Below are 57,671 nucleotides of genomic sequence, written 5' to 3'. Positions count from 1 at the left end.
TCCATGATCACCTGAATTGGCAATTCCCATTCGCATTCGGATATTGAACACGCTGTCGCCAACAGCAATCGGCTCATCAAACAGAGCCTCCAACGTATCGACGAGATCCGGTAACGCCTTCGGATTTACCAGATCCATCAGCAGCAGAAATTCATCCACCTCTTTCCGTGCGATAACAAAGGCCGTAGGGAACCCGCTTTTGAGGCGCATGCCCACCTTTTTCAGAAAGTCACCTCCCTGCTCTGCTCCAATACCGTTTTCAATCATGCGGTACCGTTGAATGTCCAGCAGAACAACAGTCATCTGTCGGCCTGTCGAGGCCAGACGGCGAAATCTCTCAATAAAGCCGGTGTAACTGTTCAGACCTGTAACCCGGTCTTCAAAAGCGAGACGTTGAATGTGTTCCGAGAGTGCCGTTTTTTCGTATCCGAGGCTCGCATTAACCACGAAAAGTCCCAACACCTCTTCGCCCAGGAGGCGCTCAAGAGCAGCATAAGGAAGCCCAACGAATATAGCCGCTTTGAGCCCTGTTTGGGCTTTCAGGGCGAGACATGTGCCGAAAGGCTGCAACTGGTTCTCACCAGAGCTGATACACTTGAAAATCGGATCGCGGATTTCATCGGCATTGATAGCATCAAGCGTTCGGCCAACATAGCTCATGTAGACGCCGCCAGCGGCAAGAACCCGGATTGTATCCGGCCTTAGATCGGAAAGGTCTGCGTCTTTGTCAGCGGCGCAAACCAAGCCTTCTGGAGCAACTCCGATCAAACTTGCGATCTGACCCAAGAGCGCTGTTCCGAACTGAGATAGATCGTCTTTTTCGACAAGCTCATAAAAATGGGAATTGAGTTTCTTCAGGTTTTTTCGGTTTGTCTCAAGTGACGTGAGAAGCTTGTAGCCACGCAACGCTGTAATGATGGCGGCAATGAGCTTTGTGCGCGTGAGTTCTGCCTTTTCCTTGTAGCCATCGATTTGATAGCGCTCAATTACATCCATGCGCGGCGCATAACCGGGTTGGCCTGTTCTCAGAACGAGCCGAATGAGCGGATTGTTCAGCTGCTCTCGGATCCACTCCACCAAATCCAGTCCCGCCGTGTGGGTTTCCATCACCACATCAATCAGGGCAACGGCAATATCACCATTTCGCGACAGAATGTCCTTCGCCTCCTCTGCCGAATAGGCGTGGTAAAGACGCAGCATCCGGTTTTCCGGACGGCAACCGGCCAGGGCGATACGCGTTGTTTCGTGCACGTCCTCATCGTCATCCACGACCAGCACTTTCCACGGCTGGAGCGTTGTTGTTTTAGATCGCTGATCTGATTTAACGAGAAAATCCATAGGAACGCTTTCTCTCCTCACGCTGCGGACTGAATGGACCGCAGAGAGGCCGGAATAACTATAGTGATTGTGGTGCCCTCACCCACTGTCGATTTGACATGGATTTGCCCGCCAATGACTTCGGTCACGAGGCGGTAGACAATTGCCATTCCCAGGCCAGACCCGCCTTTGCCAAACTTGGTCGTGAAAAAGGGCTCAAAAAGGCGTTTAAGATTGCCATCGGAAATTCCGCAGCCATCATCGTTGCATTCGATAATGATGGCCCCATCATGATTTTTTCGAGATGACACGGTCACCTCACCTGCATCTTGCCCCTCGTAGCCGTGCTTTACGGCATTCTCCACGAGGTTGGTCACAATCTGACTTATTGCGCCGGGATAGCTGACAACATTCACATCTGCTGACAAATCGAGCTTGACCGAGAAAGGCGTCGCTCGCATGGAGGGTTGAATGGTTGCAATGGTTTCGCGAATGATGTGGTCGATGTTGAATTCGCGGCGTTTTTCGCTTTGCCTGTCCACTGCGACCTGCCGAAAGTTCTGCACCAGCTCCCGCGCACGGGCGAGTGTTTTCTCGATTACTGTTGAGCACTCTGTAACCCGGTCAAGCTGCTCTTCCAGAAGTTCTCTTGTGAGCGCTTCATGGGAAAGGTCGCGCTTCAAGATCACGCAAGCTTCCGAGATTGTCGTAGCGGCCATCAGGCCATTGCCCAATGGAGTATTCAGTTCATGTGAGACACCGGCAACGAGCGAGCCAAGTGCGGCAAGATTGTCGGCCTGAATCAATTCATCCTGAACCTGCTTCAGCTGTTCGGTGCGTTGATCGACCAGGTCTTCCAAATTCTGTTGGTAGGCTTGAATTTGCTTCAAGTCGGCATGTCGCTTCATCACCATTGTTTGGAGCGAATTTGCCAAGACGCCTAATTCGTCCTGTCGGCCTGGCAACAGCTCAATGTTTGGCGGCGTTTCGATGAGGCCGGGAATATTTAGATACTCAACGATTTTGGAGAGCGGGAAACCTATCAACCGATCGAAAATAAGCTGCAGAATGATGGCCAAGAATAACAGATAGAACACAATGCTTATAACTGTTGAGACAACAACAGAGGTCACTTGCTCCGTAATCTCAGCGCGATCGATGATAAAATGAACCGTACCGATCTGCCCGCCTGCAGAATACTGGATTGGGCTTAGAAGATCGTACGAGATAATATCGTTGACCGCCTCATCAGCAGGAAAGCCGTAGGTACCGGTGTCCGGTGTCTCGACCCAAACCTGATCAACAACCTCCAAACTCAAGAGACCGGCGACGATCTGATCAGCTGATGCCTTGTTGATTGACCAAACCGCACGTTCCAAAGGCTCTTTTGACGCCTGAAAAAGTGTTTCTGTGGTGGTAATGGCGCGGCCCATTTCACGCTGCCAGAGATACTGCGTCAGCCCGCCAATAAAAATTAGGCTCAGAACTGCAAACGATCCGAGGGTATAGAGGATGAAAGTGCGCGACAGACCGGTCTTTGGCTTTGTCGATATGTCATCCTCGCGTCGAGAACGATTTGCACCCATACGAAACAATACTCCTGCGCTGCAATTGCGGTCAGTGCCACTTTGACAGCAAACTGCATCTGCGGAACATTGTGAACAATACTGTTATTAGTAACAAGCGTTATGCTGTTTTTTGGGCTGCGTGCGCTTTATGATTTCTCCAACAATCGGAAAGGTAGAAATCTCGTCCTTAATTTTCTAAATATTTCAGACTGTTAATCGCATAAAAATTATTGCAAACCGGAAACTGCCAGACTTAGAAGCGCGTTTTCCAATGCAGCACCACCCACGCAACGCTTTTTATTCGCTAGAAAACCCGGCAATTAACTGTGTATTTCTCCAAATATAATGCAATCTATAATTGTATTCTATTACTGCAAATCTTACAGTTACTCAATCGAATTGGAATATACCGTTTGTCGATTTGGAATCTGCATTACCCTCAAGCCACGGAAAGCAGAGACCCAAAAAAACCGGCTTGCCAATTATGCCGCACCGGTTTTCACAGTCGAAAATTATGGCTCCAGCCTAATATTGGCGGAATAAAGCGACAAGCTTTCCCTGAACCCGGACCCGGCCAGGCCCGAAAATCCTCGTTTCATAAGCAGGGTTAGCAGCTTCGAGTGCAATTGACGCGCCCTTCTTTCGAAGCCGTTTCAAAGTAGCCTCTTCATCATCCACCAAGGCAACAACAATATCGCCGCTATCGGCGCTGTCAGACCGGCGGATCAGGACGGTATCACCATCAAGAATACCAGCCTCGATCATGGAATCGCCTCGGACTTCGAGAGCATAATGCTCACCCTTCCCGATCAGCTCTGGCGGTACACTTATGGAGTGGCTGTGGGTTTGAATGGCTTCAATCGGCACACCGGCGGCAATTCGTCCCATAACCGGTATTTCGGTTGTCTGAGCTTCTACGACTGGCGCTGAGGGCTGCCGTGCTTCGGCTTGCGGCTTACCCAAAGACCCTTCGATAACTTCTGGAGAGAAACTGCCTCTCGGACGCGGGCTACCCAATCCCGGCGCTATTGACTCCGGCAAACGGACAACTTCCATCGCACGGGCCCTGTTCGGCAATCGTCTGATAAAGCCCCGTTCTTCCAATGCAGTGATCAGTCGGTGAATTCCCGACTTTGATCTCAAATCCAAAGCATCCTTCATTTCGTCAAAGGATGGGGGAACACCGGTTTCCTTGAGACGTTCATTAATGAACATCAAAAGCTCATATTGCTTACGCGTCAGCATTAGCGAATCTCCAGCGCCACCAAATGGTACAAATCATGAACACACTCTAACTGTTCTCACTGTGTTCTACAACAGTTAAGGATTGCTTTCCGGTTTTTTCCGGAAAAATGAACAGTTAGAAAACAACAAGATATCACTCGGCCCACTGATGCCAGGGACGCGCAGGAATGGATTTTGCGTTCTCAATTCGTTCAATACCTGTTCGGGCTTGCATTTCTTCGTCAGTCCTCATGCTGGAAAGCCAGATCGAAACAGCTCCGGTTTGCGCCCGCTTTGATCTATCAAACAGCTGCGCCGTACAATTTGCACCAGACATATCAAAGTCCGTGATGACCAGATCCGCTCTCGAGCAATCCTGTATGGCAGCTGACACTGTACGAGGCAGAGCAACAATGAGTGGGTTTGCTAATCCGTTTACGGGAAAGGCATGCACGACACACCCCTCATCATCACACCGCTTTTGATCGTCTGCCATCGGCAATTCCGAAAGTGTCGAGACATCCATCCCTTCGCGCTGCAACCACATCTCGTTTCTAAAGCCCTGACGAGTTGAGGTTAAGCGAAACACACCATCAGCGTCTCGGGCTGCCAGGTGCAGACCCGTTGCTGAAATTTGTATGTCCGGTCCATTCGACAACAGCCAAAGCGCGCTGCCGAGAAAGGCTGGCAAAAAGGCAGCGATCCGTAACCTCCCTCTCAGCACAAGACCGCCAAACAAGCCGCAGAACAATAAAAAGGCAGAGGCTGCCGGGGGCGGCACAACATGCCCTCGTCCTGCATCCAGATTTGCGGTGAACCTCGCCATTTCCAGGATGAGCGACAAACTGGCTTCCATCACGGTCACGGGAAAGGACGCGAGACCAAAAGGCAATAGCAGCAGAGCAAGTAAGCCCATTGGCATCGTCACGAGCGAGAAGATCGGCATTCCGAGGATATTGCCCACAAGACCATAGGGCGCGATGCGGCCAAAATGGTATGCGCCGACAACCCCGGTCGCCAGACCGGCAATGAGTGATGTCAGAATGAGCCCCCCAGCCCATTTGCTAATCAAAGTGAGAACACCTCGATTTGGCCCAGGTGCAGTCAGCCGCCCGCCAGACTTTTCCTTGCCACTTTTCCTTTCGCGCAATGCTTCATAGGCTGCAACCAGACACAAGACCGCGGCAAAAGACATCTGAAATCCGGGATGAAACAAGTTCTCAGGGGCCATGATCAAAAGCGCAAGACCCGCAATTGCCACACTTCGTAGGGTCAGCCCCCGCCTTCCGATCAAAATGCCAAGAAACACCAGAGCAATCATGATGAAAGACCGCTGCGTTGCAACGGAGGCACCAGAGATGAGCAAATAAAGCGTTGCTGCCACCAAAGCACCAAGTGCTGCAAACTGGTGGATGGGCTGGATCAAGGCAAAGCGCGGACTTAGCGCCAGCAGCATGACGAGCAAGGAAAACGCCCCACCTGCAAACAAGGCCATGTGCAAACCGGAAATTGCCAAAATATGCGCAAGTCCGGCCTGACGAAGGACATCTTCCGTTTCATCTGAAATGTGATCTCGGTTACCCACCAAAAGTGCAGCAACAAGCGCCCCCGCATCCGGGGTTTGAGTGAATTTGAGCAGTCTTTCTGACAGGCTTGCTCGCACTCCTGCAAGAACTCTCATAAATTCGCTCACACGTCCGCGCGAAGCTGCTCCTGAAACTTCATCCGGCTTACCAAAGGCAAATCCTGATGCCCCGATCTTTTGAAAATAGGCAATGAAGGAAAAGTCATATCCACCTGGCACGGCAGGGCCTGCAGGCGGAAACAATCTGGCCCGCACGGAGATAGTGGACCCAACCCTGACAGTGCTTTCTTTAGGGACCGAAATTCGGACCCGTTCCGGATTGCCCTGCTTCAACGCATAGGCCGGACCATTAATCGCTGTCACGTGCAAAAGTACCCGCTTTCCGCGGGCACTTCGCGAGACATCAGCCACCCATCCCGTCACCTCAAAACTTGCACGCGCTGTTACCCGAGGCGCGTCAACTATGGTTGTTCGCAAACTCGCAAGTCCGGAACCGCAGACCACCCAAACAACAAGCATGCCGGTTAGACCCAACCGGCCTTTGAGATGTTTCCAAATGCCAATCGATGCAACCAACAAAGCCAAAGCGGGAAAAACATATGGTGAAGGCTCTTGCGGGAGCGCAAAATAAATCCAGATCCCGGCAGCTAACCCGAATATTGCCCACAAAACTCTATTTAAACCCGGATTTCCCAAGTAGTCAGCTGATTTAGCTTCTTCTATCCTATTTTTCTCTTTATATTACAGCGTGTTACTTGATGACGGAGGGCTGAAAAATGGCACACCCAACGGGTGCGGGTTCTGAGAGCGATTTTCGGCTGGATTTTGACCCTCGGGTGCGGTTGGAATTCCACGGTTCAAAGATCAGTTCTGATGGCGGTCTTCTGCTTTACCGGGAGCTTGATGACGCCCTTGGCCTTTTCGGCAAAGCGGTTCGGTTCCTTCGGGATACCCGCAAAGGTAAGAATGGCGTTCACACCTTGATGGGCCTGCTGCGCCAATCGATATTTGGTCGCCTTGCGGGCTATGAAGATGTGAATGATGCCGTGCGTCTGTCGCGTGACCCGGTAATGCGCCAGATTATCGGGGGCCGTGCCGTTGACACTCAGGCGGCATCCTCCTCCCAGATGGGCCGCTTTGAGACTGAGGTGCTCGCGACTGCCGCCAACAGGGAAGCCTTGGCCGATATGCCCGGTCAATGGATTGATGCGGTGCATGGTCGCCAAGGACTGAACTACATCACCTTGGACATGGATAGCTCTGTCAGCCCCACCCATGGCGCTCAGGAGGGAACCGCATGGAACGGGCATTTCGGCTGCAACTGCTATCACCCATTGTTCATCTTCAATCAGTTTGGCCACTTGGAACGCTGTGCCCTGCGCAATGGCAGCGTCCACAGCGCGGATGACTGGAAGGCTCTTCTGATACCCGTCATTGCGCGCTATGCAGAGCGCGACATCATGCGCTTCTTTCGCGCTGATGCCGCCTTTGCCATTCCGGAACTTTACGAGACTTTAGAGGCTGAAGGGTACCGCTACGCCATCCGCCTCAAAAAGAACGCTGTGCTGGAAGAGAAGATCAGCCATCAGCTGACCCGCCCCGTGGGACGTCCCTCAAAGACAAAGATCAAGCGCTTCTATGAGGTTTTTGAGTATCAGGCTGCTTCATGGAGCAAGCCCCGTCAGGTGGTTGCCAAGATCGAATGGTATCCCGGTGATCTATTCCCTCGCGTGGGTTTTGTCGTCACCAACTTGCCGATGGAGCCGGAATGGATCATCCGCTTCTACAATCAGCGCGGCACAGCCGAACAGCACATCAAAGAAGGCAAGAACGCCATCACTTGGACCCGCCTGTCCTGCAAGCGGTTCTGTGACAATGAGGTCCGGCTTCAGCTTCACGCATTGGCGTATAACCTTGGTGTCTTCCTGCAAGGGCTAGACCTCCCGGAAGAGGTCGCCGACTGGTCGCTGACAAGTATCCAGAGCCGCCTCATCAAAATCGGGGCAAAGGTCGTACGCCATGCGCGCAAAATCACGTTCCAACTGGCAGAGGTGGCTGTATCAGGCTACGTCTTCGGACGAATCCTCGCCGCAATCCGCGCCCTCAAGCCCCCGCCGAGGCCTGCATGACGCTCCAAACAACGAAACCAACACAAATGCGGCTCCACAGCTGTGTCTTGTCGCAGCCCAAACGGGATAAAGTCCACGAAAAGCTCAAAAACCGCGCTTACGTAACCGTCAAAATCGATAATCGCCCCGACAACGCTGCCGTCAGAGTTGCAAACGTCCGTGAAAACGGTCAACCTCGTCGCAACACACAGTTACTTGGGAAATATCCGTTAAATGCAATTGCCGGGAGAAGTCCGTTGCCCGATCTGAGCCGCGTGTTGAAGAACTATGCTTTTTGGTATGCTTCTGACTCCACCAGCGCTCCGCGATCCCGCCATGTACGGGTGCAGAGCTATCAAGAGTATTAGCGGGCTGAGCTATTTCGGACTTTGGGGCTGTACTACCCCGGTTAATATGTGTGCGAAAAAGATCCCGTTCCTCGGTCAATACGCCCCATACCCCGCACAGATGAAAACCGCCTATTTAGCAGCGGCACTGGCTGTGCTAAGACCTCGCCAGCTCTCGGCGGCAACGCCTTCCTCCCATCCATATTGGCAGAGACTTTCAAAAAGAACCATGGCCCAAGACTTCGTCACGCGATTTGCTCCGTCCCCAACCGGCTTTCTCCATATTGGCGGCGCCAGAACTGCACTCTTCAATTGGCTGCTGGCCAAGCATAATGGCGGCAAGATGCTGCTGCGCATTGAGGACACCGACCGGGCGCGCTCCACGCAGGAGGCCGTTGATGCCCTGATTGACGGCTTGACCTGGCTTGAACTGGATTGGGACGGCGAACCCGTTTCCCAGTTTGGACGCCTTGATCGCCACAAGGAAGTTGTCGATCAGCTTCTGGAAAGCGGCGCCGCCTATCGTTGCTATGCAACGTCAGAAGAGCTGACGCAAATGCGCGAAGAGCAGAAAGCTGCCGGCCTACCTCCCCGCTATGACGGGCGTTGGCGGGACCGGGACCCGTCAGAAGCGCCAGAAGGTGTCGCGCCGGCCATTCGCCTGAAATCTCCGCTTGATGGAGAAACAGTCATTGATGACGAAGTACAGGGACGTGTCGCCTTTCCGAACAAGGATCTCGATGACCTTGTCATCATGCGCTCAGACGGCACTCCCACCTATATGCTGGCTGTGGTCATTGATGATCACGATATGGGTGTCACCCATGTTGTGCGCGGTGACGACCACCTGACAAATTCTGCAAAGCAGGCACTTATCTACAAGGCGCTGGGCTGGGATATTCCGTCCATGGCGCACATCCCGCTCATCCATGGACCGGACGGTGCCAAACTGTCAAAGCGCCACGGTGCGCTGGGCGCAGAAGCCTATCGTGAGATGGGGTATCTTCCCGCCGCCATGCGCAATTATCTCGCACGTCTTGGCTGGAGCCACGGCGATGAAGAGATCATGTCCACCCAGGACATGGTAAAATGGTTCTCTCTGGACGCTGTTGGCAAATCCGCATCCCGATTTGATTTCAAGAAGCTTGAAAACCTCAACGGGCATTACATGCGCTCAACGGGAGATGCAGACCTCTTGAAGCATTTGAAGGTGTATTTGTCCCATGTTGAGGGAGGTGAGACGGTTCTGTCCTGGCTTGCAGATAACGAGGCAACAGCACTTGCCGCCCTGCCCGGCCTGAAGGAACGCGCCAAAACACTCGTGGAACTGACCGAAAGCGCGTCTTATCTCTGGCGGCAGCGCCCACTTGATCTGGATGCGAAGGCTGAAAAGATCCTCGATGCAGATGCAAAACAGGCTCTATCTGACCTACACGATGTTCTTTCAGCTGTCCCTAACTGGGATGCGGAAGCGCTTGAAGCGGCGGTGAAAGCCTACGCTGAAGAGAAAGAGCTGAAACTCGGCAAGGTGGCCCAACCGCTGCGCGCTGCGTTGACCGGACGTGGGACATCGCCGGGAATTTACGATGTTCTGGTCGCACTTGGACGTGATGAATCTCTTGGCCGGATTTCCGACCAAGGGTAAACTTGAACGATTGAAATAGGGGGTGGTTTGAAATCTGTACCACCCCTTTCCATTCTGAACTCGTGACATAGGTTCGGACTGGGGTACAGGCCTTTGACGAAAGCGTTAGACCCATCAACTTGCGGCAGTGCGGCAAATGGGCTAGGCAAGACACGACCATTCCTCCTGCGTCTTTCGGCGCTGAACTCATACATAAATATTTTTATGAGATTTCAGCCACTTAGACTTTGCAGTGAGTGCTAGATAAGGGGGTTACCTGAATGGCCGACAATAAAGCTGAATTCCAGGCGGGCGGTGTAAGCCACAATTTTAATATCAAGGACGGCGCAATTGGCCCGTCCGTTGTCGATATTTCTTCGCTGTACAAAAACAGCGGCATGTTCACGTACGATCCGGGGTTCACTTCGACCGCTTCATGCGAATCCAAGATCACCTATATTGATGGCGATCAAGGAACACTTCTCTACCGCGGTTTCCCGATTGAACAACTCGCCGACCATGGCGATTTTCTCGAGACCTGTTACCTGCTCCTTTATGGTGAGCTGCCAAACAAGGTCGAGAAGGACGACTTCGTCAATCGTGTCACCTATCACACGATGATCCACGAACAGATGAGCCGCTTTTTCTCCGGTTTCCGTCGTGATGCGCACCCGATGGCGATCATGGTTGGAACCGTTGGCGCGCTGTCCGCTTTCTACCACGACTCCACTGATATTGCGGATCCTCATCAGCGCATGATCGCGTCTCTGCGCATGATCGCGAAGATGCCGACAATCGCGGCAATGGCTTACAAGTACCACATTGGTCAGCCGTTCGTTTATCCGCGCAATGATCTCGATTACGCGTCGAACTTCCTGCACATGTGCTTCGCGGTGCCATGTGAAGAGTACAAAGTGAACCCGGTTTTGGCGCGTGCCATGGACCGGATCTTTATCCTTCACGCCGATCATGAGCAAAACGCCTCGACATCTACGGTGCGTCTGGCTGGTTCTTCCGGTGCCAATCCGTTTGCATGTATTGCTGCTGGCATTGCCTGCTTGTGGGGTCCTGCTCACGGCGGCGCAAACGAAGCTGCACTGAACATGCTGTCTGAGATCGGTTCTGTTGACCGCATTCCAGAGTATATCGCGCGTGCGAAAGACAAGAATGATCCATTCCGCCTGATGGGCTTCGGTCACCGGGTTTACAAGAACTACGACCCACGCGCACGGATCATGCAAAAAACCACGCATGAAGTGCTCGGCGAACTCGGCATCAAGGACGACCCGCTTCTAGACGTTGCGATGGAACTTGAGAAAATCGCGCGTAGCGATGAGTATTTTGTCGAGAAGAAGCTTTACCCGAATATCGACTTCTATTCCGGCATCACGCTTCGCGCGCTCGGTTTCCCGACCAACATGTTCACCGTTCTGTTCGCACTGGCCCGGACTGTTGGCTGGATCGCTCAGTGGAAAGAGATGGTGGAAGATCCGTCCCAGCGCATTGGTCGCCCACGGCAGCTCTACACGGGCTACCCGGAGCGCGATTATACGCCAATCGATCAGCGCCGCTGAGAAAATCGTCAATAATACCAATAACAAAGGTGCCCCTACGGGCACCTTTTTTGTTTTCGCATTGTATTACAAGCACTTCGCAATTTTTACTAGCAATTAAGGTGCTACGCCTACCCTCGCATGCAAATTTGGAAACCCAATTCTGTGTTGTGAGACCCTTCGATGAAAATCAAAAAATTCGCCAGTAACCTCAAATTTGGTCACAAGGTCGGTGGCGGTTTTGCAACCGTGCTTGCTCTTACGGCGATTGTTGGCGGTGTCGGAGCCTATGCGGTTCATAGTCTTTCAGATCGAATGGAAGTTGCAGAACACTCCACAACAGCAATTGCACACCTTCAAAAGCTGACCGAGGACCGCGAGAGGTTCCTCAATCGTCAGGATATGAAAGCGGCGGATGCAACACTTGCGGGCCTGAAGGAACTCAGCACAGAGCTTTCAACGCTTGAAAACCGCTTGAAGGATGATCCGGCTGCACGATCGTCCGTCGTTTCAGCTTCAACAGCGATTACCGGCTTCCAGACCAGTTTTGAACAGATCATCGGACTAAAAGCCGAACAGGCCGTGAAGCGGGACGAACTTGAAACAACACTGAACGAGTTCGAGAGGATTTCCAACTTCATAGCGTCCGAAGCCGAAGCTATTCGGGTCAAGGTTGGTGAGAAGTACAAGGCCTCACAGGACGTTCTTTTTGACGCCAACAAGGTTGGCCGTGCGGCTTCCGATTTTCAGGAAACTGTCTTGACCCTCAATAACCAGTTCAGTTTGGCTGGTACAAACGCAAAATTGGTTTCGGATGTAAAAGACGGCGTCCTAAAACTCGTTCCAGTGGCCGAAGAGCTTTCCATGGCCCGACTGGAAGGCGTCGATACTGCATTGCTCTCCAACGTCAGCATGAAAACCACTCATTTGGCACGGACGCTAATTAAGCTGACCAAAACAAAGGACTATTTTGAAATCGTCAACCTCACCGAGGATGCGAAAGACGCTTTTGGTGCCCTCGATGCTTTGACGAAAGATATCAGACAGCAGGCACTTCAAACTGTCGACGATGCATATGCTCAGGCCGCGAAGGCCAATGCTCAGTATGACGATGTAGCCGCCCTATCCGTTGCGGCCAATCTTTTGAGCCCAAATGCGCTCTCTCTGAAGGTCGCAACGCTCGATTTTATCATGCGCCCGGATGACAATACGCGGCAAGCCGTTCTTGACCGCATGAACGGGCTTTGGTCCGTGGAGCAAATGCTCAAGACACGCGCAGCCACTATTCGCTCAGTGCGCAAAGAATCCAAAAAAGTCGCGAAATCAATCAAATCATTTTCCATTGCATTTGGTGAGTTGGTCAACAACCGTGTCGTCTTGGAGGAAGAAGGAAATCAACTTCAAACCCTCGCAGCTGAAGTTCAGGCGATGATCTCAAAGATCTCGAATGAACAGACCAAAGCAGCTCAGGCTTCCAGTGGGCAGGCGCTCAGCACAATTGGCTTGACAGTGCTCTTGTCGATACTGGCCGGTATCGGTCTGGCGATTGCCCTAACCCTGCTGGTAACACGCCCTATCCGCAAGACAACTCAAACGATGGAGCAACTTGCAAAAGGCAATACCGAGATCACAATCGACGAGATCGACCGCAAGGATGAAATCGGCGACATGAGCCGAACCGTTCAGGTTTTCCGGGACAACGCCGTTGAAAGATCACGTCTGCAGGAGGTTGCAGCCAGCGAAGAGGCCCTTAGACAAGAACGACAACAAAAAATTGACGGTTTGATCCAGTCCTTCCGGACTACCTCACATGACCTGCTATCGGCTGTCGAAACAACTGCAACTGATCTGGACAACACAGCGCATGACTTGCGCGCCTCTGCCGATGCAAGCTCCAAGCGTGCAGAAGCAACGCTGTCAGCAACCGATGACGCATCTACAAACGTGCAAACCGTTGCCAGCGCGGCAGAAGAGCTCAGTGCTTCAATTGCCGAGATTTCACGTCAGGTGTCCCAAACAACAGAAGTTGTGGGACGGGCAACCGACGGAACCCGTCGCACCAATGAGAAAGTTGGCAGCCTGGCAACCGCAGCCACAAAAATCGGTGAAGTTGTCAGCCTGATCCAGGCGATTGCTGAGCAAACCAACCTTCTGGCGCTTAATGCGACCATTGAGGCAGCTCGTGCGGGTGAAGCTGGCAAAGGTTTTGCGGTCGTTGCAGCTGAGGTGAAGGAACTCGCTGCACAAACCTCTCGGGCGACCGAAGAAATCAGTTCACAGATTGCCGAAATCCAAAGTGCGACCACCGAATCCGTAACAGCCATCGGTGAAATCACGGAAATCATGGATGAAGTGAACCAATACACCGGCATGATCGCGGCAGCTGTTCAGGAACAGGGTGCGGCCACCTCGGAGATTTCAGACAACGTTCAAAAAGCGGCGACTAGAACCGGTGCTGTTACCGAAAATATGGCCGAGCTTTCCAACGACGTCGAATCCACATCGGGATCTGCTGAACGTGTTCTGGAGGCCTCTACAAAGCTGTCTTCCAAAACAGATCATCTCAAAAAAGAAGTCGAGACTTTCCTCAAAGAAGTCGCAGCGGCTTAAAAAACAAAACGCACCGCATAGTTTGAACTTATGTAACCCCGTGTAGGATATTTATCTGCACGGGGTATATTTGTAGGCAAAACGATGAAAGTTCATATTCTTGAATTGGATAACAATCAAACCAGTATCAACCGTCTTACGGCCGCTATTGGTTTTGAAGAACTTTCTTATTCGATCCAATGGTTTACTCCGTGTGATTTTGAGCGCATCCAGCTGCAATTGGGTGACATTGTCGTCGGAGGAATAAAATTCGCTCAAAAGGCAATGGATAGGCTTGGAATAGATGTGCCGACCCTAGATTCCGTGCCAACTTCTCTATTGCCTTTTGCACGCCGAAAAATCCAAGCATCTAATATGGGTGAAGTGCGTGCATTAGTTTCTAACGGAATCTCAATTTTTGCCAAACCTTCAGCAGACCAAACAAAACGGTTCGACGGCACATTATTTCAAAGCGTAAGAGACCTAATCCGTGACCGTCCGGCGAAGGCGCTCTGGCGCGACACCGATGCGGCCTGTTACGCTGCCTGAGCAGCGTAACGCCAGGGCAGAAGTTCGTCGAGGCGTGTGATTTTGTGGTCGGCGACTTGACCGAGGACCCAGGTCAGCCAGGCCTGAGGGTCAACACCGTTGAGCTTGGCCGTTTCGATCAGGGTATAAGCGATAGCCATGGCTTTGCCGCCGCCTTGGGAGCCTGAGAACATCCAATTTTTGCGTCCGATGGCGACGGGTTTAACGGCGCGCTCGGCGGTGTTGTTATCCAATTCCAGATGGCCGAGCTCAAGGTATGGGCGTGCTTTCGGCATTCGGCCCAAGGCATAGCGGATGGCCTGCGCGAGTGGTGACTTTCCCGAGATTTTGGGCAATTGCGTCTGCAACCATTCTTCCAAGGCGTCAAAGATCGGTTTTGCCCTAGCCTGCCGGATGGTAGCGCGGTCTTCGGGGGGCATGCCCCTGATCTCTTTCTCGATAGCGTAAAGCTCAGCAATCCGGCGGATGACTTCTTCGGCAATGGCGCTGCCCTGCGAGGAGAAGACATCCACGAACTTGCGTCGTACATGCGCCATGCAGGCCATCTCATCGGCTTTGTCGTCACCGAACACACCGTTGAACCCGGAATATCCATCCGCATGGACCCAGCCCTTGTATCCCGACAAATGAGCAACGGGATGCTCTCCTTTGCGATCCACCGTGAACTGATACCATGCACAGGGTGGCGATTGGCCAGACCAGGCACGCTCATCCCGCACATAGGTCCAGACCCGCGCCGTTTTGGTCTTCTTGTTGCCGGGGGCCAGCATTTTGATGGGCGTATCGTCGGCAAAAAGCGCAGGTCCTTGCCGCACCATCCGTCCGATGGCATCGGCAAGAGGTTCCAGCAGGGCCGTCGAGCGACCAACCCAGTCGGCCATGGTCGAGCGGTCCAGATCGACGCCTTCACGGGCAAAGATCTGGCTCAGGCGATAGAGGGGTAAATGATCGGCATATTTGCTTACCAGAACATGGGCCAACAATCCCGGTCCGGGCCGCCCACGCTCAATGGGGCGCGATGGCAGCGGCGCTTGCACAATCGCCTCGCACCATGAACAGGCTTTGCGGGGCCGGATGATCCGCTTCACCTTGAAGCGTCCCGGCACGTATTCCAACTCTTCGGTGACATCCTCACCCAGGGTGCGCAAGTTGCCACCACAACGACCGCATTCATCACCGGGAGAGAGCTCCTCGTCTTCCCGATCCAGATGATCCGGCAAGGGCTTGCGGCTGTGTTTGCGCTTCGGCTTTGGATCAACTCCCTCCTGCGACGGGGCGGGCTGTTTTGCCTGGTCTTCAGCGGCCTCAACAATCTCGGCGTCCTCGAGCAGATCGAGATTGAGCTGATCCAGACCCTCAGACTTGGAGCCGAACCGATGCCGATTGGCCCCGTGCAACTGGTGTTGAAGCTGCTCGACCTTGAGGCTCAGAGCCTTGACCTCGTCGGCCAGAAGGCGGTTCACCGCCCTCAATTCGGCGGGGTCCTCCGGGGTGATATCAAGGTCCTTCAGCATCTTCGATCTTATATCAGATCAAGGGCGTAAGTTGAATCCCGAGAGGCGCGCAAACGCCAATATATTGGCCTATCCGACGCTCAGGGGCCGCCATGTTTTTTGCGGCATCCGCCAGTCTATGCCTTCAAGCAACATCGACAATTGCGCGGGCGTCACGCTGACCTTACCGTCCTTCGCAGCAGGCCAAACAAACCGGCCCTTCTCAAGGCGCTTGCTGAACAGGCATGCGCCCTGTCGATCCCACCAGATGATCTTCAGCAGATCACCGCGCCGTCCCCGGAACACAAACAGATGTCCAGAATAGGGATCAAGCTCCAGAACCTTCTCCGCCTGAGCCGCCAAAGTGTTGAACCCGCGCCGCATGTCCGTCACCCCGGCAGCCAGCCAAACCCGCGCGTTGGACGGCACGGGGATCACGGCATTAGACCTTCAACCAAAGCCAGCACCGTCGGCAGCGCCGTCGTCCCTTCCACCAATACCCGCCGCCCGTCCGACAGCGTGATATCAACCCGCTGAGCCGACAACGGCATATCCGAGGCAAGCGCCGCGATCTGGTGGCCTGGTGCGGCCTGCGGGCCCTCTATCTCCACTGGTAGAAACGCCGCTCCATCAAGGACGCAATCGCTGTCTTCTGGCGCAAACCGCTCATCACGCAGCCAGTTGTGGATCAGGTTCGCATTCATCGCAGAGCGGCGCGCAACCTGCGCAACCGAAACCCCCGGCACTCTGGCCTGCAAACAGATCGACCGCTTCTCGTCATCCGACCAAAACCGCTTCTTGCTGCCCTTCTTCGTACCCAAAATGTGCCTCACAATGTCCATTAACGAAAATGGACATTATCACCCCACTGCGCTCCCCGTCAGAGCGGGAATACCGAACGCTCACCATAATCCCCACATCCACCATATCTGATGACGAGGTTGTACTGATAGCCGAGCCGATCGAGTTCATCAGCGAATACAGAGTCTTTGTTCAAGATAAGAACATTGTCGGAGTTCGACATTATAAAGGTGATCCACTTGTGTTTCCGGAACCTGAAACTATCCATAAATCAATAGATTCATTTTCCAACCCGCCCAAGTCATATGCCCTAGACATTGGAGTGACATCTTCCAAAAATACTGCGGTATTGGAAATAAACGACGCATATGCAAGCGCTTGCTTCGGTTTGCCCGCCATTCGGTATGCACGTTTTATTCTGGCGCGATGGCAAGAACTTTATGCGAAAGGCCGCTAGGAGTTTTCCGCTGGATCCATATGTACGATTTTTGACGATCCAATACGTCTCAATACCACTTCTGCAGCGGCACCGCTCTGGCTAGCCCCATCAGGTAGCCGCATGATGTCATCCAGCTTTTCAAAGGCCCGCGTTTGCCGGTCACGGTCTGGGGAATCTGCCAACAATGGCAAGACCTTCTGACACAAGGCGTCGGGATTGGCATTATCGTCCAAAAACTCTGGAATGATGTTTTCTTCCAGAATGATATTGGGCAGAACCATTGAATTGACGCCGCTGAATTTCAGCAGATTGTTTAGCTCCTTTACCCGCCGATAAAACCAATCAAGTTTGTAGGCAACGACCATCGGCACGCCTGACAGAGCCACTTCCAAAGATACCGTTCCTGAGGCCGCAAGGGCGGCGTGGGCCCGCCGAAATGCGCCCTGTTTAGCCTCCTGCCCGACCACAATGGTTGGCTGAACAGGCCAGACCGCTACTTCAGATCGAATGCGCGATTCAAGGTGCGACACAGCAGGAAGAAGAATTTCCAGATCTGGATACTCGGCGGCAATTTTCTCGACTGTCTGGCCGAAGGTTTCCAGCAGACGGCCGACCTCCGATGACCGGCTGCCGGGGAGAACGAGCAGAACTCTTTTATCTTCCTCCAGCGGTGTCCGCTCACCTTCGCTTGGGCGCAGTTTGGTGACGTTCTCACTTAACGGGTGCCCTACATAGTGGGTTGGTGGCCCCCCGAGCCTTTTGTGCACATCAGGCTCAAACGGAAGAAGTGCCAAAAGATCATCGACATAAACACTCATGCGCTTGGCTCGGCCCGAACGCCATGCCCACACGGAGGGAGACACGTAGCCAACAATGGGAATGTTGGGTGCCTTTTTACGAACCCGTTTGGCGATATTGTGCGTGAAGTCGGGGCTATCGATGATCACCAAAACATCGGGCTGCGCCTGGACGATCGCATCTACTGTTTGATGCACGCGCTTAATGATAAGCGGCAATCTCGCCAACACTGCGGTTAGGCCCATGACCGCAACATCACTAATTGGGAAAAGGCTTTTGTGGCCGAGCGCCGCCATGCGCTCACCACCAGTCCCAATATAGTCTGGTGTTTGGGAAAGCTGGCTGTTCAGGGCGCTTATCAATTCTGCGCCGAGCGCATCACCAGACTCCTCACCGGCCACAATCGCGACAGTCAGCTTTCGGGTTTTATCGATCATTGGTGATTGCTCATATGTCGCTGGACAAATCAAACCCATATATGAACAAGCCAAGCTCATTTGCCTTGCTCAGTGTCAAATCTCTTTCAGAAACAAGTGCATTACCGGCGTGCACAGCTACACCAGCCAACCCCGCTTTGTGAGCCAGGTCAACTGTGCGTGGCCCGATGGCCGGCAAATCAACCCGCAAATCCTGTGTCGGTTTCGCGCTCTTCACCAAGACCCCTGCCGGTGTCCGGCCTTTTACGCGACCAGTGTCACGCAGCTGTTGGCACCGCTCAAGCATGGCGTCGGTCCCTTCAGCCCCCTCAAGCGCGACCACTCGACCTCCGATCGCAACAGCAGCCTGACCGATATCGAGTTCGCCAAGTTTCTGCGTGGCGGCCAGGGCCAAACGAAGATCCCGAAGATTGCTGTCGCTTGGTTGGTGGCGCCCCATGGTACCAGCCTCTGCAAGGAGTTCTGATGCGACATCCTTAATACCCACCACGCTGTAGCCTTCCGTCTCGAACAACCCAATGACCTTCTTCAAGAGACTGTCGTCTCCGCCAATCAATGCCTTGAGAATTTTCGGCAAACGGCGGAGAGTTCCGAAATCCCCGACAAAAGACCGTAAATCCGGGCGTTGTGAAATGCCGCCAATGAGCAAGATTTCATCACATCCCGAACGTTCTAGGAACCTATAGAGGCGACCAATCTCTCCCCAGCCCAACTCAACAGCTGCAGCCTGACGGGTCGTCTCGGACGCTTCGCCCTTGATAGCAACAATGCGATGGTCCCGGCCACGAGATTGCAATACGGATACAACTTGCTCAGGAAGGGCGCCGTTGCCTGCAATTACGGCTATGCGCCCTACCCTAAAACGATCGGGTTGAAGGCCCGCCATCTATTCACCGATTGGCGGCGTGCAGAACCGGCGATTTTCCTTTTCGAGGATGAAGTCGGTAATTACCTTCACCATTGGCTGGTCATCTGAATGCGCTGCAATAGCTTCTGCTCGGCTGCGAAGGGTTCCTTCGTCGCTCTCGAAAAGCTCTTTATAGGCTGAACGCAAAGCATGGATCTGATCGCGCGGAATACCGCGACGTTTTAAACCAACCAGATTCAATCCGCCGAGGCTTGCCCTGTTCCCTGTCACCATCCCAAATGGGATCAGATCATTTTCAAGGCCAGCGAGCCCGCCTATGAATGCACCAGTCCCGATCCGGGTGAATTGGATTACAGCCGAACCACCGCCAAAGATGACACCGTCTGCAACTTCAACGTGGCCTGCGATCATAACGTTGTTGGACAGAACGATCCCGTTGCCCAGATGGCTGTCATGGCCAACATGGGAGTTTGCCAGAAACGCACAATTGTTTCCAATTGTGGTTGAACCGCCACCACCTTCTGTCCCTGCATTGACGGTTACACCTTCTCGGAAGGTGCATTTCTCACCAATGCGCACAATGGCTTTTTCGCCCTTGTACTTGAGATCCTGAGCTTGATGGCCGATGGAGGCAAAAGGGAAAACCACACACCCATCACCCAGATGCGTATCGCCAGCAACTACGGCGTGGGATTTCAATTCGACGCCAGCACCAAGACGAACATTTTGGCCCACATGCGCGTAGGGGCCAATCTTGACGCCCTCGCCCAGAAAAGCGCCGTCTTCAATTATTGCTGTTGAATGGATATCCGACATGCTGCCTCACGCGTCCACAAGCATTGCGCTGATTTCTGCCTCGGCAACCTTGGCGCCTTCAACCTTCGCTACGGCTTCGAATTTCCAGATATTCGCGCGCTGCTTGATCTTGTTCACGTGGAAATGGACCTGATCGCCAGGCCCGACAGGCTTGCGAAATTTGGCTTTGTCAATCGTCATGAAATAAACAAGCTGCGGAGGCGCATCTACACCACGTGAATTTACACAAAGAGCGCCAGCGGTTTGGGCCATCGCCTCGATAAGGAGAACACCCGGCATGACCGGTTGTCCGGGAAAGTGACCGTTAAAATGCGGCTCGTTGATCGTGACATTTTTAATGCCGATCCCGCTCTGGTCCCCATCCATCTCAATGATCTTGTCAATCAGCAGAAACGGGTACCGGTGTGGCAACAGTTTCATGATCTTGAGAATGTCAGCGCTTTCCAGCGTCTTTTCGTTGGTCGTATCCATAGTCTGCCCCTTGGCGATCAACCGCCAGTCTTCTACTCACATTTCCTTAAGCACCAGAGCCACGTTCTGCAAGCTTTCGAAGAGCTGCAACTTCACGGAACCACTGTTTAACAGGCTTTGCTGGCGTACCACCATATCGCCCACCAGCTGGAAGGTCTTCGTTGACCGAGCTTATCGCAGCAACTTGCGCACCCGCGCCTATGCGAACGTGACCACGGACACCTGATTGGCCGCCGATTGCGACAAAGTCTTCAAGTGTACAGCTGCCGGACAGCCCTACTTGAGACACCAACACGCAATGACGGCCGATAACCACGTTGTGCCCAATCTGCACCTGATTATCGATCTTCGTGCCTTCGCCGATGACCGTATCGCGGTTTGCGCCTCTGTCGATTGTGGTGTTTGCACCCACTTCAACATCGTCTTGTATGATGACACGGCCGACCTGCGGTACCTTAAAATGACCCGCCAGTCCCATTGCGTATCCGAATCCATCCTGACCCACGCATACACCTGGATGGAGGAACACACGATCCCCAAGCAAACTATGTTGGACTGTTGTATTCGGTCCGATGACACAGCCGCGGCCAATCTGGACGCCAGCACCAATAACGGTATTGGCCCTGATCACTGTTCCGGCGCCAACCGAAACATTCGCCCCGATTACTGCACCGGCCTCCACAATGACGCCATCTTCCAGTTTGGCGCTGGTGTCCACCGATGCGCGCGGCGAAACATCGGTTGGGCAAGCAATATCCACCGGTGACATTGCTAACGGGTAGAGCTTCGCAAGAACTTGAGCCCAAGACCGATAAGGATCTTTGCAGACCAGCACTGCTACATTATCCGGAACCTTGCTGACATGCTTTTTAGCAACGAGACAAGCTGCCGCTGTGGTCTGCGATAGCTGATCCAAATAGACCACGTTATCAAAGAAGACCAATGTCCCCTCCCCGGCATCCTCCACCGGAGCAACGCCCAAGATCTCGATGTTTTCGTCGCCACGCTCCAGATCTGCATCCGCCCAACATACGATGTTCTTGAGAAGAACGGATTGTGGGGGCTCGAAAAAGACCGGATCGCTCATGTGTGTTCCCAAATTAGTGATTGATCAGCGCAAAAACACAAAAACGGCCGCCGACACCCGGCAGCCGTTTTGCACCAATTTCCGCAAAATTAGAAGCGTGTACCGCCGCTCAAACGGAATACTTGTGTTTCGTCTTTGTCATTTTTCATGACAGGCCAAGCGAAATCGACCCTAAGTGGACCAAACGGTGATTGCCAACGGATACCAGCGCCCACGGAAGCACGAATGTCGAAATCGTTGGAGTTCACCTTGTTCCCGCCGTTTTCAACGATCTTTACCAGATCGTCGTCCGCGTCCCAAAGAGTACCTGCATCAGCAAATACCGCACCGGAAAGACCAAACTCTTCCGGGATAACCGGGAATGGGAAAGTCGTTTCCAGAGAGCCAGCAATATACATGCGGCCACCCAGGGCATCACCGGTTTTACTGTCTCGTGGGCCGATGCCCTGATTTTCAAAGCCGCGGATAATATTGCCGCCAACCATGAATTGCTCAGACACCCGCAAGCGGTCATCACCAATGCCGTAGATATGGCCGCCTTCGATCTTTGCAGACCCGACAATACCCCAATCTGGAAGCAGTTCGGTATAGGCGCGCGCTTCAGCAGTTGACTTGATGTAGGTGGAGTCGCCACCAATCCCCGCAAACTCCTGTCCGAATGCAGCATAGAAGCCATCAGTCGGATTCAGATTACGGTTCAAGGTGTTGTAGATAAACCGATACCCAGCCAGCGAGGTGATGTACTCACCCAAGGAGTCACAAACAGCCAAGGAGAGATCAGCTGTATTACAGTTGGTCACACCCGTTGAGGTGTTATTGGGATCGGTGTTCTTTTCCTGGAAGATCTTATAGAAAAGACGAAGGCGAAGCTCTTCTTCACGCAGCGGGAGAGTAAAGCCGAAACCGCCGCCTGTTGTTTCCTGGTCGAACGAACGATAGTCGTTGGAATCTCGGACCCTACGATAGGCATCGACATCAAATGCAATCCGGCGCCCCATAAAGAAAGGCTCTGCGAAGGCAAATTCGTATGTTTGCGAGCTTTCGCCGCGACCAACACCGAGCTTCACGTACTGCCCACGACCAAGGAAGTTACGCTCTGAGACAGAGATGTCGCCGATCACGCCGTCTGTGGTTGAGTAACCGAGACCAAACGACACTTCACCGGTGGCTTTCTCCATAACTTCGACATTCACAATGACGCGATCAGAAGCACTGCCCTGAGAGGTTGTGATGTTGACACGCTCGAAGAAGCCAAGGTTCCGGAGTCTGCGTTCTGCCTTGTCGATCAGGACCCGGTTAAAGGCATCACCTTCCGCCAAATCGAATTCGCGGCGAATAACATATTCACGTGTGCGGTCGTTACCAATGACGTTGATGCGCTCAACGTAGGCACGAGGACCTTCTTCGATGTAGTAGATCAAAGAGATCGTGTTGTTTTCGTAATCGCGCAGCGCACGCGGACGGATTTGGGCAAATGCATAGCCCTTTTCGGACACACGAAGGGTCAGATCTTCGATGGATTGCTCAACACGCAGTGAGTCAAATCGTTTACCCGGCTTAGTGCGCAAGGTTGAATAAAGTTCATTCGCGTCAACATCTGGCACAGATGAAACGATTTCAACATCGCCGAATTCGTACCGCTCGCCTTCTTCAACCGTGAAGGTTACATAAAAGATGTTTTGTTCACGATCGAGGTCAGCAGTGGCAGATACAATCCGGAAGTCTGCATAGCCCTTGCGGTTATAATACTGACGAAGCAACTCTTGGTCAGCTGCAAGGCGATCAGGATCATACGTGTCCGTGCTGCGCAACCAGCTCAGGAAACCGCTTTCGCGTGTCCGAATGACATCACGCAAACGCCCATCGCTAAAGGATTTGTTGCCAATAAAGGAAATCCGCTCAACGCCGGTCTTGTCACCTTCATTGATCTCAAAAACAAGATCCACGCGATTGTTGCCACGATCGATAATCTTCGGCTCAACGGACGCATCATAACGGCCGGAGCGACGATAACCTTCAAGAATGTTCTGAACATCGGATTCTACACGGGCGCGGGTCAGCATCGTGCGAGGTTGCGAACGAACAGCTGTTTCAAGAGAGCTGTCGTTGAGCTTCTTGTTACCCTCGAAGGAAACCTGATTAATGATCGGGTTTTCAGTCACTTCGACAACAACAGTTCCGCCCTGTTGTTTAATGTCAACAGTTGCGAAAAGTCCGGTTGCAAACAACGCCTTAAGCGATTCATCAACGTCCGCTGCGGAATAACTCCGGCCACGGGAAAAAGTTAGATAGCTGAGGACGGTTTCTTCTTCGATGCGAGTATTGCCACGAACAACAATGTTACGCGCAACAGCCGCCTCAGCAACTGTCGCAGAAAAAGGCGCAATCTCAGCCGGCATGAGAGCCGTCGTGCAAAGGAGTGCTGCCGCCAAAAGCGAGGTGTTTTTCAGTTTGTGCAATCGCTGCATAATTGAGCTATGCCTTTATTTTCTAATACCCGCGCGAGACTCCGCATTGTTGCGAAGATTCTCAAAACTCGAATTGGTTTTACAAGCTTTTACGGATTTCGCAACCACACTCTGGGACGAATTTGGATTTGTCTTGAGTGCGTTGCGTCGATGTCACGGATTTGTTCATAATTTGCTGAGATGAAGCACGTCATTCCACGTTGCAAACACCATCAACATGAGCACAAGGGCAAGACCAACCCTAAAGCCAATGTCTTGAACTCGTTCACTTAATGGCTTTCCGCGCACTGCTTCAGCTGCATAGTAAACAAGGTGCCCGCCATCAAGCATGGGAACAGGCATCAAGTTGAGTAAACCGATACTGATCGAGAGCACGGCAGCCAACGACAGAAGCGGAACGATGCCCTGCGTTGCCACCTGCCCTGAAACTTGAGCGACCCGGATTGGCCCACCAAGCTGATCAGCAGGTTCACGGCCAGTTATAACGCCGCCGAGGTACCCAAGGGTGCGCTGAGCAATATACAGGGTTTCACTCACCCCTTCGGAGACAGCTTCTAACGGCCCGAAACTCTTGTTGATAATAGTTCCCTGTTCGATGCTCCGCGTAATTCCCAAAAGACCAATGCGCTGCGTATTGCCGAAATTGTCCGTAATTTCTTTAAGTTGCGGCGTCACAGTCAGCGTGACCATCTCCGAGCCGCGCCCCACATCCAGTTGCAACGGGATATCGGCGCTGGTGGAAACAATCCGCTGCAAGTCATTGAACGTCTCGACTGGCACACCGTCCACTGCGAGAATCTGATCGCCCGGCATAATACCCGCGACCTGAGCCGCGCTGCCATCGCGAACACTGTCAACAACCGGCAAGGTGACCATCTTGCCGAAACTCATGAACAGGAATGCAAAAATCACGATCGACAGCAGGAAGTTTGCGACCGGGCCGGCTGCGACAATGGCTGCGCGCTGCCATACCGTTTTTGCAACAAATGCCGTGGCACGTTCTTCTTCACTCATAGCGGCAATTCGGTCCCGATCCGGGATGCTTGCAGCATTTTCATCGCCTGCAAACTTCACGTAGCCGCCCAGGGGAATCAGTGAGAGCTTCCAACGGGTTCCGTGTTTATCATTGAACCCGAACAACTCCCGACCGAAACCGACCGAAAAGGCATCCACCTTTACCTTGCACCAACGAGCTACAGAAAAGTGTCCAAGTTCGTGAAAGAAAACAACGATTGTCAGAACGAAAAGGAACGGCAGGATATAGCCGATGACCAGATCGTAAGCGGAGATGATGAGATCCATTACAAGCCTCTAATACGCCGTATGGCGAAAGTCCGATTCCGTGCACCATATCAAAAGGCCAATTACGGCAGTGTAATGGACACGCCTAGTTGATTTTATAATTAACAAACACTTTCCAGATCAAACCTACATCTAGCGGGCTTTGATCCAGTCATTACAAAGCTGGCGGGCTTCCGCATCCAGCAACAACACATCATCAATCGAAGACATGGTCGAGAGAAGCCCCTTACGCTCTGCAGCTTCAAGCACATGCTCGACTGATGCTGGAATGTCCATAAAGCCGATTTTACCATCCAGGAAAGCCGCGACTGCTATTTCATCGGCGGCATTGAGAACGGCTGTCGCTCCCTGCCCGCGCTTCATGGCATCAATGGAAAGCTTGAGTGCTGGGAATCTTGCTAGATCAGGCTTTTCGAACGTCAATTGCACAATGGCTGCCAGATCTATCTGGGGAATGGGTGCCGCCATCCGGTTCGGCCACGCCATGCAATGGGCAATAGGTGTGCGCATATCCGGTGCACCCATTTGGGCAAGAAGCGATCCATCACTGTATTGAACAAGCCCATGAACGATCTGCTGAGGATGGACCAACACATCCAATTGGTCTTCGGAGATCGGAAAGAGATGAAACGCCTCAATGACTTCAAACCCCTTGTTCATCATGGTCGCGCTGTCGATTGTTATGCGGCTTCCCATGGAGAAGTTGGGATGCTTTAGCGCTTGTTCGCGTGTCACCGAACTCAAGGCGTCAATCGGTGTCGTCCGAAATGGGCCGCCGGACGCAGTAAGGATTACTTTGCTGACATGTTCGGCATTGCTCTGCTCGAACACTTGAAAGATCGCATTGTGCTCACTGTCCACGGGCAACACAGTCACGTTTTGGTGCGCGGCCTCAGCCATGAACAAGTCTCCTGCAGATACAAGGCATTCCTTGTTTGCAAGAGCAATCGTACGCCCCGGCTTCATAGCTGCCATGGTCGGCCTCAAACCGGCAGACCCAACAATCGAACCAACAACCATATCAGCCGGTTGGTCCAGCACTTCCAAAATGGCAGCTTCACCTGCGCTTGTTTGTACACCTGTTGAGGCCAATGCCTCTTTCAGCGCAGAATGTCCGCGTTCATCCGCCAACACAGCACAATCAGCTGAAACCTGCTGTGCTTGCTCAGCCAAAAGTTCCGCATTTCGATTGGCGACCAAAGCCACAACATTGAACCGATCAGGTTCAGCGCGAATGATATCGATAGCGCTGCAGCCTACGGAGCCGGTTGCACCGAGAATGATAATTGAAAGAGGACCATCGCTAGCACTTGCATTCGCGGAAGCAGCCATATTCGGCTCAACGAGCATAATAATTTCCTGTTTAGCCGAGGCCAAGGCCCATAATCGGATCCAGGGTTGTTCCACCTGCTAGCAATCCAAGTGCAGCTGCTAGAATGGCTGCCGCAACCAGACCATCTACACGGTCCATGATACCGCCATGGCCGGGAATGAGACCGCTAGAATCTTTGACGTTGAACCGGCGCTTGATTGCGGATTCCAAAAGGTCCCCCCCTTGGGATACCACAGACAAGACTGCGGCCAGCAGCCCCCAACCAAGCAGTCCAGAGTGCCCGGAAACATATACCAATCCAACGCCTAAACCTACTGCAGAGAGTAGGCCACCAAGCGCACCTGACCAGGTTTTATTTGGTGATACGCTTTGCCAAAGTTTGGGCCCGCCGAGAGCGCGCCCGGTAAAATAGGCGAATATATCGGTTGCCCAAACCACAACAAGCAAAAAGAAAACGAACACAAGTCCAGTATCGCCCGCTCTTGCCGCAAGCAACGCGTAAACCGCAAAGCCACTATAGACAACACCTTCAGCAGCCCACCGCCCAGTTCTAGAAAACCCAGCGAGACCATAGGCGATCAAAGAGCCAACCACGACCGCGACTATGCTTGCTGCTCCTTGCCCAACAGCAAACAAAACTGCTGCAATGATCAAAGTTCCGTAACCGGTAATGGCCTGACGTCCGAACTGGCTCGATCCAGTCATGGTCAGCCACTCGGAAAGGAACAAAATACCGGCAAGCAAAACTACTGCAAAAAAGGGCCATCCCCCAAGATACGCTGCACCCAAAACTGCTGGACCTAAAACGATTGCGGATAAAAACCGCAATTTCAGGTCAGACATTTTTTTCGGCGGGGTATCCGTTTGGCTGGTCAGCGGTCCGTATCCTTGTGAGGTGCGTTTTAAACGACTTTAGCAGAAAGCCCGCCAAATCGGCGATCACGGCCGCAGTAATCTGCAATCGCTCGATCAAAGGCGGTTTCGTCAAAATCTGGCCAGTTCAACGGAGAGAAGTGAAACTCTGTGTATGCAGATTGCCACAACAAGAAATTGGATAGCCGAATTTCACCACTGGTGCGGATCAACAAATCGGGATCAGGCAAACCGGAGGTGTCGAGCGCTTCGCTCACTGCGTCTTCTGTGATTTGATCCGCTGTTAGTTCGCCAGCCGCAACCTTCAGGCTCAATTTGCGAGCTGCCCGGACGATCTCATCACGGCTACCGTAATTAAAGGCAACAACGAGTGTGAGCCCCGTGTTGTCTTTTGTTAGACTTTCGGCTTCTTCCAAAAGGCTACGGATCCCCGGTTCCAGATCCTCTCGTTCGCCAATAATCCGAATTCGCACATTGGCTTCGTGAAGCTCTGAAAGATCTCGCTGCATAAACCTGCGCAGCAAGGTCATCAGGAAACTGACTTCCTGCTGAGGGCGACGCCAATTTTCAGAAGAGAAGCTGAAGAAGGTCACCACCTCAACGCCAATTTTACCCGCGTGACGGACAACACCGCGCAGCGCTTCAAGACCACGCCGGTGCCCTTCGGTGCGCGCGAGGCCGCGCGACTTCGCCCATCGTCCATTGCCATCCATGATGAATGCCACATGCTTCGGCAGAGGGCGCTCCTCCCCTGCCGCTTGCGATACATCCTGAATGCGTTCTGGACGGGCTGTCATTGCTTCCCCACTCGTTGGTCAAATCGGGTCGATCAGACCTGCGAGATTTCCTGTTCCTTTTTCGCAAGCATGGTGTCGACTTCCGCGATCTTGGCGTCCGTCAGTTTTTGCACTTCGTCTGAGGCGACATGAAGGTCATCTTGTGAAATATCGCCGTCTTTTTCCGCCTTTTTTGCGGTGTCCATGCCATCACGACGCACGTGGCGAATAGCGACCTTGGCTTGTTCGGCATATTTATGCGCAACCTTGATCAATTCCTGACGGCGTTCCTGATTGAGTTCAGGGATTGGCAAACGGAGCAACTGACCGTCGACAACAGGGTTGAGACCAAGATTGGATTCGCGGATCGCTTTTTCAACAGCGGAGACCATTCCCTTATCCCAAACCTGGATCGCAACCATGCGAGGTTCGGGAACATTGACTGTGCCGACCTGGTTCAACGGCATGGATTGGCCATAGGCATCAACCGAGATTGGATCCAACATGCTTGCAGATGCGCGCCCTGTCCGAAGACCTGAGAATTCGGTTTTCAGAACAGACAATGCGCCTTGCATGCGACGCGACAGATCGTCCAGATCTACACCTTCAACCGACATATTTGTCCTCACTATATTTTTCTTGGCGGCCCGACATTTTGAGTGGCGGTCAAAATCGCACACTTTGCGCGAAACACAAGAGGTCTGTGTCTCCTAATTGCCGATATTATCAAGCACCCACAACTGTGTATGTGCCGGTTTCCTGCAATACACTTACAAGCGCACCGGGGGTGTGGATTGAGAACACAACAACCGGAATATCATTGTCACGCGCAAGGGCAATCGCAGTTGTGTCCATAACCTTCAAATTGCGCTGGATGATGTCATCGAATGTCAGTTCATCATAGCGCTCGGCATCAGGGTTGACCTTCGGGTCTTCCGAATAAATGCCGTCGACCTGTGTGCCTTTCAAAAACGCATCGCATTTCATTTCGGCGGCACGAAGTGCTGCACCGCTGTCTGTCGTAAAGAACGGGTTGCCCGTGCCGCCTGCGAAGACAATTACTTCACCATCTTCCATGTATCGATCAGCAACGCGCTGGGAAAAAGTTTCACAAATGGAAGGCACCGCGACAGCAGACAAGACACGCGCCTGCACCTTCAGCCGACGAAGGGCGTCAGCAATGGTCAGACTGTTCATGATCGTGGCCAGCATGCCCATGTGGTCACCGGTTACCCGGTTTCCGCCCTTGGCAGCCACAGCCACACCGCGGAAGATGTTACCGCCACCCACAACGATGCCTACTTGTGCCCCAAGGGCGACCGCGTCGGCAATTTCCTTAGCTATGCGCTGAACAATCATTGGGTCAATCCCGAAGGATTGGGATCCCATAAGAGCCTCCCCGGACAATTTGAGGAGAATACGTTTCCAGCGCAAAGGTTGGGACATGGCGGCACCCTGGTCAGTTGTTAAAGGTCTCTCATAAAAAAAGCGCCGGACGATGCCGGCGCTTTCTTGGGAAGTTACTGCCCTGTGGCAGCGGCCACTTCGGCCGCAAAATCCTGTTCTTCCTTTTCAATCCCCTCTCCAAGGGCGAAACGGACGAAACCGGTCAGCTTGACTTCAGTACCCAGTTCTTTTGCCAGAGCCTCAACAGCTTGCTCGACAGTGTTGTCCGGGTTGATCACAAACGCCTGTTTGACGAGGGTAACTTCCTCGTAGAATTTGCGCAAACGGCCTTCCACCATCTTTTCGATGATGTTTTCCGGCTTTCCGGATTCGCGAGCCTGTTCAACGAAGACCTGACGCTCACGATCAACAACAGCCGGATCCAGCTCATCTGTGTTCAGAGCGAGCGGGCTGGTTGCAGCAACGTGCATTGCGATTTGGCGGCCAAGAGCGCCGACTTTGTCTTTATCACCGGATGACTCCAGCCCGACAAGTACGCCAATTTTACCAAGACCGTCTTTAACAGCGCCGTGGATATAAGAGGCAACAACACCGTCATTAACAGACAGAACCGCTGTGCGACGCAGGCCCATGTTCTCGCCGATTGTGGCAATGGCATCGGTAACGGCATCGGTTACAGGCTTGCCACCAAGATCAGCAGCGTTCACAGCTTCGATTGAGCCGTCGGTGCCGAGGGCAACCTTCGCAACATTGGCAACAAGGTCCTGAAACCCTTCGTTACGGGCAACAAAGTCTGTTTCGGAGTTCAGCTCAATCACGGCAGCTTTTGCGCCGTCAGCTGCAACACCAACAAGCCCCTCGGCTGCAACACGGCCAGCCTTCTTGGCAGCCTTTGCAAGTCCTTTTGTGCGGAGCCAGTCAACAGCTGCCTCCATGTCGCCGCCGCTCTCTGTGAGAGCGGTTTTGCAGTCCATCATGCCCGCGCCGGATTTTTCGCGGAGCTCTTTCACCATGGCAGCGGTAATGCTCATCGATCGCCTCGTGAATGGGAGTTATAAGATTAGAACGGTTTAGCCGACGGGCTTCCGCGTCTTGATGACGGGACGACAACAAACCGCCATCCCTTGCAAGTCTTCAACAGGTTGTCGCGGCGCAAGATAGTTTCTTGCGCCGTAGACCACCTTAAGCTTGTGCAGCGTCTGCCGGAGCTTCTGCAGCTTCAACAAGCGCTTCTTCGACCGGCGCTTCTTCGCTAGCACCGACGTCAACACCAGCAGCGCATTGCGCGCGGGAGATGCCGTCGATTGCAGCGCGTGCGATCAGGTCACAGTAAAGTGCGATTGCGCGGCCCGCATCATCGTTGCCCGGAACTGGGTAAGTGATACCGTACGGATTGGAGTTCGTGTCGAGGATCGCCGCAACCGGGATACCAAGACGACGAGCTTCCTGAATAGCGATGGCTTCACGGTTGGTGTCGATCACGAACAGAAGGTCCGGGATACCGCCCATGTCCTTGATACCGCCAAGGTTCCGCTCAAGCTTTTCACGCTCACGGTCCATGAACAGGCGCTCTTTCTTGGTCAGAGCGTTTGCCTGATCAGAGTTCAGCGTTTCTTCCAGCTTGCGAAGGCGCTGAATGGACTGGGAAATGGTTTTCCAGTTTGTCAGCATGCCGCCGAGCCAGCGAGCGTTGACGAAGTACTGCGCAGAGTTGCGCGCACCGCTTGCAACAGCTTCCTGAGCCTGACGCTTGGTACCAACGATCAGAACGCGGCCACCGCCAGCGACTGTGTCGCTCACAGCTTTCAGAGCTTGGTGAAGAAGCGGAACTGTCTGAGACAGGTCGAGGATGTGAACGTCGTTACGAACTCCAAAAATGTACTGGCCCATGCGTGGGTTCCAGCGGTGCTTTTGGTGACCAAAGTGTACGCCAGCTTCCAGCAGCTGACGCATAGAAAAATCAGGCAATGCCATGCCTTAACTCCTGCGTTTTCCGGTTTTACCTCCGCGAGGGGGATGTGAATGATGCCGACACAATCAAGGAATGGTCTTGTCATCACCGGAAGGACACACCGATAAGCTCAGGGTCCACCCTTCGCGTGTGGAATGCGCGCCTTATAGTGGGCTGCCTTCGAAAGCGCAAGCCCCGGGAGGAGAAAGCCAAGACAATTTCACGGCCGAGCGTGACCAACTGAACCTCACACCCATACTGGACAGTGTAATTATGCCATTTGCACGTCCATGACGCCTGGAACGGCCTTTAGCGCACCAGCAATTTCTGGAGAAAGGCGGTAACGACCGGGGAGCTTGACCTCGACTTCTCTTTGCCCACGGTCCAGCTGGACGATCACGGTGACGTTGCCCTCCCCGCGCACCTTCAAGTGGCGAACAAGGCTTTCGACAGGCCGTTCGTCTCGCAAGAAGACCATCATCGACTTCTGCAGATTGGCAGCGACCTTGTCGATCGGGTCGACTTGTTCTATGCGAATCGAAGGTTTATCGTCGCGCATGTCGGCCCCGACGAGCAGAACCACAGACCGTCCCGGCTCCAGAGCATCGCGGAACTGCTCGAGCTTCTCCTTGAACAACAGGCCTTCAAACTGGCCCGTGGAATCAGACAGGCGTACGATGCCCATGCGATTACCTGTTTTTGTCTTCCGCTCTTGCCTCGAGATTACGGTGCCGGCAAGGCGTCCATTCGATGCGCCCTTCTTGACCGCTTCTGCGAAAGGCGCCCATTGCTGAACGCGCATTTTCTCTAGAAGGTTTGTGTATTCGTCCAATGGGTGTGCGGAGAGGTAAAAGCCAATCGCATTGTGTTCGCGTTGCAGTTTTTCTTCTGCCGTCCAGCCATGCACTTCCGGGAGCTGCAGTTCCTGCTCGCCCCCGCCGCCAAACAGTTCATTTTGCCCAATAGCGGCGTTTTCTTCCGTGCGCTGCGCCAGCCCCATCACCCTGTCCAAACCTTCCAATACACGGGCGCGTGATGGCTCCAGCTCATCAAACGCACCAGCACAGACAAGGTTCTCAAGCGTACGCTTGTTCAGGAACTTCGGTGAAATTCTACGGGCAAAATCACCAAGTCTCTTGAAAGGCGTGTCGCCGCGCACTTCAACGATGTGCTCAACCGCCTGTTCACCGACGCCCTTGATTGCGCCCATGGCATAAAGGATCTTGCCGTCGGCCACATCGAAATAGACTTGGCTCTTGTTGATTGATGGCGGCACCACATCAATTTTCATGCGCCGCGCTTCTTGGCGGAAGTCACCCAGCTTTTCTGTATTGCCCATATCAAGGGTCATGGACGCCGCCATGAACTCTACCGGGAAGTTCGCCTTGAGCCATGCTGTATGATAGGAAACCAACGCATAGGCTGCGGCGTGGGACTTGTTGAAGCCATAGTTCGCAAATTTCGCCACAAGGTCGAAGATGGTTCCCGCCTGCCCCTTGTTGATCCCTCGTTCCACAGCACCATCAACAAAGCGTGCGCGCTGAATTTCCATCTCAGCGGCAATTTTCTTACCCATCGCGCGGCGTAGAAGATCCGCCTCGCCGAGGGAATAGCCGGACAGGACCTGCGCGATCTGCATCACCTGTTCCTGATAAACAATGATGCCGTTGGTCTCACTGAGGATCGGCTCCAAAAGCGGATGCAGGCAGTCCATTTCCTGTTCGCCATGCTTAACCGCGTTATAGACTGGAATGTTCTCCATTGGACCTGGACGATACAGCGCCACCAGCGCAATGATATCCTCAAAGCGGTCCGGCTTCATCCCGGCAATGGCGCGGCGCATGCCCTGACTTTCCAACTGGAAGACGCCAAAGGTTTCACCGCGCGCAAGCAGCTCATAAGTCGGCTTGTCATCAATCGGTAGACCCGCCACGTCAATCTTCTCAGCTCGCCGCTCAATCAGTTTGACCGCCGTATCAATGACCGTGAGTGTCTTCAGACCCAAGAAGTCGAACTTCACCAGCCCTGCATCTTCAACCATTTTCATGTTGAACTGCGCGACTGGCATGTCGGAGCGAGGGTCTCGATAAAGCGGAACCAGTTGCTCCAGCGGTCGGTCCCCGATCACCACCCCGGCGGCGTGGGTCGAGGCATGGCGATAGAGCCCTTCAAGCTTTTGCGCCATTTTCAAAAGGCGATCGACGATTTCCTCTTCTTTGGCGGCTTCGCGCAGACGCGGTTCTTCGTCAATTGCCTGACCCAATGTCACCGGATTGGCCGGGTTGGCTGGCACCAGTTTACATAGCCGGTCCACCTGCCCGTATGGCATTTGCAAGACGCGGCCAACATCCCGCAAAACCGCACGGGCCTGCAAAGACCCGAAGGTAATAATCTGTGCTACCTGCTTGCGCCCATATTTCTCCTGAACGTAGCGAATGACCTCTTCCCGGCGCGTTTGACAAAAATCGATGTCAAAGTCCGGCATGGAGACACGTTCGGGATTGAGAAAGCGCTCGAAAAGAAGCGAAAAGCGCATCGGGTCCAGATCGGTAATGGTAAGCGACCACGCCACCAGCGAGCCAGCACCCGAACCACGGCCCGGCCCGACCGGGATGTCCTGTGCTTTGGCCCATTTGATGAAGTCTGCAACGATCAGGAAGTAACCGGGAAATTTCATCCGTTCGATGATGCCGGTCTCATAGTCCAGCCGGTCCCAGTAGTCCTTTTCTTCAAGGCCGGGAGCGAGTCCATGAGCATCGAGTCGTGCCTGAAGGCCCTCACGCGCTTGCCGCTTCAGCTCTTCCGCCTCCGCGCGTTCTGCCTCTTCGGGATCGGCGTCTGCGCCAGCAAATCGCGGCAAGATCGGATCGCGGCGCAACGGACGGTAGGAACAGCGCCGCGCAATTTCGAGTGTCGACTGCAGCGCCTCGGGAAGGTCGGAGAACAGGTCGACCATCTCCGCACGAGTCTTGAAATAATGCTCTGGCGTTAGACGGCGGCGATCGTCCTCAATTAGCACACGGCCTTCTGAAATGCAGATCAAGGCATCATGCGCCTCATAATCTTCCCGGGCGGGAAAAAAGGCTTCGTTCGTTGCAACGACCGGAAGATTGAACTCATAGGCAAGATCAAGGAATGCAGATTCCGTCTTGCGTTCCGCTTCCATGCCGTGTCGCTGGATTTCGATATAGAAGCGATCTGAGAAAGCTTTGGCTAGAAACTGCAAGCGCTCGCGGGCAGCCTTTTTGTTCCCCGTCAAAAGTGCTTTGCCAAGCGGGCCACTTACGCCGCCGGACAGCAAGATCACGCCATCACTGTGACTTGCCAGGTACTCCGCGCTCACGTGAGGCAGGAGCCCTGTGTCGGTGTCCAGAAACGCTCTGGACGTCAGCTCCATAAGATTGCCGTACCCCACTTCATCCATGGCGATGACGACAACATGACAAAGAGGCAATTCGCCTTTTCGTTCAGGCTCTACGTCATCACTGAAATGAATGGCGAGTTGGCAGCCGATGATGGGTTGAATGCCACTTCCCCAGGCCTTGGCAGAAAACTCCTGCGCGCCAAAGAGATTGCCTGTGTCCGTAATTCCAAGCGCCGGCTGATTATCTGACTTGGCAAGATCAAGCAGCTTCTTGATCGGCAAAGCACCCTCAAGCAAGGAGAGCGCAGAATGAACCCGCAAGTGGACGAACCCTGGACCTGCCGAAGCCGCCCCACCACTCGCCTCAGCAATCTCGTTGCCTGTCATTTTCTGCCAACCTGCGCTCTGGATTCAGTTCAAGTGAATGAACCAATGCTAAGCGCCGATGTCGAGTGGGGGCAAAGGACTGTCCCCGCTGTTTTTTCGATATATCGCTATAACCCGAAAGACAGATCAAAAAGTCTCAGACCACGCCGAGGATCACATCACCCCACACGGCGACGGTTGCACAAAAAGCAACCAAAGAACCAAAGGCAGCAACATCACGAGCGAAATGCACCATCTCAACCTCCTAGGCACAAACTGTAGCGCCAATATGTACTATCTTTGTTCTTTTTACAATCCCTTTCTGTTCTTTTTCCTATCCTAGCCGTCAGAGGCCAGTTTTATTCTTTTCCAGCAAGGGAGATCAGCGCATTGGTTTGACGAGACCGGCATCCAGCGTAATGCACCGGTTCATGCGGCCTGCAAGTTCCAGATTGTGGGTCGCAAAAAGGGTTGCCACTCCGGAGGCACGAATAAGCGCCTGCAACGCCTCGAACACATAATTAGCCGTTTGCGGATCGAGGTTTCCGGTCGGCTCGTCCAGCAACAAAATGCGCGGTGCGTTGGCGACAGCGCGTGCGATGGCAACACGTTGCTGTTCACCGCCTGACAGTTCTGATGGACGGTGCTGCGAGCGGGGTCCCATGCGCATATATTCCAGCAATTCTTGCGCCCGTTCAGCGGCGACCTTTTTATCAAGGCCTCGGATCATCTGCGGCATCATGATGTTTTCAAGTGCTGAAAATTCCGGAAGCAGATGATGGAACTGATAAACAAAACCAACGTCATTGCGACGCATTGCCGTTCTTTGATCATCCGTGAGGTCTGCGCAATTTTTACCGCTTACAAACACATCACCGCTGTCAGGTTTCTCCAACAGTCCCGCGATGTGAAGCAGCGTCGATTTCCCGGTTCCGGATGGGGCAACGAGCGCCACCATTTCACCAGCCTGAAGGCTCAAATTCGCACCATTGAGAATATGCAGTTCATTATCGCCGCCCTCATTAAAAGTGCGGGTCACATTTGAAAGCTGCAACACAGGTGGCTCAGGCCTGCGCACACCATCTTCGGAAGATGTTGGAGCTGAGACATTCATTTATTCGTACCTCAGCGCTTCAACAGGATCGAGGCGAGCCGCCCGCCAAGCTGGATAAAGCGTGGCAACAAGCGACAAACCAAGTGCCATCAGGAGAACGGTCATCGTTTCCCCGTTATCGATTTCCGCTGGGAGTTTTGAAAGGAAATACAGCGTTGGGTCGAATAGCTGGGTAGACGTGAGCCACGACACGAACTGGCGAATGCTCTCGATATTCCAGCATACGATCAGTCCGAGGAAAAACCCTGCGAGCGTACCAACGAAACCGATGCTGGCACCGGTAATCAGAAAAATCCGCATGATGGAATTCCGGTTCGCCCCCATGGTGCGGAGAATGGCGATGTCCCGTCCCTTGTCCTTCACCAGCATGATCAGTCCGGAAATAATATTGAGCGCTGCCACCAGAACAATGAGCGTCAGAATGATGAACATCACATTCCGCTCAACTTCCAATGCAGAAAAGAAGGTCTGGTTGCGCTGACGCCAATCTGTCACGAACGCTGGACGATCAGCTGCATCTTCAATAATCGGGACCATCTGACCGACACGGTCCGGGTCCGCAATATAGACTTCAATGCCAGTCGCCCGGCCGTCCATATTGAAATAGCCCTGTGCCTCGGTGAGCGGCATGAATACAAAAGTCGCATCATACTCGCTCATGCCAATCTCGAAGATTGCCGTAATTGGATAGCTTTTCACCCGGGGTGTTACCCCCATAGGGGTGACATTGCCATTGGGCGAAATGATTGTGATGTTGTCGCCGAGCAAGAGCCCGAGATTTTGCGCCATACGGGACCCGATTGCGATGCCCTCACCCGCATCAAACCCATCCAGAGTACCAGACTTAATGTTGTCTGCGACGAGTGGCACCCGGCGCAAATTAGTCTCTGACATGCCACGGACCAGCCCGCCGGTGTTTCCGGATGGACCGGAGACAAGCGCTTGTCCTTCCACGAAGGGGATGGCCGAGATCACGTCTGGCACACCCTCAAGTCGCTTTGCTACAGGGTCATAATCGGTCAGGGCCATATCAATCGGCTGCACAAGCATGTGGCCGTTGATGCCCAAGATCTTGCCCAGCAATTCAGAACGAAATCCGTTCATCACCGCCATGACGATGATGAGGGTCGCAACCCCCAACATGATGCCGGCAAAGGAAAATCCGGCAATCACGGAAATGAAGGTGTCCCGCCGACGTGCACGAAGATATCTGCCAGCAATCATCCATTCAAAGGGAGCGAACGGGCGAACCGCTTTTCCGTGGTCACTCCCGGTGTCTGCTGCCGCACTATCTGCACTCATTCTCAATCCTAAACGCTCAGGCTGTCACCGATTCCCTTTTGTGAAGGATCGGAGACCCTGATCAAGAGGTCAACGCCGCAACCAACTTGTTCAAGGTTGCCTCAGGCGTCAGCATTTCTTTCTCGCCAGTTGCGCGGTTCTTGACTTCCAACACACCGTCCTTGAGACCACGCGGGCCGGCCACAACCTGATACGGCAAGCCAATCAAATCCATGCTGGCGAATTTGGCCCCTGCCCGGTTGTCGGTGTCGTCGTAAAGAACTTCAACACCAGCGGCCTCGAATTTGGCATAAAGGTCTTCGCACGCAGCATCTGTCGTCTCATCGCCCGGTTTCAGGTTGATCAGACCAACGTGGAACGGCGCTACAGACTTGTGCCAAATGATTCCAGCATCATCATGGCTGGCCTCAATGAGCGCGCCCAAAAGACGAGAAACGCCGACACCATAAGATCCCATATGGACAGGCACTTCCTTGCCGTCTGATCCGGCTACCTTTGCACCCATTGGTTCAGAGTATTTCGTTCCGAAATAGAATGTCTGACCAACCTCGATACCACGGGCTACGATCCGCTTGTCTTCCGGCACCTTTGCCTCAAACGCCGCTTTATCGACAACATCTTCAGTGGCCGCGTAATGGGATGTCCAATCATTGACGATCGGGTTCAGATCGCCATCAAAATTGACATCTTCACCTGGCGTTTGTTTTGTCAGGTAGTCAGCGTGACAATAGACTTCACTTTCGCCAGTGTCGGCAAGCACGATGAACTCGTGGCTCAGATCGCCGCCAATCGGGCCGGTTTCAGCCTTCATCGGGATAGCCGTCAGCCCCATACGCTTGTAGGTCCGCAGGTAGGCTACAAACATCCGGTTATAGGATTCGACTGCACTTTCCTTATCAAGGTCAAAGGAATAGGCATCCTTCATTAGAAACTCGCGCCCACGCATGACGCCAAAGCGAGGACGCACCTCGTCGCGGAACTTCCACTGAATATGATAGAGGTTGAGCGGGAGATCCTTGTAGGACCGCACATAGCCGCGGAAGATGTCCGTGATCATCTCTTCATTGGTTGGCCCGAACAGAATGTCCCGTTCATGACGATCGGTGATGCGCAGCATTTCCTTGCCATAGGCATCATACCGCCCGCTTTCACGCCACAGCTCGGCAGACTGGATTGTGGGCATCAGCAGCTGAACAGCTCCTGCCCGATTCTGCTCTTCCTCGACAATCCGTTCGATCTTGCGCAGCACCCTATGTCCCATTGGCAACCAGGAATAAATCCCCGCAGATTGCTGACGGATCATGCCTGCACGCAGCATGAGGCGATGGGAGACGATCTCTGCCTCTTTCGGAGTTTCCTTCAGGATCGGCAGAAAATACTTGGACAAACGCATCGGAGTTCTCTCGCATGATCGGGCGGCACCCTTTTGTTGGGCAGTGAAAACGCAGGAACGGTTCAATTACAAGCCTTTCCAGCACAATGGCCAGAAAATGCGCCTTGTATCTGGGGATTTTCGCCTTCCCGGCAGTGGTTAGAGGGCTTGTACGCAGCGGCCTGCAACCTCGATCCACCCTCGTGAAAATTCACCAAAATGTCGAAACTGCAAAAAAATGCGGCGCTCATGCACAAATAGGTGACAAACACATTTCGTTCCGCTAGGTTCACCACCATAATAACAAGGACGAAAACTTATGTATTTGTCCTGACAGACATCGCGGTCTGAGTCTTGGGAGGAACGTCCCCTAGGCGCAACTTTGAGTCTGCTGCCTCTTCGAGAATGCTCACAAGCACTTGGAGATTGGGGATAATTAGACGCGGAACTTCAAAAAGGCAGAGCTTGGCTCTGCCTTTTCTTTATTTTGCACGCAAAACGCGCGCTAACTACAAGTCATACACGCGTCTATCGCGGCCCTGGAAACGGCAACTCGGTTAGAGAGAAGCCGGATTGCCGGAGCCAATAGTAGGTCGCGAAAAGAACCGTCGCCAAAATCGTATTGATCACCAACACTTTTTTGAAATTGACGGACTCAGGTGCGCCCGGCTCGGATCCGGGTACAACGTCTCCAGCTTCTTCCTGACTGCGTTTGATCCCAAATGGCAGGACGGCAAAAAGGCCGATCCACCAGATCATGAAATAGACCGCGAATCCGAAAAACAACGACATGTCTTATGCTTCTTCCAATTCGGTCAGGGTGCCGCAAAAGTCCTTGGGGTGAAGGAACAGCACCGGCTTGCCATGGGCACCGATTTTTGGCTCTCCATCACCCAGGACCCGGGCACCTGCTTCCACCAGTTTATCTCGCGCCGCCTTGATGTCATCCACTTCGTAACAAACGTGGTGAATGCCACCAGACGCATTTTTTTCAAGGAACTTGGCGATGGGAGAGTTTTCGCCAAGCGGCTCAAGAAGCTCAATTTTCGTATTTGGCAGATTGATAAACACGGTGCTGACCCCATGGTCTGGCTGCGCGACCTTCTCGGACACCTCTGCGCCAAGGGTGTCCCTGTAAACAGCTGTGGCTACCTCAATATTCGACACAGCAATCGCGACGTGGTTCAAGCGGCCAATCATCATACTCTCCCTAAATCCATTTCCCGGGTCTGTTACACTTGGGAAACGACAACTTTGCAAAGCGTCTTTTTGCCCCATACCTCAAGGATGGCCGAGCGCGCGGCCCGGCGAGCAGCTTCACCAATCAGGTCCTTGTCCTTACGGCGCGCCTTCGGAACACTCGTCACCGCTCCAATGACTTCCTTGGCAACAATATCCTCGATCGGATCGCCCTCTTCATCCTCTTCCGGGATACCCATCAAGGTCACATGCGGATCATCCAGCAATTCACCTGACCGGTTGACCACCAGAGAAACGACAGCGGCGCCAGCGAAAGACAGCTTGCGGCGCTCCTTGACGCCTGTGACCTCCGGGTCATCCAGAATATGCCCGTCCTTGACCCAAATCCCGAACGGCGCCTCGTCGATGATACCGGCCGCCCCTTCGTTCAAACGGACAATATCGCCGTTTCTGGCGCGCATGACTTCCCGAACACCCATCGATTTTGCAAAGTCCGCGTGCGCGGCCAGATGCATGGGCTCGCCATGAACCGGCACGACGACCTTCGGTTTAACTAGCTTGTAGAGCTGCTCCAGCTCGCCGCGCCGAGGGTGACCGGAAACGTGAACCAGTGCGTCACGGTCTGTCATGATCTGGATGTCGTCTTCAGCCAGATTGTTCATCACGTCGATAACCGCTTTCTCATTCCCGGGGATCGTACGGGATGAGAAAATGACCATATCGCCCTTGGAAAATGCGATGTTTCTGTGATCTCCAGCTGCAATTCGAGCCATGGCAGCGCGTGCTTCGCCTTGCGACCCTGTACAAAGAAGAACGACTTTCTCTCTCGGTAGGTAGCCAAAGGCCTCTTCATCGTGGAAGGGCTTCAACCCATCCAGATATCCGAGTTCCCCGGCTACATCGATGGCGCGGTGCATAGACCGACCAACGACTACCAGGTCACGGTCAGCTGCCTGTGTCGCTTCTGCAATCGCCCGAATGCGGGCAACGTTGGACGCGAACGTCGTGACGGCGACCCGATGCTTTGCACCGGAAATGACCTTTTTAAGTTCGACTGCAACATCCGCCTCTGACGGGCTCACCCCCTCCCTAATGGCATTTGTGCTGTCACAGACTAGGGCAGTCACACCTTCTTTGCCGAGTTCTTCCAGCCGTTTCATGTCGATGGGCAGGCCAATTCCCGGCGTGTGATCGACTTTCCAGTCCCCGGTGTGCAGCACCATGCCAGAGCTGGTCCGAATGGCCAAAGCACAGGGCTCGGGAATGGAATGAGCCATCGCAATGAATTCAACATCGAACGGGCCAATATCGATCCGATCCCCCTGCCGGACGACCGTTATTGGAAACGAGTCTTCGTTGGAATCCATTTCGCGTTTGGATTCCAGCAAGCCAGCGGTAAAGGGGGTCATGTACATCGGTACACGCAACTGCGGCCACAGATGGACAATGCCGCCATAGTGGTCTTCGTGCGCGTGTGTGATGACCATGCCAACGATATTGTCGACTTCTTCTTCCAGAAACCGAATGTCCGGCAGAACCACATCAATGCCAGGAAGATCCGGCCCTGCGAAACTTACGCCGCAATCGACGATCAACCAGGAACGGTCGCCTTCCGGCCCCACACCGTAGAGGCCGAGGTTCATGCCAATTTCGCCTACGCCACCAAGCGGCAGAAAAACGATTTCATTTTTGTTTTTGGCTTGCGCCATTTAATAGTGCTCCAAATCACGTTGTGCACCGAAGGTTACCCTTGCTCGGGCAGAAAAACATCTCCGGCGAATATTGTCTTCAAAGAGCCATTGTCCAGTTTCAAAACCAAATGGCCCCGATCATCAAGATTGTGAAATTGACCGGTCACGGCCTCGTCACCATTGCGAACAGTCACTTGTTGGCGCAAATGCGCGGCGCGCTCCAACCAGCCTGATCGGATTTGTGAAAAGCCGTTCGATGAGTTCCATGTAGCCAATTCATCTGCCAGGCTGCTGGCCAGATGGTGAAAGAGGTCCTCGGCACTCACCCGGTAGCCTAGTGCGGCAAGATCCGTGCAGGGATAAAGCGCATCATGAGGGTGGGTGACACAGTTTACACCAAACCCCAAGACAACAGCTGTTCGATTGTCTACAAGCGTTTCTGCTTCCAGCAATATGCCGGAAAGCTTGGCTCCGCTTACAAGCAAATCATTTGGCCACTTCAACTTTGCGAGGTGATAGCCGCCCGTCGCCAAATCAATTGCTTTGGACAGCGCGACTGCCGCAACCATTGGAAGCTCAGGCAAACGATTGGTCGGAGCCGGGTTGATCAAAAGAAGACTGGCAAACAGATTGCCTTGGTTTGATGCCCAATGTCGTCCCCGTCGCCCACGACCCGCGGTTTGTTCTGTAGCGGTCATCCAGATATGGCCAAGATCCCCTGCCCGCGCACGCTCAAAAGCCAGCGTGTTTGTAGAGGGAACAGCGCCGTGCCGCTCAACGCGGAAACCCGGCGCACCGGGCGCCGGGTTCTGATCTTCAGTCTCTGTCATTGGTTTGATCAGAAGAGTGCCCCTGCTGCAGCCTGCGCCGCGGTGACGATTGGTCCGGGAACCAGAGCAAACGCAACGATGAACAGGCCAGACAAACCAAGGATGAACCGCAGTTCAACCGGCATGGGATCAAAACCTTCAACCGCATCATCAAAGAACATCACCTTGATGATCCGGAGGTAATAGAAACAGCCAACGACAGACGCCAGAACGCCAATGATCGCCAGTGGATATAGACCCGCTTCAACCGCTGCGGAGAACACGAACCACTTGCCGAAGAATCCGACAAACGGCGGGATGCCTGCCAGTGACCACAGCAACATGGCAAGAATGATCGCCATCGGCAGATTGGTCTTGGAAAGCCCGGAAAGCTCATTGATCTCCTCAACCATCGTATCCTTGCGGCGCATGGACAAGATGCAGGCAAACACGCCAAGCGTCATGCCCAGATAGGCAGTCATATAGAAGATAACACCTTCGACACCTGCCTGCGTACCAGCAGACAGACCAACCAACGCATAGCCCATATGGCCGATGGAGGAATATGCCATCAGACGCTTGATGTTGGTCTGGCCAATCGCGGCAAAAGCCCCGAGAGCCATGGACGCGATGGAAACGAACACAATGACCTGCTGCCAGTCGTGTGTCACCGGCTGGAATGCATCGATGACGACACGTACCAGAAGGCCCATGGCGGCAACTTTCGGTGCGGCCGCAAAAAAGGCGGTAACCGGCGTTGGTGCCCCTTCGTAAACATCAGGCGTCCACATGTGGAACGGTACGGCAGAAATCTTGAAGACGAGACCGGCAAGAATGAACACCAAACCGATGATGACACCAAGAGAAGCACCATTTTCCGCCAAGACCTCGGAAATTTCTGCAAAGCCGATTTGGCCGGAGAAACCGTAGACCAGCGACATGCCATAGAGCAGCATGCCGGAAGACAGAGCGCCCAGAACGAAGTATTTCAGCCCCGCTTCCGTTGAGCGGATGCTGTCCCGGTTGATCGCTGCGACCACATAGAGCGCCAGACTCTGTAGCTCAAGGCCCAGATAAAGGGCAATCATGTCGTTGGCTGACAGCATCAGCATCATGCCGAGTGTCGCCAGAACGATCAGCACTGGATACTCAAACTTGTCAAAACTTTGGGTCTTTGCGTAGGCCCAGGACATGGCAATGGCGAAGAATGAGCCAATGAGAACCAGCAGCTTCAGGAAGTAGCTGTATTCATCAGAAACAAACGATCCACCAAATGTGGTTCCCAGTGTCGGTATGAACAACATCACCAACCCGGTGGCTGCGATTAGGCCCATGGCCCCGCCAAATATCTGGTGGGAAATTCCCTTCCCCCCAAAAACACCGATCATCAATAGAACCATCGCGCCGACGGCCAGAATAATCTCCGGCATCACCGGCATGAGATCGGGCATTTGCGTCAAATCAGACATATGTCTTGCCTCAAACCGTTAGTGCGCGCCGGATGCGGCCTGCTGGACTGAGCCAGCGGCCTCTAGGGCTGCGGTATAGTGATTGATCAGGTTGTCGACGGACCCTTGGGTCACATCCAGGATCGCCATCGGATAAACACCGAAGAAGATCGTCAGGATGATCAGCGGCAACAGGATGGCCTTTTCGCGAAAATCCAGATCGAGGATCGACTTCAGGCTTTCCTTGTTGAGTTCACCGAAGACAACGCGGCGATAGAGATAGAGGGCATAAGCAGCTGACAAAATCACGCCGGAAGTCGCAATCACTGCCACCCAGGTGTTGACCTGGAATGCACCCATCAATGTGAGGATTTCACCGACAAACCCGCTGGTTCCGGGCAAGCCGACATTCGCCATTGTGAATATGAGGAACGCCACCGCGTATTTCGGCATCCGGTTGACGAGGCCGCCATAGGCCGAAATCTCGCGCGTGTGCATCCGATCATAGATCACGCCAACACAGAGAAAGAGCGCGCCGGAGACAATGCCGTGCGACAGCATTTGGAACACACCGCCCTGAATGCCCTGCGGAGTCATGGTGAATATGCCCATCGTCACATAGCCCATGTGTGCGACAGACGAATACGCAATCAGTTTCTTGATGTCTTCCTGAGCCAGAGCGACCAGCGAAGTGTAGACAATTGCAATGACTGAAAGAGTGAAGACCAACGGGGCAAACATGTCGGACGCCAGCGGGAACATCGGCAGCGAGAACCGCAAGAACCCATAACCGCCGAGTTTCAGCAGGATGCCAGCCAGAATGACAGAACCTGCAGTCGGCGCTTCAACGTGGGCATCCGGCAACCAGGTGTGCACCGGCCACATCGGCATCTTTACTGCGAAGGAGGCAAAGAACGCCAACCAGAGCCAAGTTTGCATTCCACCCGGGAACGAATGATCCATCAACGCCGGAATGTCTGTCGTTCCAACTTCCCAATACATCGCCATGATCGCGATCAGCATCAGGACTGAACCAAGCAGCGTGTAGAGGAAAAACTTGTAGGACGCATAAACGCGGCGTGCGCCACCCCACACCCCGATGATCAAGAACATCGGGATCAAGCCAGCCTCAAAGAAGATGTAGAAGAGCACCAGATCAAGCGCACAAAATACGCCGATCATCAGCGTTTCCAGAATGAGGAACGCGATCATGTACTCGCGCACACGCTTTTGAACGCTCTCCCACGAAGCCAGAATGCAGAACGGCATCAGGAAGGTTGTCAGAATGACAAACAGAACCGATATCCCGTCGACACCCATCTTGTAGTTGATGTTGCCCCCAAGCCATTCTCGGCTTTCTACGAACTGGAAGCCCGGGTTCGTGTAGTCAAAAAAGTACCAGATCGCCAAGGACGTTGCGAAGGTGAACAAGGTTGTTACCAGCGCAACCATGCGCATGGCTCCCTTCGCCCCGTCATCATTGCCGGGCACGATCATCAGGAACACGACACCCAGCAGCGGCAGGAAGGTGACAATTGAAAGGATTGGGAAATCCAACATCAGTGGGCTCCTCCGGTACCAGCGCCGGTGAACATGGACCAGGTAATCAGGAGAGCAACGCCGATCAGCATGGCAAAGGCATAGTGATAGAGGTAGCCAGTTTGCAGTTTCACAACCCAGCCGGTAATGTTCTGGACACGCGCGGCAATGCCGTTTGGCCCAAGACCATCTATCACGGCACCATCACCCTTCTTCCAAAGCTGTCTGCCGATCCATAGAGACGGGCGAACAAACAGGAAGTCATACAGCTCATCGAAATACCACTTGTTCAAGAGGAACTGATAGAGGCCGGAATGCTCCTGCGCGAGCTTCTTTGGTGTTTCCGGCGAGCGGATGTAGAACCAGTAGGCAACGACAAGGCCACCAACCATCATCACAAATGGGGAAAGCTTCACCCAATTCGGCACTTCATGGAACGTGTGCATGATGTGATTGTTCTCGCCAAGGAAGATCGCGCCCTTCCAGAAGGCATCGTAGCCATCGCCAATAAACGGTGACTTGAACACCATCCCGGCAAGCACAGCACCAACTGTCAGGATCAACAGTGGAATGGCCATGACCATCGGAGATTCGTGTACATGTTTCATGACATCAGACGGTGTCCGAGGCTTGCCGTGGAAGGTCATGAAGGTCAAACGCCAAGAGTAGAAGGACGTCAGACCCGCCGCGATGACGGTCATCCAGAAGCCATACATGGCCATTGGGTTGGCATGCTCTCCGCCACCGGCAGCAAACGCAGCCTCAATAACCGCATCTTTGGAGATAAACCCTGCAAACCCAATGTAGGTCAGCGGAATACCAACACCAGTGAGTGCCAGCGTGCCGATCATCATTGTCCAATAGGTAATTGGCAGATGTTTGCGCAGTCCGCCCATCTTCCGCATGTCCTGCTCGTCCGACACTGCATGGATCACCGACCCGGCACACAGGAACAAGAGCGCCTTGAAGAAGGCGTGCGTAAAGAGGTGGAAGATACCAATTGAGTAAGCGCCGACGCCGAGCGCAACGAACATGTACCCAAGTTGCGAACAGGTCGAATAAGCAATCACACGCTTGATATCGTTTTGGACCAATCCCACAGTGGCTGCAAAAAATGCCGTTGTCGCCCCGAAGAACGTCACAACGGCCAATGCGGTAGATGAGAATTCAAATATTGGCGACAGCCGCGCGACCATGAAGACGCCCGCAGTGACCATGGTTGCTGCGTGAATGAGTGCGGATACCGGTGTCGGGCCTTCCATCGCATCCGGCAACCATGTGTGCAGTAGGAATTGCGCCGACTTGCCCATCGCCCCCGTAAACAGAAGCAGACATACAACGGTCAAAGCCGCATGATTGTCGAGGTGATACCCAAGGAAGTTCAGCTTTTCGGAAGGATCTTCTGAGGCGGCGAAACCCGGCACCTCGGCAAAAATCTGAGAAAACTCAATGGTGCCAAAGAGGTAAAAGACGCCAAAGATGCCAAGCGCGAAACCGAAGTCGCCGACACGGTTGACGACAAATGCCTTCATGGCGGCAGCATTTGCAGACGGCTTTTTGTACCAGAAGCCAATCAACAGATAAGACGCAAGCCCCACGCCTTCCCAGCCAAAGAACATTTGAAACAGGTTATCAGCGGTGACCAGCGACAACATGGCAAATGTGAAGAGGGACAGATAGGCAAAGAACCGCGGACGATGCGGATCATGGTGCATGTAGCCAATGGAGTAAACATGAACCAGCGCAGAAACCGTGTTCACGACTACCAGCATCACGACTGTCAGAGTATCGACGCGAATGCCCCAAGTGACATCCAAAGTTCCTGCGCTGACCCAGCACAGCAACTCGATTTGGTAGAGTGCGGTATCTCCGTAGCCCACCTGAAAGAAGGCGACCCAGGACAGCACAGCTGCAAGAATAACCAGACCGCTCGTACCATATTCAGAGAACTTTGCGGGCATCCTGCTGCCCAATAGCCCTGCGAACAAAAAACCCACAAGCGGAAGGAAGAGGATCAAGGAATAAAGAGTATCCATTTTTCCTAGCCCTTCATCACATTGACGTCTTCAACCGCAATGGAACCGCGGTTCCGGTTGAAGACCACGAGGATGGCAAGGCCGATGGCAGCTTCTGCCGCCGCAACCGTGAGAACCAGCATGGTGAAGATCTGCCCCATCAAGTCCCCAAGGAAGGACGAGAAAGCGACAAAATTGATGTTGACGGCCAAAAGCAACAACTCGACCGACATCAGAATGACGATCACGTTCTTTCTGTTCAAAAAGATCCCGAAGATCCCGATCGTGAACAAAATGGCTGCGACCGACAGATAGTGCGACAGACCGATTTCCATGGGTGCCTCGCGTGCTCCCCTTCTCTTACCCCAAACCGAAAATCCGCATGAGGGTGACGCGAATTTTCAGATCATGCGATTGCGCGAAACCTCGCGCAGTTAAATACCTTTACCGGTTTCCACCTTGCGGACTTCAACAGCGTCCTCACGGCGGCGGCCCACCTGAGTGGCAATGTCCTGACGTTTGGCATACGGCTTGTGGCGCAGTGTCAGCACAATGGCGCCGATCATCGCGACCAGAAGTACAAGGCCGGATACCTGGAAGAAGTAGATGTATTTCGTGTAGAGCACCTGACCGATGGCCTCAATGTTGGAGACCTCATTCAGCGCCGGTGTTGGCTCAGAGCCTTGCCCAATCAGGCCTGGCGCCAAAATCCATGCACTAACGCCCATCAGCAGCTCTATCAGCAGAACAAGCCCGACCAACGCGCCTGCCGGAAGGTATTGAAGAAATCCCTGACGCAATTCTGCGAAATCCACATCCATCATCATGACAACGAACAGGAAGAGCACGGCGACCGCGCCTACATAAACCACGATGAGCAACATCGCGAGGTATTCAGCGCCGAGCAGGACAAACAAACCTGCCGAGTTCACGAAGGCCAGAATCAGGAACAGCACGGAATGCACGGGATTTCGCGCTGCGATGACCATAAAGGCCGAAGCCACGGTCACACCGGCAAACAGATAGAAGAAAAAGGCGTTCAGGAACATGGAGGGCCTGCCTGTGATGTGGCCGTTTCCGGCCGTTCAGCATCTCACAGCCGGATTGCCGTGACATGCCTTAAAGTGTTGCGTCTAGCTCCTAGCGATAAGGAGCATCCATTTCAATGTTACGAGCGATTTCCCGCTCCCAGCGGTCGCCATTGGCGAGCAGCCTTTCCTTGTTGTAGTAGAGTTCTTCGCGGGTCTCGGTTGCGAATTCGAAGTTTGGACCTTCCACGATGGCATCGACCGGACATGCTTCCTGACAGAAACCGCAGTAGATGCACTTCACCATATCGATGTCGTAGCGCGTTGTGCGACGAGTGCCGTCGTTACGCCGTGGCCCTGCTTCAATTGTGATGGCCTGTGCGGGGCAAATTGCTTCGCAAAGCTTGCAGGCGATGCAACGCTCTTCCCCGTTTGGATATCTGCGCAAAGCATGCTCACCTCGGAAACGCGGGCTCACCGGTCCTTTTTCGAACGGATAGTTGACCGTTGGCTTCGGCTTGAAGAAATACCGCATGGCAAGGAAGAACGCAGACACGAACTCCTTCAGCAACAGCGATTTGGCAGCCTGATCAAGTCCCATCGATCGTTGCCTTCCCTAGATCCCTCAGCCAGCGAGACTTGCGCCGGCCCAATACCCAACGATCGGAAACCCAACCATTGGAACTACAACAATTAGCGCCGTAAGCGGCGCCCGGTACCGCGCGGCAATGCCTCCATCGCCGCCGCCTTCCCGGTTTTTCATTTCCGCCGCCTGCAGGATCCCTTTCAGGATTTTCTGATCGATCCAGGCCAGATACAAACCCAGCACTGCGCCGATCAGTCCGACGATAGACACACTCATGTGGTCGGTGCCCAGCCCATGGCCATGAGGACACCAGCTACCGCAACCACCATGAGCAGGGACAGCGGCAGGAACACTTTCCAGCCAAGGCGCATCAGCTGGTCATAGCGATAGCGAGGCACCATGGCCTTGACCATCGCGAACATGAAGAACACCAGGAACGCCTTGAGTGAGAACCAGACAATGCCCGGCACCCATGTAAACGGTGCGAAATCAAACGGAGGCAGCCAGCCACCCATGAACATGATAGTCATCAAGCCGCACATCAGGGCGATGGCCACATATTCACCAAGCATGAACATCATGTACGGCGTGGAGCCATATTCCACCATGAAGCCGGCAACCAGTTCAGATTCTGCTTCTGGAAGATCGAACGGCGGACGATTGGTTTCAGCCAATGCGGAGATGAAGAACACCACAAACATCGGGAACAATGGCAGCCAGTACCAGTTCAGGAATGACAACCACGGCACACCTATCATGGTGGCAAGGCCCGTCTGCTGAGACTTCACGATTTCGGTGAGGTTCAAGGAGCCTGCGCAAAGCAGGACAGTCACGATCACGAAACCGATGGAAACTTCATAAGAAACCATCTGCGCTGCAGAGCGAAGCGCGGACAGGAATGGATACTTGGAGTTGGACGCCCATCCACCAATAATGATGCCATAGACCGAAAGCGATGAAATGGCGAAGATATAGAGGATGCCAACGTTAATGTCGGCAATCACCCAGCCTTCGGCCACTGGTATAACGGCCCAGGCAGACAAGGCAAGAAGAACGGTGATCAGCGGAGCAAGCAGGAAAAGCGGTTTGTTCGCCCCGGACGGGATAACCGGCTCTTTGAGCACAAACTTCAAAAGGTCTGCGAAACTCTGGAACAGTCCCCATGGCCCTACAACATTCGGGCCACGGCGGATTTGAACAGCTGCCCAGATCTTACGGTCCGCATAGAGAATGTAGGCAATGACCAAAAGCAGCGTAACCAGAAGAACGACGCTCTGAAGCACCATCCAAAGCAGCGGCCAACCGTATGTGTTCATGAACTCCATATCGGATCCTCAGCCCCTATTCTGCTGCTTCCGCTGACCGGGATTGGGCCAGCGCCGAACACTCAGCCATCACATTGGAGGCGCGTGCAATCGGGTTTGTCAGATAAAAATCGCGAATGATGTTGGCAAAGCCTGCGGAGGACACCGCGCCCTTGCCAGCTGCGCTTGCCAGCGTGTCCAGATCTTCCGTCGTTCCAGCCTGAACCATGTCGATGGATGACAGATGCGGATGCGCTTCGAAGAGCTTGGACCGCAGTTCTGAAAGCGAATCAAATTCAAGCTTTTGATCGAGTACTGCGGACAAGGCCCGCAGGATAGCCCAATCCTCGCGGGCTTCACCTGGAGGAAATGCTGCGCGATCAGCCAGTTGGACGCGGCCTTCGGTATTCACGTAAAGTGCAGATTTTTCGGTATAAGCCGCTGCTGGCAGGATGACGTCTGCCCGGTGCGCACCACGATCCCCATGCGTCCCTTGATAGATAACAAAAGCGCCTTCTGGAACATCGACCTCATCGACGCCGAGAAGGAAGAGAACATCCATAGCTCCCGGCTCAAGCATCTCGCCGGTTGATTTACCACCTTCGCCTGGCACAAAGCCGATATCCAGCGCGCCAACCAGAGCTGCTTCACTGTGCAAAACGTTGAAGCCATTCCAGTCGTCGCGGATGGCGCCGCGCTTCTTTGCGATTGCAGTGCAAAGTGCCAGCACTTCGGCGCCGTCCTCGCGGTTCAATGCGCCTTGACCAACAATGATCATCGGGTTCTTGGCATCAGTTGAGCCATCAAGAATCGTTTTCAGGCTTTCCGGGCCAGCACCAGCGTAGGTCGTGCCGTAGGTCAGTTCAGCGTTTTCGCCAACCACAATCACTTCCAGCCCGCCGCGCACCCACTGCTTGCGAATGCGGGCATTCATGACCGCCGCCTCAACGCGGGGGTTGGTTCCGACCAAAATGATTTCGTCGGCTTCTTCAATTCCGGCGATTGTAGAATTGAAAATATAGCTGGATCGACCGTTCTTTGGATCAAGCGGAGAGCCAGGGAACCGGGCATCGATATTGGCGACACCGAGTTTGTCCATCAGGCTCTTCAGCGCAAACATGTCCTCAACGCCAGACAATTGCCCGGCAAGAGCGCCGACCTTGTCGGTGGAAGACGCCTTCACTTTACCGGCAATGACCTGAAAGGCTTCGGCCCAAGAGACCGGCTGCAGCTTGCCGTCTTTTTTCGCGTAAGGGCGATCAAGGCGCTGAGTTTTCAAGCCATCGTAGATGTAGCGGCTCTTGTCGGAGATCCACTCTTCGTTCACTGCATCGTTCAAACGCGGCATCACACGCATGACCTCCCGGCCCCGCGTATCAACCCGGATCGCAGATCCGACACCGTCCATAACATCTACAGATTCGGTTTTTGTCAGCTCCCATGGGCGTGCATGAAACTCATAGGGTTTGTGCGTCAGGGCACCGACCGGGCAAAGGTCCGCGACATTGCCCTGCAATTCAGAAGACAGCGCTGCTTCCAAATACGTGGTGATCTCGGCATCTTCACCTCGGCCAATCAGGCCCATGTCGGTGACGCCTGCCACTTCCGTCGTAAAGCGGACGCACCGCGTACAGTGGATGCAACGCGTCATGATCGTCTTGATCAAAGGACCGATCTGCTTGTTCTCAACAGCGCGTTTGTTTTCGTGAAAGCGTGTTCCATCAACACCATAGGCCATGGCCTGATCCTGAAGGTCGCATTCACCACCCTGATCGCAAATCGGGCAGTCCAGCGGATGATTGATGAGCAGGAACTCCATCACCCCTTCCCGCGCCTTTTTGACCATCGGGCTTTTGGTTTCAACGACGGGAGGCTCACCGTTTGGTCCAGGACGCAAATCCTTGACCGACATGGCACAAGAAGCCATCGGTTTTGGCGGTCCGCCCTTTACCTCAACAAGGCACATGCGGCAGTTACCGGCGATTGATAGCCGGTCGTGATAACAAAAGCGCGGAACCTCGGCGCCAGCTTCCTCACATGCCTGAAGCAATGTGTACTCAGCCGGAACCTCAACTTCGTTGCCGTCGATGATCAGTTTTGTCATCGCCTGCTCTCCAAACCCCGTTCCGCTTATTCAGCCGCGATCAAAGGCGCCTTGGGCGCTTTTGTCTTGGCAACATAGTCGTCAATGCGTTGTTCGATCAGCGGGCGGAAATTCCGGATCAAACCCTGAATAGGCCAAGCTGCCGCATCGCCTAGCGCACAGATCGTATGACCTTCTACCTGCTTGGTGACTTTGAACAGCATGTCGATCTCTTCATAAGACGACTCGCCCTTCACCATTCGTTCCATCACGCGCCACATCCAGCCGGTGCCTTCCCGACATGGTGTGCACTGTCCGCAGCTCTCGTGCTTGTAGAAATATGCAAGACGCGCAATCGCCTTGATCATATCTGTGGATTTGTCCATGACAATCACTGCAGCGGTTCCAAGACCGGAGCCAAGGCCGCGCAATGAATCGAAATCCATCGGCACATCTTTAGCTGTTCAGCCGTCAAACAGGGCACTGATGAGCCACCCGGAATCACCGCTAGGAAATTGTCCCAACCACCACGAATTCCGCCACAATGGCGATCAATCAGTTCGCGGAAAGGAATTCCAAGCTCTTCTTCGACCGTACACGGCTGGTTGACATGCCCGGAAATGCAGAACAGCTTTGTGCCGGTGTTGTTCGGTTTGCCTAGTCCTGCAAACCAAGCGCCACCGCGACGCAGGATGGTTGGCGCAACGGCAATCGATTCCACATTGTTTACGGTTGTCGGACATCCATAGAGACCGACGTTGGCAGGGAATGGCGGTTTTAAGCGAGGCTGCCCCTTCTTGCCCTCAAGGCTTTCCAGAAGTGCGGTTTCCTCACCGCAGATATACGCCCCAGCGCCATGGTGAACGTATATATCGAAATCATAGCCGTTCTTATTGTTCTTGCCGATCAAGCCAGCATCGTAGGCTTGGTCGATTGCCGCCTGAAGACGCTCACGCTCGCGAATAAACTCGCCGCGGACATAGATATAGGCTGCGATTGCGCCCATGGCGAAGCCTGCGACAAGGCACCCCTCGACCAGCGTGTGCGGGTCATGACGCAGGATCTCGCGGTCCTTACAGGTGCCCGGTTCTGATTCATCGGCATTGACGACAAGATAAGCCGGGCGGCCATCGCTCTCCTTGGGCATGAAGGACCACTTCAAGCCAGTTGGGAAGCCCGCGCCACCGCGCCCACGAAGGCCGGACGCCTTCATCTCGTCTATGATCCAGTCGCGCCCTTTGTCCAAAAGCGCCTTGGTGTCATCCCATTGGCCGCGTTTCTTCGCGCCTTCGAGACCCCAGTCGTTCAGACCGTAGATGTTGGTGAAGATCCGATCCTGATCTTTCAGCATCCCTTCCCCCTAACTCAGCGTTTCTTTGACGGCGACGATGCGCCTTTGCTCGAACGCTTCGAGAACTCGGTCTCTCCGCCTTCTGCCAGAATTTTCGCTTGTTCGATCCAACCATCCCGCTCGATCCGGCCTTTGAACTTCAACCTTGTATCGACCCAAGCGACTTCGGCTGCCGTCCAGGCGGCGATCTGATCGAAATGGAAGAAACCCAACTCGTACAAAACACCTTCCAGTTTCGGACCAACGCCCTTGAGCTGCTTGAGATCGTCGGCCTTGCCGCCGCGCGCTTCCTTCAACTGCTCCGGCGCAGCCTCAGCGACCTCGCCCGAAGTGTCTGTGGAACCAGCTTGGTCCTCAGCTGCTTTCGACTTCGACTTGGACGCAGCTTTCTTCGCCGGTGCCGTTTTGGAAGTTGATTTGGCTTCCGCCTTTGCAGGCTTTGCCTTCACAGACTTCCCTGCATTAGCTGAAGTGGTTGCTTCCACAATCTCAGCCTTGTCTGTTTTCGGCGCTGCGCCGGTCTTGGCTTCTGACTTTTCAGTGTCTTTCGCAGCAGCTTTTGACTTGGCAGGCTCGTTCTTCGGTGCTGTTTTGGCCGGCGCAGCCTTGGCAGGAGTGTCTTCGCTCTTTGCCGCATCTGCACCCGATTGCTTGGCGGCAAAAGCGGCTGTCACCTTGGCAACGGCGTCTTCAGCCGGTGTAGGCACGCCATCAAAATCATTTCCGCCTGAGTTAATGGACGGACCAGCAAAAGCGTGTGAGGCTCTTTCAGAGCCATCGATTAGATGAGCAACAGGCAATTCACCTTTTGAGTTGTCGTTGACTTCGGTGAGCGATGTCTGACCACCTTCCGGCATGGAAAAACGGCGACCGTTTTGCGGCCCAGGCATGACTTCCTTGCCCTCAGCAATGTCATCGATCAACTGGTTGAAGCTATCAGGCGTGAGATCTTCATAGGTATCCTTGAAAATCTGAACCATTGGAGCGTTGACACAGGCCCCAAGACACTCAACCTCTTCCCATGAAAACATGCCGTCTTCCGAGATTTCGTGCATATGTTTTGCAATGCGGCTCTTGCAGATCTTGATCAGGTCTTCCGAGCCGCGCAGCTGGCATGGGGTCGTCCCGCACACCTGAATGTGCGCCTTGCTGCCAACCGGCTGCAGTTGAAACATCGTGTAGAATGTTGCGACTTCCAGAACACGAATGTGCGGAATATCGAGCATGTCGGCGATGTAACGGATCGCAGGTTCACACACCCAGCCATCATGTTGTTCCTGAGCGCGCCACAACAGGGGGATAACGGCGGACGCCTGACGGCCAGCCGGATAGCGGTCAATCAGCTTCTTCGCCCAAGCCAGATTGTCTGGCGTGAACTCAAAGCATTCAGGTTGTTCCGCGGCAAGTCTGCGCACCGCCATGGTCTATACCCCGTTTGTTTCCTCTTCAGGCCAGTTACTACCGTACCCGACGAATTCTAAAATGATCAGCGAGAGCCGCGCCTAGCGGTCCACCTCGCCGAACACGATATCCATTGACCCGAGCACAGCTGAAACGTCGGCCAGCTGGTGTCCATTGCACACGAAGTCCATTGCTGACAGGTGTGCGTAGCCGGGTGCCTTGATTTTGCAGCGATAGGGCTTGTTGGTGCCATCAGACACCAGATAAACCCCGAACTCGCCCTTCGGCGCTTCAACGGCTGCATAAACTTCGCCAGCCGGGACATGGTAGCCCTCGGTGTAAAGCTTGAAGTGGTGAATCAGCGATTCCATTGAGCGCTTCATCTCGCCGCGTTTCGGCGGAACGATCTTGCCGTCGGCGGAGGACACCGGACCGTTTTCAATCGTCAATTTCTCAAGGCACTGTTTCATAATGCGAACGGACTGACGCATTTCTTCCATACGGATCAGATACCGGTCGTAGCAGTCACCATTCTTGCCAATCGGGATGTCAAAATCGAGATCGGCATAACATTCATAAGGTTGTGATTTGCGGAGATCCCACGCAGCGCCTGAGCCACGCACCATGACACCGGAGAACCCCCACGCCCATGCATCATCAAGCGAAACAACGCCGATATCAACGTTCCGTTGCTTGAAGATGCGGTTGTTGGTCAGAAGGCCTTCAATATCATCCAGCGTTTGCAGGAACGGGTCGCAAAAGTCCCAAATGTCATCCAAAAGATCACGCGGCAGATCCTGATGCACACCGCCGGGGCGTACATAGGCTGCGTGCATCCGGGCACCGCAAGCGCGCTCGTAAAACACCATCAATTCTTCACGCGGTTCAAAGCCCCACAACGGCGGGGTCAACGCACCTACGTCCAAAGCTTGAGTCGTGATGTTCAAAAGGTGCGACAAAAGCCGCCCGATCTCTGAATATAGTACACGGATCAACTGACCGCGCATCGGCACTTCAATGCCAAGCATACGCTCCACTGCAAGGGCGTAGGCATGTTCCTGGTTCATTGGAGCAACGTAGTCGAGCCGGTCGAAATACGGCACGGCCTGCAGGTAGGTCTTGTGCTCAATCAGCTTTTCAGTGCCACGGTGCAAAAGCCCGATATGCGGGTCAACGCGGGTCACAACTTCGCCGTCCAGCTCCAACACAAGGCGCAAAACACCGTGCGCAGCCGGATGCTGCGGACCAAAGTTGATATTGAAGTTACGAACTTGAGCTTCAGCCATAAACCAATTCCGCCTTAATTCGTGGTTGCTTTCTCATCGCCCGTCAGCACGTAATCCGTGCCTTCCCATGGCGAGAGGAAATCAAAATTGCGGAATTCCTGATTGAGCCGCACCGGCTCGTAAACCACGCGCTTTTTCTCATCGTCATACCGGACTTCCACAAAGCCCGTGAGCGGGAAATCCTTGCGCAGCGGATGGCCGTCGAAACCATAGTCCGTCAGGATGCGGCGAAGGTCAGGGTGTCCCGAGAACAAGATGCCGTACATATCGTAGGCTTCCCGCTCAAACCACTCAGCACCGGGAAAGATTGGTGTGATGGACGGCACCGGTGTGTCTTCGTCCGTCATCACCTTTACGCGAATGCGCTGATTCTGGAACGGTGACAGGAAGTGATAGACGACATCAAAGCGCTTCTCGCGCGCTGGCCAATCAACACCGCACACATCAGTCAGGTTGACGAACTTGCAGGCACTGTTGTCGCGCAGATACCGCACGACATCGAGAATGTCGGACGCCGCAACCGAGATCGTAAGCTCGCCATAGTCCACCTTTGTGGACAAAACGGAGTCGCCAAGTCCAAGCGAAATATGTTCCGCAAGTTCCTTCAGCGCTTCATCCATTTTCTTCC

The 57,671-nt window shown here is 53.7% G+C and carries 48 protein-coding genes and 1 pseudogene (1 of these 49 running past the window's edge); 7 read left to right on the top strand and 42 right to left on the bottom strand.

Translation table 11 applies throughout. The features are described from left to right. From TRICHSKD4_RS03410 to TRICHSKD4_RS03395, 4 genes are all read right to left on the bottom strand, one after another. Positions 1-1,338 carry the 5' portion of an EAL domain-containing protein gene (locus TRICHSKD4_RS03410; protein WP_009466013.1) on the bottom strand. Its footprint begins 903 nt before the window's first position, so the window shows 1,338 of its 2,241 coding nt (coding positions 1-1,338); it begins with the start codon at positions 1,336-1,338; its stop codon lies beyond the left edge, outside the window. 17 nt (positions 1,339-1,355) lie between these two features. Then, on the bottom strand, positions 1,356-2,903 hold the full coding sequence (locus TRICHSKD4_RS03405) for a sensor histidine kinase (RefSeq protein ID WP_009466012.1): 1,548 nt from the start codon (positions 2,901-2,903) through the stop codon (positions 1,356-1,358). A gap of 507 nt (positions 2,904-3,410) precedes the next feature. Continuing rightward, the gene (gene lexA, locus TRICHSKD4_RS03400; RefSeq protein WP_009466011.1) at positions 3,411-4,130 is read right to left on the bottom strand and encodes a transcriptional repressor LexA; all 720 of its coding nucleotides are present in this window, start codon (positions 4,128-4,130) and stop codon (positions 3,411-3,413) included. 133 nt (positions 4,131-4,263) lie between these two features. Continuing rightward, entirely contained in the window at positions 4,264-6,363 is a 2,100-nt protein-coding gene (locus tag TRICHSKD4_RS03395; RefSeq protein ID WP_040616133.1) for a ComEC/Rec2 family competence protein, read from the bottom strand. A 107-nt stretch (positions 6,364-6,470) separates the two neighbouring features. Here TRICHSKD4_RS03395 and TRICHSKD4_RS03390 point away from each other — a divergent pair, with 107 nt between their 5' ends. From TRICHSKD4_RS03390 to TRICHSKD4_RS03370, 5 genes are all read left to right on the top strand, one after another. Continuing rightward, a complete protein-coding gene (locus TRICHSKD4_RS03390) occupies positions 6,471-7,823 on the top strand; it encodes an IS1380 family transposase (protein WP_009466009.1) in 1,353 nt (450 codons plus the stop codon). 555 nt (positions 7,824-8,378) lie between these two features. Next, positions 8,379-9,794, top strand: coding sequence for a glutamate--tRNA ligase (gene gltX, locus TRICHSKD4_RS03385; protein WP_009466006.1), 1,416 nt, complete (start codon positions 8,379-8,381; stop codon positions 9,792-9,794). A 260-nt stretch (positions 9,795-10,054) separates the two neighbouring features. Further along, positions 10,055-11,347, top strand: a complete 1,293-nt coding sequence (gene gltA / locus TRICHSKD4_RS03380) for a citrate synthase (RefSeq protein ID WP_009466005.1) — start codon at positions 10,055-10,057, stop codon at positions 11,345-11,347. A gap of 162 nt (positions 11,348-11,509) precedes the next feature. Further along, positions 11,510-13,936 carry a methyl-accepting chemotaxis protein gene (locus TRICHSKD4_RS27890; RefSeq protein WP_009466004.1) on the top strand — a complete coding sequence of 809 codons (2,427 nt, stop codon included), beginning with the start codon at positions 11,510-11,512 and terminating at the stop codon, positions 13,934-13,936. A gap of 84 nt (positions 13,937-14,020) precedes the next feature. Further along, positions 14,021-14,464 (top strand): hypothetical protein, encoded by a 444-nt coding sequence (locus TRICHSKD4_RS03370; protein ID WP_009466003.1) that lies wholly within the window; start codon positions 14,021-14,023, stop codon positions 14,462-14,464. Here the strand turns inward: TRICHSKD4_RS03370 and TRICHSKD4_RS03365 are convergent. The 3 genes from TRICHSKD4_RS03365 to TRICHSKD4_RS03355 form a co-directional block, all read right to left on the bottom strand. Then, positions 14,452-15,978 carry an IS66 family transposase gene (locus tag TRICHSKD4_RS03365; RefSeq protein ID WP_009465942.1) on the bottom strand — a complete coding sequence of 509 codons (1,527 nt, stop codon included), beginning with the start codon at positions 15,976-15,978 and terminating at the stop codon, positions 14,452-14,454. The two genes, TRICHSKD4_RS03370 and TRICHSKD4_RS03365, sit on opposite strands and share 13 nt — an antisense overlap. Positions 15,979-16,047: 69 nt before the next feature. After that, on the bottom strand, positions 16,048-16,395 hold the full coding sequence (gene tnpB, locus TRICHSKD4_RS03360; RefSeq protein WP_009465831.1) for an IS66 family insertion sequence element accessory protein TnpB: 348 nt from the start codon (positions 16,393-16,395) through the stop codon (positions 16,048-16,050). Beyond that, entirely contained in the window at positions 16,392-16,661 is a 270-nt protein-coding gene (locus TRICHSKD4_RS03355) for a hypothetical protein (protein ID WP_009465502.1), read from the bottom strand. Before TRICHSKD4_RS03355 ends, tnpB begins: the two co-directional genes overlap by 4 nt. On the opposite strand from TRICHSKD4_RS03355, the gene TRICHSKD4_RS32185 reads away from it, so the two are divergent. Next, entirely contained in the window at positions 16,639-16,890 is a 252-nt protein-coding gene (locus TRICHSKD4_RS32185; RefSeq protein ID WP_083782724.1) for a L,D-transpeptidase, read from the top strand. The genes TRICHSKD4_RS03355 and TRICHSKD4_RS32185 overlap by 23 nt on opposite strands. Beyond that, positions 16,808-17,215 (top strand): ATP-grasp domain-containing protein, encoded by a 408-nt coding sequence (locus TRICHSKD4_RS32180; protein ID WP_050763324.1) that lies wholly within the window; start codon positions 16,808-16,810, stop codon positions 17,213-17,215. The genes TRICHSKD4_RS32185 and TRICHSKD4_RS32180 overlap by 83 nt, the downstream gene beginning before the upstream one ends. On the opposite strand, the gene lpxB is transcribed toward TRICHSKD4_RS32180, so the two are convergent. The 35 genes and pseudogenes from lpxB to TRICHSKD4_RS03175 form a co-directional block, all read right to left on the bottom strand. Next, entirely contained in the window at positions 17,212-18,432 is a 1,221-nt protein-coding gene (gene lpxB / locus TRICHSKD4_RS03345) for a lipid-A-disaccharide synthase (RefSeq protein ID WP_009466000.1), read from the bottom strand. The genes TRICHSKD4_RS32180 and lpxB overlap by 4 nt on opposite strands. 10 nt (positions 18,433-18,442) lie before the next feature. After that, complete coding sequence (locus TRICHSKD4_RS03340) at positions 18,443-19,318, bottom strand: LpxI family protein (RefSeq protein WP_009465999.1); 876 nt, start codon at positions 19,316-19,318, stop codon at positions 18,443-18,445. After that, on the bottom strand, positions 19,319-20,116 hold the full coding sequence (lpxA, locus tag TRICHSKD4_RS03335; protein ID WP_009465998.1) for an acyl-ACP--UDP-N-acetylglucosamine O-acyltransferase: 798 nt from the start codon (positions 20,114-20,116) through the stop codon (positions 19,319-19,321). It abuts the gene before it with no gap. A 6-nt stretch (positions 20,117-20,122) separates the two neighbouring features. Continuing rightward, entirely contained in the window at positions 20,123-20,587 is a 465-nt protein-coding gene (gene fabZ, locus TRICHSKD4_RS03330) for a 3-hydroxyacyl-ACP dehydratase FabZ (RefSeq protein ID WP_040616132.1), read from the bottom strand. Positions 20,588-20,633: 46 nt separating this feature from the next. Then, complete coding sequence (gene lpxD, locus TRICHSKD4_RS03325; RefSeq protein WP_009465996.1) at positions 20,634-21,674, bottom strand: UDP-3-O-(3-hydroxymyristoyl)glucosamine N-acyltransferase; 1,041 nt, start codon at positions 21,672-21,674, stop codon at positions 20,634-20,636. 89 nt (positions 21,675-21,763) lie between these two features. Continuing rightward, positions 21,764-24,142, bottom strand: a complete 2,379-nt coding sequence (gene bamA / locus TRICHSKD4_RS03320) for an outer membrane protein assembly factor BamA (RefSeq protein ID WP_009465995.1) — start codon at positions 24,140-24,142, stop codon at positions 21,764-21,766. Positions 24,143-24,307: 165 nt separating this feature from the next. Then, positions 24,308-25,444, bottom strand: a complete 1,137-nt coding sequence (gene rseP / locus TRICHSKD4_RS03315; protein WP_009465994.1) for an RIP metalloprotease RseP — start codon at positions 25,442-25,444, stop codon at positions 24,308-24,310. A 132-nt stretch (positions 25,445-25,576) separates the two neighbouring features. Then, the gene (gene dxr / locus TRICHSKD4_RS03310) at positions 25,577-26,776 is read right to left on the bottom strand and encodes a 1-deoxy-D-xylulose-5-phosphate reductoisomerase (protein WP_050763335.1); all 1,200 of its coding nucleotides are present in this window, start codon (positions 26,774-26,776) and stop codon (positions 25,577-25,579) included. A 31-nt stretch (positions 26,777-26,807) separates the two neighbouring features. Beyond that, a complete protein-coding gene (locus TRICHSKD4_RS03305) occupies positions 26,808-27,620 on the bottom strand; it encodes a phosphatidate cytidylyltransferase (protein ID WP_009465992.1) in 813 nt (270 codons plus the stop codon). Positions 27,621-27,679: 59 nt separating this feature from the next. Continuing rightward, a complete protein-coding gene (locus TRICHSKD4_RS03300) occupies positions 27,680-28,447 on the bottom strand; it encodes an isoprenyl transferase (protein WP_009465991.1) in 768 nt (255 codons plus the stop codon). Positions 28,448-28,479: 32 nt separating this feature from the next. Beyond that, positions 28,480-29,043 (bottom strand): ribosome recycling factor, encoded by a 564-nt coding sequence (gene frr / locus TRICHSKD4_RS03295; RefSeq protein ID WP_009465990.1) that lies wholly within the window; start codon positions 29,041-29,043, stop codon positions 28,480-28,482. 109 nt (positions 29,044-29,152) lie between these two features. Beyond that, positions 29,153-29,872, bottom strand: a complete 720-nt coding sequence (pyrH, locus tag TRICHSKD4_RS03290; protein WP_009465989.1) for a UMP kinase — start codon at positions 29,870-29,872, stop codon at positions 29,153-29,155. Between the two features lie 74 nt (positions 29,873-29,946). Next, entirely contained in the window at positions 29,947-30,864 is a 918-nt protein-coding gene (gene tsf, locus TRICHSKD4_RS03285; RefSeq protein ID WP_009465988.1) for a translation elongation factor Ts, read from the bottom strand. 151 nt (positions 30,865-31,015) lie between these two features. Then, complete coding sequence (rpsB, locus tag TRICHSKD4_RS03280) at positions 31,016-31,807, bottom strand: 30S ribosomal protein S2 (protein WP_009465987.1); 792 nt, start codon at positions 31,805-31,807, stop codon at positions 31,016-31,018. A 248-nt stretch (positions 31,808-32,055) separates the two neighbouring features. After that, positions 32,056-35,535: a DNA polymerase III subunit alpha gene (dnaE, locus tag TRICHSKD4_RS03275; protein WP_009465985.1), complete on the bottom strand. Its 3,480-nt coding sequence runs from the start codon at positions 35,533-35,535 to the stop codon at positions 32,056-32,058. 361 nt (positions 35,536-35,896) lie between these two features. Continuing rightward, the gene (locus TRICHSKD4_RS03270) at positions 35,897-36,628 is read right to left on the bottom strand and encodes an ABC transporter ATP-binding protein (protein ID WP_009465984.1); all 732 of its coding nucleotides are present in this window, start codon (positions 36,626-36,628) and stop codon (positions 35,897-35,899) included. Beyond that, the gene (locus TRICHSKD4_RS03265) at positions 36,629-37,930 is read right to left on the bottom strand and encodes a lipoprotein-releasing ABC transporter permease subunit (RefSeq protein WP_009465983.1); all 1,302 of its coding nucleotides are present in this window, start codon (positions 37,928-37,930) and stop codon (positions 36,629-36,631) included. 61 nt (positions 37,931-37,991) lie between these two features. Beyond that, positions 37,992-39,323: a proline--tRNA ligase gene (gene proS, locus TRICHSKD4_RS03260; protein ID WP_009465982.1), complete on the bottom strand. Its 1,332-nt coding sequence runs from the start codon at positions 39,321-39,323 to the stop codon at positions 37,992-37,994. A 507-nt stretch (positions 39,324-39,830) separates the two neighbouring features. Further along, a complete protein-coding gene (locus TRICHSKD4_RS03255; protein ID WP_009465981.1) occupies positions 39,831-40,094 on the bottom strand; it encodes a DUF1467 family protein in 264 nt (87 codons plus the stop codon). A 3-nt stretch (positions 40,095-40,097) separates the two neighbouring features. Continuing rightward, positions 40,098-40,502: a methylmalonyl-CoA epimerase gene (mce, locus tag TRICHSKD4_RS03250; RefSeq protein WP_009465980.1), complete on the bottom strand. Its 405-nt coding sequence runs from the start codon at positions 40,500-40,502 to the stop codon at positions 40,098-40,100. Positions 40,503-40,534: 32 nt separating this feature from the next. Further along, positions 40,535-42,211, bottom strand: coding sequence for a ribonuclease J (locus tag TRICHSKD4_RS03245; protein ID WP_009465979.1), 1,677 nt, complete (start codon positions 42,209-42,211; stop codon positions 40,535-40,537). A gap of 35 nt (positions 42,212-42,246) precedes the next feature. After that, complete coding sequence (locus tag TRICHSKD4_RS03240) at positions 42,247-43,023, bottom strand: biotin--[acetyl-CoA-carboxylase] ligase (RefSeq protein ID WP_009465978.1); 777 nt, start codon at positions 43,021-43,023, stop codon at positions 42,247-42,249. 8 nt (positions 43,024-43,031) lie between these two features. After that, positions 43,032-44,471 (bottom strand): NADH-quinone oxidoreductase subunit NuoN, encoded by a 1,440-nt coding sequence (gene nuoN, locus TRICHSKD4_RS03235; protein ID WP_009465977.1) that lies wholly within the window; start codon positions 44,469-44,471, stop codon positions 43,032-43,034. Between the two features lie 18 nt (positions 44,472-44,489). Beyond that, positions 44,490-46,010, bottom strand: coding sequence for an NADH-quinone oxidoreductase subunit M (locus TRICHSKD4_RS03230; protein ID WP_009465976.1), 1,521 nt, complete (start codon positions 46,008-46,010; stop codon positions 44,490-44,492). After that, complete coding sequence (gene nuoL, locus TRICHSKD4_RS03225) at positions 46,010-48,025, bottom strand: NADH-quinone oxidoreductase subunit L (RefSeq protein ID WP_009465975.1); 2,016 nt, start codon at positions 48,023-48,025, stop codon at positions 46,010-46,012. The genes TRICHSKD4_RS03230 and nuoL overlap by 1 nt, the downstream gene beginning before the upstream one ends. A 5-nt stretch (positions 48,026-48,030) precedes the next feature. Continuing rightward, positions 48,031-48,339 carry an NADH-quinone oxidoreductase subunit NuoK gene (gene nuoK, locus TRICHSKD4_RS03220; RefSeq protein ID WP_009465974.1) on the bottom strand — a complete coding sequence of 103 codons (309 nt, stop codon included), beginning with the start codon at positions 48,337-48,339 and terminating at the stop codon, positions 48,031-48,033. 99 nt (positions 48,340-48,438) lie between these two features. Continuing rightward, positions 48,439-49,053 (bottom strand): NADH-quinone oxidoreductase subunit J, encoded by a 615-nt coding sequence (locus TRICHSKD4_RS03215; RefSeq protein ID WP_009465973.1) that lies wholly within the window; start codon positions 49,051-49,053, stop codon positions 48,439-48,441. A 91-nt stretch (positions 49,054-49,144) separates the two neighbouring features. Continuing rightward, positions 49,145-49,633 carry an NADH-quinone oxidoreductase subunit NuoI gene (gene nuoI / locus TRICHSKD4_RS03210; protein ID WP_009465972.1) on the bottom strand — a complete coding sequence of 163 codons (489 nt, stop codon included), beginning with the start codon at positions 49,631-49,633 and terminating at the stop codon, positions 49,145-49,147. A gap of 24 nt (positions 49,634-49,657) precedes the next feature. Further along, positions 49,658-49,894, bottom strand: a complete 237-nt coding sequence (locus TRICHSKD4_RS03205) for a hypothetical protein (RefSeq protein WP_009465971.1) — start codon at positions 49,892-49,894, stop codon at positions 49,658-49,660. Next, positions 49,891-50,943: an NADH-quinone oxidoreductase subunit NuoH gene (gene nuoH, locus TRICHSKD4_RS03200; RefSeq protein ID WP_009465970.1), complete on the bottom strand. Its 1,053-nt coding sequence runs from the start codon at positions 50,941-50,943 to the stop codon at positions 49,891-49,893. The genes TRICHSKD4_RS03205 and nuoH overlap by 4 nt, the downstream gene beginning before the upstream one ends. A gap of 16 nt (positions 50,944-50,959) precedes the next feature. Then, the gene (gene nuoG, locus TRICHSKD4_RS03195; RefSeq protein ID WP_009465969.1) at positions 50,960-53,026 is read right to left on the bottom strand and encodes an NADH-quinone oxidoreductase subunit NuoG; all 2,067 of its coding nucleotides are present in this window, start codon (positions 53,024-53,026) and stop codon (positions 50,960-50,962) included. A 26-nt stretch (positions 53,027-53,052) separates the two neighbouring features. Continuing rightward, positions 53,053-54,356 (bottom strand): annotated as a pseudogene (nuoF, locus tag TRICHSKD4_RS03190) (NADH-quinone oxidoreductase subunit NuoF). Between the two features lie 14 nt (positions 54,357-54,370). After that, on the bottom strand, positions 54,371-55,777 hold the full coding sequence (nuoE, locus tag TRICHSKD4_RS03185) for an NADH-quinone oxidoreductase subunit NuoE (RefSeq protein ID WP_009465966.1): 1,407 nt from the start codon (positions 55,775-55,777) through the stop codon (positions 54,371-54,373). A gap of 81 nt (positions 55,778-55,858) precedes the next feature. Beyond that, positions 55,859-57,043 (bottom strand): NADH-quinone oxidoreductase subunit D, encoded by a 1,185-nt coding sequence (locus TRICHSKD4_RS03180; RefSeq protein WP_009465965.1) that lies wholly within the window; start codon positions 57,041-57,043, stop codon positions 55,859-55,861. A 14-nt stretch (positions 57,044-57,057) separates the two neighbouring features. Continuing rightward, positions 57,058-57,663 carry an NADH-quinone oxidoreductase subunit C gene (locus tag TRICHSKD4_RS03175; protein WP_009465964.1) on the bottom strand — a complete coding sequence of 202 codons (606 nt, stop codon included), beginning with the start codon at positions 57,661-57,663 and terminating at the stop codon, positions 57,058-57,060. Positions 57,664-57,671: the final 8 nt, after the last annotated feature.

It is taken from the genome of Roseibium sp. TrichSKD4 (assembly GCF_000148725.1).
Lineage (GTDB): Bacteria > Pseudomonadota > Alphaproteobacteria > Rhizobiales > Stappiaceae > Roseibium.
The sequence above is the reverse complement of the archived record's forward strand: the minus strand, read 5'-3'. Positions and strand labels throughout refer to the sequence as shown.

Bases quoted from the DNA above. Each gene is read 5' to 3' on its own strand.
- TRICHSKD4_RS03405 (WP_009466012.1), bottom strand. From the start codon at position 2,903: ATGGGTGCAAATCGTTCTCGACGCGAGGATGACATATCGACAAAGCCA.
- lexA (WP_009466011.1), bottom strand. From the start codon at position 4,130: ATGCTGACGCGTAAGCAATATGAGCTTTTGATGTTCATTAATGAACGT.
- TRICHSKD4_RS03390 (WP_009466009.1), top strand. From the start codon at position 6,471: ATGGCACACCCAACGGGTGCGGGTTCTGAGAGCGATTTTCGGCTGGAT.
- gltX (WP_009466006.1), top strand. From the start codon at position 8,379: ATGGCCCAAGACTTCGTCACGCGATTTGCTCCGTCCCCAACCGGCTTT.
- gltA (WP_009466005.1), top strand. From the start codon at position 10,055: ATGGCCGACAATAAAGCTGAATTCCAGGCGGGCGGTGTAAGCCACAAT.
- TRICHSKD4_RS27890 (WP_009466004.1), top strand. From the start codon at position 11,510: ATGAAAATCAAAAAATTCGCCAGTAACCTCAAATTTGGTCACAAGGTC.
- TRICHSKD4_RS03370 (WP_009466003.1), top strand. From the start codon at position 14,021: ATGAAAGTTCATATTCTTGAATTGGATAACAATCAAACCAGTATCAAC.
- TRICHSKD4_RS03365 (WP_009465942.1), bottom strand. From the start codon at position 15,978: ATGCTGAAGGACCTTGATATCACCCCGGAGGACCCCGCCGAATTGAGG.
- TRICHSKD4_RS03355 (WP_009465502.1), bottom strand. From the start codon at position 16,661: ATGAATGCGAACCTGATCCACAACTGGCTGCGTGATGAGCGGTTTGCG.
- TRICHSKD4_RS32180 (WP_050763324.1), top strand. From the start codon at position 16,808: ATGGACATTATCACCCCACTGCGCTCCCCGTCAGAGCGGGAATACCGA.
- lpxB (WP_009466000.1), bottom strand. From the start codon at position 18,432: ATGATCGATAAAACCCGAAAGCTGACTGTCGCGATTGTGGCCGGTGAG.
- TRICHSKD4_RS03340 (WP_009465999.1), bottom strand. From the start codon at position 19,318: ATGGCGGGCCTTCAACCCGATCGTTTTAGGGTAGGGCGCATAGCCGTA.
- lpxA (WP_009465998.1), bottom strand. From the start codon at position 20,116: ATGTCGGATATCCATTCAACAGCAATAATTGAAGACGGCGCTTTTCTG.
- fabZ (WP_040616132.1), bottom strand. From the start codon at position 20,587: ATGGATACGACCAACGAAAAGACGCTGGAAAGCGCTGACATTCTCAAG.
- lpxD (WP_009465996.1), bottom strand. From the start codon at position 21,674: ATGAGCGATCCGGTCTTTTTCGAGCCCCCACAATCCGTTCTTCTCAAG.
- bamA (WP_009465995.1), bottom strand. From the start codon at position 24,142: ATGCAGCGATTGCACAAACTGAAAAACACCTCGCTTTTGGCGGCAGCA.
- rseP (WP_009465994.1), bottom strand. From the start codon at position 25,444: ATGGATCTCATCATCTCCGCTTACGATCTGGTCATCGGCTATATCCTG.
- dxr (WP_050763335.1), bottom strand. From the start codon at position 26,776: ATGGCTGCTTCCGCGAATGCAAGTGCTAGCGATGGTCCTCTTTCAATT.
- TRICHSKD4_RS03305 (WP_009465992.1), bottom strand. From the start codon at position 27,620: ATGTCTGACCTGAAATTGCGGTTTTTATCCGCAATCGTTTTAGGTCCA.
- TRICHSKD4_RS03300 (WP_009465991.1), bottom strand. From the start codon at position 28,447: ATGACAGCCCGTCCAGAACGCATTCAGGATGTATCGCAAGCGGCAGGG.
- frr (WP_009465990.1), bottom strand. From the start codon at position 29,043: ATGTCGGTTGAAGGTGTAGATCTGGACGATCTGTCGCGTCGCATGCAA.
- pyrH (WP_009465989.1), bottom strand. From the start codon at position 29,872: ATGTCCCAACCTTTGCGCTGGAAACGTATTCTCCTCAAATTGTCCGGG.
- tsf (WP_009465988.1), bottom strand. From the start codon at position 30,864: ATGAGCATTACCGCTGCCATGGTGAAAGAGCTCCGCGAAAAATCCGGC.
- rpsB (WP_009465987.1), bottom strand. From the start codon at position 31,807: ATGGCATTGCCTGATTTTTCTATGCGTCAGCTGCTGGAAGCTGGCGTA.
- dnaE (WP_009465985.1), bottom strand. From the start codon at position 35,535: ATGACAGGCAACGAGATTGCTGAGGCGAGTGGTGGGGCGGCTTCGGCA.
- TRICHSKD4_RS03270 (WP_009465984.1), bottom strand. From the start codon at position 36,628: ATGAATGTCTCAGCTCCAACATCTTCCGAAGATGGTGTGCGCAGGCCT.
- TRICHSKD4_RS03265 (WP_009465983.1), bottom strand. From the start codon at position 37,930: ATGAGTGCAGATAGTGCGGCAGCAGACACCGGGAGTGACCACGGAAAA.
- proS (WP_009465982.1), bottom strand. From the start codon at position 39,323: ATGCGTTTGTCCAAGTATTTTCTGCCGATCCTGAAGGAAACTCCGAAA.
- TRICHSKD4_RS03255 (WP_009465981.1), bottom strand. From the start codon at position 40,094: ATGTCGTTGTTTTTCGGATTCGCGGTCTATTTCATGATCTGGTGGATC.
- mce (WP_009465980.1), bottom strand. From the start codon at position 40,502: ATGATTGGCCGCTTGAACCACGTCGCGATTGCTGTGTCGAATATTGAG.
- TRICHSKD4_RS03245 (WP_009465979.1), bottom strand. From the start codon at position 42,211: ATGGCGCAAGCCAAAAACAAAAATGAAATCGTTTTTCTGCCGCTTGGT.
- TRICHSKD4_RS03240 (WP_009465978.1), bottom strand. From the start codon at position 43,023: ATGACAGAGACTGAAGATCAGAACCCGGCGCCCGGTGCGCCGGGTTTC.
- nuoN (WP_009465977.1), bottom strand. From the start codon at position 44,471: ATGTCTGATTTGACGCAAATGCCCGATCTCATGCCGGTGATGCCGGAG.
- TRICHSKD4_RS03230 (WP_009465976.1), bottom strand. From the start codon at position 46,010: ATGTTGGATTTCCCAATCCTTTCAATTGTCACCTTCCTGCCGCTGCTG.
- nuoL (WP_009465975.1), bottom strand. From the start codon at position 48,025: ATGGATACTCTTTATTCCTTGATCCTCTTCCTTCCGCTTGTGGGTTTT.
- nuoK (WP_009465974.1), bottom strand. From the start codon at position 48,339: ATGGAAATCGGTCTGTCGCACTATCTGTCGGTCGCAGCCATTTTGTTC.
- TRICHSKD4_RS03215 (WP_009465973.1), bottom strand. From the start codon at position 49,053: ATGTTCCTGAACGCCTTTTTCTTCTATCTGTTTGCCGGTGTGACCGTG.
- nuoI (WP_009465972.1), bottom strand. From the start codon at position 49,633: ATGGGACTTGATCAGGCTGCCAAATCGCTGTTGCTGAAGGAGTTCGTG.
- TRICHSKD4_RS03205 (WP_009465971.1), bottom strand. From the start codon at position 49,894: ATGAGTGTGTCTATCGTCGGACTGATCGGCGCAGTGCTGGGTTTGTAT.
- nuoH (WP_009465970.1), bottom strand. From the start codon at position 50,943: ATGGAGTTCATGAACACATACGGTTGGCCGCTGCTTTGGATGGTGCTT.
- nuoG (WP_009465969.1), bottom strand. From the start codon at position 53,026: ATGACAAAACTGATCATCGACGGCAACGAAGTTGAGGTTCCGGCTGAG.
- nuoE (WP_009465966.1), bottom strand. From the start codon at position 55,777: ATGGCGGTGCGCAGACTTGCCGCGGAACAACCTGAATGCTTTGAGTTC.
- TRICHSKD4_RS03180 (WP_009465965.1), bottom strand. From the start codon at position 57,043: ATGGCTGAAGCTCAAGTTCGTAACTTCAATATCAACTTTGGTCCGCAG.
- TRICHSKD4_RS03175 (WP_009465964.1), bottom strand. From the start codon at position 57,663: ATGGATGAAGCGCTGAAGGAACTTGCGGAACATATTTCGCTTGGACTT.